Source organism: Streptomyces sp. UF-297 (genome assembly GCF_058245575.1).
The window spans coordinates 1-56,878 of sequence record NZ_JBSIBZ010000054.1; the positions used below are offsets into that span (position 1 = coordinate 1).

Here is a 56,878-nt window from a genome sequence, read left to right on the forward strand (position 1 = left end):
GCCGTCCGCGTACGCTCGCCCCTCCGGCCCTGCCGTCCGCGTACGCTCGCCCCTCCGGCCCTGCCGTCCGCGTACGCCCGCCCCTCCGGCCCGGTCGCCACCTGGCCCGCGCCGATCACTCGTGCTACCAAGAAACATGCCGCAACGGACTTCGTACGACGTGGTCATCGTCGGAGGCGGGCACAACGGCCTGGTCGCCGCCGCCTACCTGGCGCGCGCAGGTCGCCGCGTGCTCGTACTGGAACGCCTCGGCCCCGTCGGCGGCGCCGCCGTCTCCACCCGCGCCTTCGCCGGGCTGGACGCGCGGCTGTCGCGCTACTCCTACCTCGTCAGCCTGCTGCCCGCGAAGATCGTCGAGGAGCTCGGGCTGCGCTTCGCCGTCCGTAAACGCAACGTCTCCTCCTACACCCCCACCGTGCGCGCCGGGCGCGCCACCGGGCTCCTGGTGGGCGGCGACGAGGCGGCCACCCGCCGCTCCTTCGCCGAACTGACCGGAGGAGAGCGGGAGTTCGCGGCCTGGCAGCGGTTCTACGGCATGACCCGCCAGGTCGCCGAGCGCGTCTTCCCCACCCTCACCGAGCCGCTGCCCACCCGCGACGAACTGCGCGCCCGGGTGGCCGACGAGGCGGCCTGGCAGACGCTGTTCGAGCGGCCGCTCGGCGAGAGCGTCGAGGCGGCCTTCGCCGACGACCTCGTACGCGGCGTGGTCCTCACCGACGCGCTCATCGGTACCTTCGCCACCGCCCACGACCCCACGCTCCGGCAGAACCGCTGCTTCCTCTACCACGTCATCGGCGGCGGCACCGGCGACTGGGACGTCCCCGTCGGCGGCATGGGCGCCCTCACCGACGCACTGGCCGGCGCCGCCCGTGCGGCCGGGGCCCGCATCGTCACCGACTGCGAGGTGACGGCGATCGCCACCGACGGCACCGCGGCCGAAGTCACCTGCGAGCAGGGCGTGTTCGGAGCCCGGCACGTGCTGGTGAACGCCGCGCCCACGGAACTCGCGCGGCTGCTGGGGGAGGAGCACACCCCCGTGGAAGGGGCGCAGCTGAAGGTGAACATGCTGCTGACCCGCCTGCCGCGGCTGCGCGATACGCGGGTGGACCCGCGCGCGGCGTTCTCCGGCACCTTCCATGTCGCCGAGGGGTACGAGGAGTTGGAGACCGCCTACCGGCAGGCGGCGGCCGGAACCCTGCCCGCCGCCCCGCCGTCGGAGATCTACTGCCACTCCCTGACCGACCCCTCCATCCTCGGCCCCGACCTGGTCCGCCGCGGCTACCAGACCCTGACCCTGTTCGGCCTGCACACCCCCGCCCGGCTCTTCACCGACGACAACGACGCGGCCCGCCGGGCACTGCTCGCGGCCACCCTGGAGCAGGTGGACGCCCACCTCGCCGAGCCACTGGCCGACTGCCTGGCACGGGACGCGGACGGCAGGCCGTGCATCGAGGCCAAGAGCCCTCTGGACCTGGAGCGCGACCTCAGACTGCCCGGCGGCAACATCTTCCACCGCGAACTGGCCTTCCCCTACGCCCAGGAAGGCGCGGGCCGCTGGGGTGTGGCGACCGCCCACCCCAACGTCCTGCTGTGCGGGGCGGGCGCGGTGCGCGGCGGCGGGGTGAGCGGGGTGCCGGGGCACAATGCGGCGATGGCGGTGCTGGAGGCCTGATTGCTCAGGGCGGGCCTGCCGGCCGGGCCGTGCGTACGCGCCGCCCTACCCCTGCGCCTCGCCCTCGGCCAGCCTCCGGATCGCTCCCAGACGGGCGTCCCAAGCGGCCGCCACCTCCGTCATCCAGCGCGCGGTGGCCGTCAGCCGCCCCGGCTCGACGCGGTAGCGCCGCTCGCGGCCGCTGCGCCAACTGCTGACCAGCCCAGTCCGCTCCAGTACGGACAGGTGCTGGACGATGGCCTGCCGGCTGACCGGCAGGGCCTGGGCAAGCAGGGTCGCGGTGGCCTCGCCGCGGGCGGCGAGGCCGTCCAGGACCCGGCGCCGCATCGGGTCGGCCAGCGCGGCCAGGACCTCGTCGATGCCTGTCTGGTCGAGTTCGCTCATGTCCCGTCGAGGATACGGTCGGGGGTCTGCGGGGCTGTCCGGCGGGTCGGGCCGCTCACCCGGCGGACTGTTCGGCGAGCCGGGCCATCCCCTCCAGGGTCTCCGGCCAGCCGCCCGAGTGGCTCTCGTAGGAGGCGTTCGCGCGGCGCTCCGGCGGGATCGGCACGGTGGCGAAGCCGCTCTCGCAGAACGCGAGGTGGGTGCCGCCGTCCCGCTCGGTGAGGGTGAACTCCACCAGCGTCGCGTTGCTCTCGTCGGCCTCCTGGCCCGGGTAGCCGCTGGCCCACAGGTAGGAGAAGTGGTGGGGCCGGTCCGCCTTCACGATCCTGGTGCGGAAGAGGCCGTACTCGCCGTGGTCCAGGACCATGATCCCGCCCGGCCGCAGATCGATCTCGGCGGGCCCGCCGGGGCTGAACCACTCGCTCACGTGGCCGGGCTCGGTGAGCACCGCCCAGACGCGCTCGATGGGAGCGGCGATGGTCAGCTCGCGCTCGATCCGGTCCGGGGTCGCGTTCTTGTCCGCCGACATGACGGCCTCCAAGGCTCGTAGACGTCGCACGCACCTCACGTGCAAGTCCAGGTTTGCACGTGCATCCGTGACCCGCAAGTGAAGGCTTGCGCGTGGCGGCTCTACGGTCGCGGCCCGGCGCTGCGCACGGAGGAGCGCCCGGCCGCCGCCCGTACGGCCTCGCGCGCCGCCCGCACCGCGCTGTTCACGGAGATCTCGCCGCGCATCCCCGGCGCCGCCACCATGTCGCCCGCCAGGAACACCCCGTCGCCGCGGTCGATCGCGGGGCGGTCCCGCCAGGTCCGGCCGGGCAGGTCCAGCGCCCCGGTCCGGCCGCGCGCGGTCCCGCTCCGCTGCCAGGTCACCCGCTCCCGCCAGCCCGGCACGGTCAGGTCGGCGAAGGCGTCGAGCCGCTGCCGGGCCGCCGCCGTGCTCTCCCCTTCCCGTACGGGCATGTCGAGCTGGAACAGCGACTGCCCCGGCGGCGCGACGGTCGGGTCCTGCGTCGAATAGCTCTCGTGGAAGCCGCCCTCGTCCAGATCGAAGGCGACGAACCGGTCGCGCGCCCCCGCCCGTACGGCCAGATCCAGCAGGACGCAGTGGCCGCTCTCCCAGCGCAGCGAGCCGTCGCCCAGCAGCGCGCGGGCCGAGGACAGCTCGGTCGCCACGATCGTGACGGTGGACGGCAGTTCGGTGATCCGGGACTTCGTCTCGATGCGTACGCCCAGCTGCCGGGCCCGTACCTCCAGCCGGTCCAGCACGCTCTGCCAGCCGCCGACGACCCAGCGCACGGCGGGCGGCTTGGGGGCGAAGACGCGGCGGAACAGGTCCCAGACGAACGCGGCGGACAGGCGCCCGGTGTCCGCGTCGTAGGTGGCGACGGCGATGGCGTTGGCGGCCGCCCGCGCGGCTTCCTCCCCGAAGTGCCGGGAGGCCCAGGTACCGAAGTCCTCGTCCACGGGAGCGGTGCGGCGCCGTCCCGTCGTGGCCATCCGCCAGAAGCCCGCGGGCGCACGCAGGCCGAGCCGGCCCTCCTGCCGGAGTCCGACCCGCCGGGCGTCGCGCAGCGCGGGCCTGCCCAGCTCGCCGACCAGGCCGCGCCGGGCCAGCCAGGTCCAGTGCGGCCCGTCGGCGTAGAAGACGTGCGGCCCCTCGTGGGCCACGTACGGGGCGGCGGTGCCCCGGCTCCGCCCGCCCAGCGTGGCGTGCGCCTCGTGCAGGGTGACGGCCGCGCCCGCCTCCGCGCAGGCGATGGCGGCCACCAGCCCGGCCAGCCCGCCGCCGATCACCGTGATCTCGTTGCCCATCGTGCCCTCCGTGTTCTCCCGTTTCGCCGCGTTCTCTGCGGTCTCCGCGGTCTCCGTGTCGCGTCGGTGGTGCTCTGGCTCTACGGACGGATGGGGCGCGCGGGAATGTGACACCACAGGGGAACGGTCCCGATCGGCACCGGCCACTGCCCGCACCACAGGCAAAAACCTGACGCCACATCAGAAAATCTCTTCCCTCGTAGGCGCCGCTGCGGCATCCTGCGCCCATGCGGACTCAGCTGAGCAGTCAACTCGGGGTCGAACACGCCGTGTTCGGGTTCACGCCGTTCCCCGCGGTGGCCGCGGCGATCAGCAGGGCGGGCGGATTCGGGGTGCTCGGCGCCGTCCGGTACACGGCCGCCGGCGATCTGGCGCGCGACCTGGACTGGATGCAGGAGCACACCGACGGCATGCCGTACGGGCTGGACGTGGTGATGCCCGCCAAGAAGGTCGAGGGCGTCACCGAAGCGGACATCGAGGCGATGATCCCCGAGGGGCACCGCCAGTTCGTACGCGAGACGCTGGCCAAACACGGCGTGCCCGAACTCCCCGAGGGCGAGGCCTGCGGCTGGCGGATCACCGGCTGGATGGAGCAGGTCGCCCGCTCCCAGCTGGACGTGGCCTTCGACTACCCCATCAAACTGCTGGCCAACGCACTCGGCCCGCCACCCGCCGACGTCGTCGCACGCGCCCACGAGCGCGGCATCCTCGTCGCCGCCCTGGCCGGCAGCCCCCGGCACGCCCGCCACCACAAGGACGCCGGCATCGACATCGTCGTCGCCCAGGGGTACGAGGCCGGCGGCCACACCGGCGAGATCGCCACGATGGTGCTCACCCCCGAGGTCGTACGCGCCGTCGACCCACTGCCCGTCCTGGCCGCCGGCGGCATCGGCACCGGCGAACAGATCGCCGCGGGGCTGGCGCTGGGCGCCCAGGGCGTCTGGCTGGGCTCCATCTGGCTCACCACCCTGGAGGCTGAACTCCACTCCCGCAGACTCACCCGGAAACTGCTGGCGGCAGGACCCGGCGACACCGTGCGCTCCCGCGCCCTGACCGGCAAACCCGCCCGCCAGCTGCGCACCGAGTGGACCGACGCCTGGGACGACCCGGCGGGGCCCGGACCGCTGCCCATGCCACTGCAGGGCCTGCTGGTCGCCGAGGCCAACTCCCGTATCCAGAAGTACGAGGTCGAGCCGCTGCTGGGCACCCCCGTCGGCCAGATCGTCGGCCGGATGAACACCGAGCGCAGCGTCCAGGCCGTCTTCGACGACCTCACCCGCGGCTTCGAGCGCGCCGTCGACCGCCTCACCCGCATCGCGGGACGCGCCTGAGACACCCGCCCCCGAGGCCCCGAGGAGGAGCCACGCCATGCCGCAACCCCCCAACGGCTTCTGGGCCCAGGCCGCCGCCGACCCGCAGCGTACGGTCCTGATCGCCCCGGACGGCGAGGAGTGGACCGCGGGCCGGCTGCACGCCGCCTGCAACCGCCTCGTGCACGGACTGCGCGCCGCGGGGCTGCAGCGCGGCGACGCCTTCGCCGTCGTCCTGCCCAACTCGGTGGAGTTCTTCACCGCCCACCTGGCCGCCTCCCAGGCCGGGCTCTACCTCGTCCCCGTCAACCACCACCTGGTCGGCCCGGAGATCGCCTGGATCGTGCGGGACTCCGGCGCCAAGGTGCTCATCACCCACGAACGGTTCGCCGAGGCGGCCCGCGCCGCCGCCGACGAAGCGGGCCTGCCCACCACCCACCGCTACGCGGTCGGACCCGCCGAAGGCTTCCGCCCGTACACCCAACTCCTGGACCAGCAGCCCGAGTCGGCGCCCGCGGACCGCACCCTGGGCTGGGTGATGAACTACACCTCAGGGACCACCGGCCGACCGCGCGGCATCCGCCGGCCACTGACCGGCACACTCCCCGAGGAGACCTACCTGGGCGGCTTCCTCGCCATCTTCGGCATCAAGCCCTTCGACGACAACGTCCACCTGGTCTGCTCGCCGCTCTACCACACCGCCGTACTCCAATTCGCCGCCGCCTCCCTGCACATCGGGCACCGGCTGGTCCTGATGGACAAGTGGACGCCGCAGGAGATGCTGCGCCTGATCGCGACGTACCGCTGCACCCACACCCACATGGTCCCCACCCAGTTCCACCGACTGCTCGCCCTGCCCGAGCAGACCCGCGCCGCATACGACGTCTCCTCCATGCGGCACGCCATCCACGGCGCCGCACCCTGCCCCGAACACGTCAAACGAGCGATGATCGACTGGTGGGGGAACTGCGTGGAGGAGTACTACGCCGCGAGCGAGGGCGGCGGCGCATTCGCCACCGCCGCCGACTGGCTCAAGAAGCCCGGCACGGTCGGCAAAGCCTGGCCCATCAGCGAACTCGCCGTCTTCGACGACGACGGCAACCGCCTTCCCCCGGGCGAAGTCGGCACCGTCTACATGAAAATGACCACCGGCGGCTTCAGCTACCACAAAGACGAATCCAAGACCCGAAAAAACCGCATCGGCGACTTCTTCACCGTCGGCGACCTCGGCCACCTCGACGCGGACGGCTACCTCTTCCTCCACGACCGCAAAATCGACCTCATCATCTCCGGCGGCGTCAATATCTACCCCGCCGAAATAGAATCCGCCCTCCTCTCCCACCCCGCCGTAGCCGACGCCGCGGCCTTCGGCATCCCCCACGACGACTGGGGCGAGGAGATCAAAGCAGTCATCGAACCCGCCGAGGGCCACGACCCGGGCCCCGCCCTGGCCGAAGAAATCCTCACCCACTGCGCGACCCAACTCGCCCCCTACAAGCGTCCCAAGTCCATCGACTTCGTGCCCGCCCTGCCCCGCGACCCCAACGGCAAGCTCTACAAGCGCACCCTGCGCGCACCCTATTGGGAGGGGCGGGAGCGCGCTGTCTGACGCGGGCGGGGGAGCGCGGCCGACGCGCTCCTCGATTACGAGCGGACCTCCATAGGCGTACCTCCCGGCGGAAAACCCGGCCGAGAGAGTTCACACGGGCCACCTCGACCATGCCAATCATGGAATCCGGCCACTGCGGATCGGTGGGACCCCGGATTCGGCCAGCGGCAGCGCCGAGAATTGCTCCGATTTCCGTCGTAGGCTGAAACTCGCCCGTGACGGACAGGAGGCTAGAGGTGGCCGAAACCGTGTTGACCGAGGTGCTGGCCGAGCTGGCCGAGCTCGACGACCCGAAGACACGCAAGGTGAACGAGAAACACGGTGACGATCACGGTGTGAACCTCGGCAAGCTGCGCGCGCTCGCTAAGCGGCTCAAGACGCAGCAGGACCTCGCGCGGCAGCTCTGGGCGACGGACGACACCGCGGCGCGACTCCTCGCACTCCTGATCTGCCGCCCGAAGGCATTCGAGCAAGACGAGCTGGACGCCATGTTGCGCGAGGCACGCACCCCCAAGGTGCACGACTGGCTCGTGAACTATGTCGTGAAGAAGAATCCGCACGCGGAAGAACTGCGCTTGGCCTGGACCGCCGACCCGGATCCCGTGGTCGCGAGTGCCGGCTGGGCGCTGACCACCGAACGCGTGGCGAAGAAGCCCGAGGGCCTCGACCTCGCCGGACTGCTCGACACCATCGAGGCCGAGATGAAAGACGCCCCCGATCGTCTGCAATGGGCGATGAACCACTGCCTGGCTCAGATCGGCATCGAACACGCCGAGTACCGCGCCCGTGCCCTCGACATCGGCGAGCGCCTGGAGGTTCTCAAGGACTACCCGACACCCCCGGGCTGCACGTCTCCGTACGCGCCCGTCTGGATCTCCGAGATGGTGCGACGGCAGCACGACAAGACGGGGGCTTGAGCGGCGGTAGCTCGTCGCCTCGGCAGGCGCTCAGCCTCGATAGGCGGCACCTGCGAGCTGGACGAACGAGCGGATCAACGGATTCGTATCGCCCTCGTTCCATGCCACCACGGCGCGGCTCGGCGGCATGTCGATCAGCGGCACCACCGTGAGCCCCTCCGCCGCCTCATGATCCAGGAGCGTCATGCCGACCGTGCCGTTCCACAGCACGGCTTGCTGGCATTCCACTACGGCACGCACCACAGGACCCTCGCGAGGCTCCCCGCCACTCCAGTACGCCTGCCAGAGGGGGTCGGTGCCCTCAGGGAAGACGAACCAGCGACGGTCCGCCAGGTCTGCCAGCTTCAGGCTGTCGTGGCAGGCCAGCGGATCATCGGCGCGCAGTAGCGCGCCCACCGGGTCGGCGCGCAGCTCCCGCACGGTCAGACCGGTCTCGTCGAACGGCGCACGGGACAAGGCGACATCGACCAGTCCGGCGTGCAGCCCACAGGTGGGATCGGTCAGACCGGTCTCGCGGATGTGCACCTCAACGCCCGGGTGCCGCCTACGGTAGGCGCCCGCCAGCCGGATCGCGGCCGGGTCGGTGCTGTCCCCCAGGATGCCGACGGTGATGCTCGTGGCACCGGCCGCCGCGGCCACGCGTACCCGTACCCGGTCCGCGTGGTCGAGCAGGGCGCGCGCCTCGTCGAGCAGCACCGCCCCCACCGGCGTGAGCGCGACACCCGTGGACGACCGGTCGAACAGCGCGGCGCCGACCTCGTTCTCCAACTGCTTGATCGCCCGGCTCAGTGGCGGCTGACTCATATGTAGCCGGGCGGCGGCCCGGCCGAAGTGGAGTTCCTCGGCGACCGCCACGAAATAGCGCATCGTGCGTAGCTCCATGCTGCGACGATACCCGCGCGGTATCGGCGTCACAGAAGGGGTCTTGGACGGCCGCAGTGCCCTGGCAGTGGAATCGCAGCATGACCGACGAACCGAAAACCAGTGAGCCGATCGCCGCCCCCGCCGTATCGGTGGTCGGCCCGGGCGACGGCGAGACGATCGTCCTGGGCACCACGCGACTGCGCGTCCTCGAAGACGGCAGCACCACCGGGCACCGCCTCGGAATCGCCGAGTCCGCCATCGAGCCCGCCATCGAGCCCGCCACCGACTTCGGCTGAAGGCCGGGAGGACGACACCGCCCGGCTGTCCGTACCGCCGCATCCGTCTCGGCCGAGGGCCCCGATGGAGCCCCCTACAACTCATCACCATGGACGGGAATCTTGAACGTCGCCTATTGGATCGTTGCCGGCCCGCTTGCCCTCTTCTACCTCTACGGGGGCGGAGTGAAGGTGGTCCGGAGCCGCGAGCAGCTCAGGCCGATGATGGCCTGGGTGGACAGCACCCCACTGCCGGCCATCAGGGCCATCGGGGCGATCGAAGTGCTCGGCGCGATCGGGCTGATCCTCCCGCCGCTGACCTGCCTCGCGCCCTGGCTGGCCCTGGCCGCGGCCGTCGGCTTCGTGCTCCTGCAGATCGGCGCGACCAAGGTCCACCTGAGCCGTGGAGACCGCCACATCGCCCTCAACATCACGCTCATGGTCGCGGCGGCCGTGACCGTCTGGCTGGCGACGACATGGCTGTGACGTGAGGCAGGTCTACGACGGCGTGAGGCAGGGCTACGACCCATGAGGTCGAACTCGCGCAGACGGGGCGCCGGGTGGGGACGGCGCCGTGTGACGTGCGGTGGGCAAGGGGCAGCAGCTCGCCGTTCACGGCTCCGGCGGCGGGGCCGACAGCCAGGTGGTGCCCTTGACCACGGCGGAGGCGGGCCCCAGGATCACGCCATGACGGGAGTACGGGGCAGTACGGTCGACGGGATCCTGCGACGGAGCGCGAGCCGGACGCCCGGTGGGCGGGCCGTCGACTTCGGTGAGCGATCCTGGACGTACCGGGAGTTGGACGAGGCGGTGACCGAGGCCGCCGCGCACCTGCTGGACGGCGGGCTGCGGGCCGGGGACCGGGTCGCGACGTACGGGCACAACTCCGACGCGTATCTGATCGCCTTTCTGGCGTGCTCGCGCGCGGGGCTGGTGCACGTACCCGTCAACCACCACCTCACCGGCGACGACCTGCGCTACATCCTCGAACAGTCCGGCAGCTCGCTGGTCCTCGCCGACCCCCAACTGGCCCACCACATACCGCAGTCCGTACGCACCGAACCACTGCGCGATGCCGCCGACGCGCTACTGGAGCGGGCGCGCGGGCGCCGCCCGGGCGCGGCGAACCTCTGCGCCGACGCACGCGACGACATCGAGGTGGTCCAACTCCTCTACACCTCGGGCACCACGGCACTGCCCAAAGGCGCGATGATGACCCACCGCGCGCTGATCCACGAGTACGCCAGCGCCATCGCCGCCCTGGACCTGAAGGCCACCGACCGTCCGGTGCACGCCCTGCCGCTGTACCACTCCGCGCAGATGCACGTCTTCCTCCTTCCCTATCTCGCGGTCGGCGCGCACAGCACCATCCTGGACGGCCCGGACCCGGACCGGATCTTCGAGCTGGTCGAGGCGGGCCGGGCGGACAGCCTCTTCGCGCCGCCGACCGTGTGGATCGCGCTGTCCCGGCGCCCCGGATTCGCCTCCCACGACCTGAGCGGGCTGCGCAAGGCCTACTACGGCGCCTCGATCATGCCGGTGCCGGTCCTGGAGCGGCTGCGCGCCCGGCTGCCCCAACTGGCCTTCTACAACTGCTTCGGCCAGAGCGAGATCGGGCCGCTGGCCACCGTTCTGGGCCCGGACGAACACGCCGGGCGGATGGAGTCGTGCGGGCGGACCGTGCTGTTCGTAGAGGCCCGGGTGGTGGACGAGAAGGGCGCCGATGTGCCCGACGGGACCACGGGCGAGATTGTCTACCGTTCGCCACAACTGTGCGAGGGCTACTGGGACAAGCCGCAGGAGAGCGCCGAGGCCTTCCGCGACGGCTGGTTCCGCTCGGGCGATCTGGCCGTACGCGACGCCGAGGGCTACTTCACCATCGTCGACCGGGTCAAGGACGTCATCAACTCCGGCGGGGTGCTGGTGGCTTCGCGGCAGGTCGAGGACGTGCTGTACGAGCACCCCGAGGTGGCGGAGGTCGCCGTGATCGGCCTGCCGGACGAGCGCTGGATCGAAGCGGTGACCGCCGTAGTGGTACCACGCGGCGCGCTGCCCGAGCCCGGACCACAAGAGCAGCAACTCGCAGCCGAACTGATCGCCACCGCACGGGAACGACTGGCCCACTTCAAGGCGCCCAAGCGAGTGGTATTCGTGCCGGACCTACCACGCAACGCGAGCGGAAAGATCCTCAAGCGGCTGCTGCGGGATGGTCTGGGCGGGGGAGTGGGCGGGGCCTGAATCGGGGTGATGCCTGACGCAGTCCGGGTCCGGCCTGGCACCGGGCCGTGCCCACTGGCACAGGCGAGCGCTGCCACCACCGCACAACGGCCCACCTCACCAGCACGATTGTCCCGGTCGGCGACAGCGCCAAGACGTCGCCGAGACGTCCAGACCGGCCGTCGGCGCAGATGGCCCTGACCTGTGCGGACACCCCCTGCCGTGCCTGGCCCCGGGCGTCGTGGAGGGCGATTGTCAGTGCCCCCTGCCATGCTGAGAAGTGCCCAGGAAACACGGCTCGTCCACCCTTGGACGGGGGTTCTTCCCGCACCCGCGAGGCCATGGGGAGGGCCGGCGGCACCACGACCATGCGGCACACGACACTCCCGCAAAGGATCTTCGATGCTCACCACCGACTTCGTACCCGGCGCCCCGAACTGGCTCGACCTGGGGACCCCCGACACCGACGCCGCCGTCGCCTTCTACGGATCCGTCTTCGGCTGGGAGTTCCAGTCGGCAGGCCCCGACGCCGGGGGCTACGGCTTCCTCAACCTCGACGGCAAGATGATCGCGGGCATCGGCCCGCTCACCGAGGAGGGCGCGAGCTCCGCCTGGACGCTGTACTTCCACACTCCCGACGCGGACGCGGTCGCCAAGGCGGTGGAGCAGGCGGGCGGTACGGTCCGCGTGCCGCCGGGGGATGTCTTCACCGAGGGGCGGATGGCCCAGTTCACCGACCCCACCGGCGGGAAGTTCGGCGTCTGGCAGCCGCGTGACACCTCCGGCGTCCAGATCGTCAACGCCCCCAACGCCCTCTTCTGGATCGAGCTCTACACCACTGACGCCGCCGCTGCGAAGGACTTCTACGCCCGCGTACTGTCCTGGAAGCTCCAGGAGATGCCCATGGGGGAGGGCATCACCTACACCATCATCACCCCGGCCGACGGCAAGCAGGACTCCGAGCAGGGCGGCATCATGCAGCTCCAGCAGGACAACCTGGACGCCGGTTCGACGTCGGAGTGGCACCCGTACTTCGCGGTGAGCGACTGCGACGCCACCTTCGCCAAGGCCACCGAGAGCGGAGGCACGGCCCTCATCCCGCCGGTAGACGCCGAGGGCATCGGCCGCCTGGCCATGCTCCTGGACCCGTTCGGCGCCCCATTCGCCGTCATCACACCGCCGTGCCCGGAAGTGGGCTGACCGCCGGCAGTCTGAGCTTCGGCGGGCTGACCGCCGTCGGCGTCAGGGCCGTCGGGCTGATGGGCCTTGCCTCAGTGGCTCTTGTTCCGACGGTCTTCGTCCCGTCCTGCGGGCGCTCAGTCCGTGGGGCGGGCGTCGATGATGCGTTTGAGTTTGCCTACGGAGCGTTCCAGGGTTTCCGGGGCGACGATTTCGACGGCTACTGAGACGCCGATGCTGTCCTTGATGGCGCGGGCGATGTGGTCGATGGCTGCTGTGCGGGTTTCGGGGGGTGTGTCCGCTCGTGCTTCGGCTCGTACGGTGAGGTGGTCCATGCGGCCTTCGCGGGTCAGGCGAAGTTGGAAGTGCGGTGCGATGCCTGGGGTGCGGAGGACGATTTCCTCTACCTGGGAGGGGAAGAGGTTCACGCCGCGCAGGATGATCATGTCGTCGCTGCGGCCGGTGATGCGTTCCATGCGGCGGAAGGCGGGGCGTGCGGTTCCCGGCAGCAGGCGGGTCAGGTCGCGGGTGCGGTAGCGGATGACGGGCATGGCCTGCTTGGTGAGGGAGGTGAACACCAGCTCGCCGTGTTCGCCGTCGGGCAGCACCTCGCCGGTGAGGGGGTCGACCACCTCCGGGAAGAAGTGGTCCTCCCATACGTGCAGGCCGTCCTTCGTTTCCACGCACTCCTGCGCGACGCCGGGGCCGATCACTTCCGAGAGGCCGTATATGTCCACGGCGTCCAGGGCGAAGCGTTCCTCGATCTCGCGGCGCATCTCCTGGGTCCAGGGCTCGGCGCCGAAGATGCCGACCTTGAGCGAGGTGGTGCGCGGGTCGATGCCCTGCCGCTCGAACTCGTCCAGGAGAGTGAGGAGATAGGAGGGCGTCACCATGATGACCTCGGGGCGGAAGTCCTGGATGATCTGCACCTGCCGGGCGGTCATGCCGCCGGAGGCCGGGATGACCGTGCAGCCGAGCCGCTCCGCGCCGTAGTGGGCCCCGAGGCCCCCGGTGAACAGCCCGTATCCGTATGCCACATGGACCTTGTGGCCGGGGCGTCCGCCGGCGGCCCGGATCGAGCGGGCCATCACCTCGGCCCAGGTCGACAGGTCGCGCTCGGTGTAGCCGACGACGGTGGGGCGCCCCGTGGTCCCGCTGGAGGCGTGGATCCGCCGCACCTCGTTCTGCGGCACGGCGAACATCCCGAACGGGTAGTTGGCGCGCAGGTCGTCCTTCACCGTGAAGGGGAAGCGCGCCAGGTCGGCCAGCGACCGGCAGTCCTGCGGCCGTACCCCTGCGGCGTCGAAGGCCGTACGGTAGAAGGGGACGTTGGTGTAGGCGTGCTCCAATGAGGCGCGCAGCCGCTCGAGTTGCAGCGCGCGCAGCTCATCGACGCTGAGCCGTTCCGCGGCGTCGAAGGTATCCGGCATGCAGAGTCACCGCCCCGTTCCCAACCGATCATTCGGTAGCTGAGTGCTGGACCAAACAATCAGCGAGCGGCGAACACGTCAAGGGGCCTGGCCGGGAGTGCGTTGGGTACTTACGTGCACATGAGCGAAGATCGGTTTGAGAGCGCTGAGCGCACTGACATGACCCGGAGTGCTGCGTCGGGCGAGGGTCGCGTGGTTCATGAGGTGCACGTCAACGGAGTTCGCCTCGCTTACCGCACCTGGGGCGCTGCCGACGCGCCGCCTGTTCTGCTGCTGCACTGTCTTGGCGCGGATGGGGAGGACTGGCGCGGCGTGGTCGGCCAACTCGCCGCCACACACCGGGTGTACGCGCTGGACCAGCGTGGCCACGGCCTCAGCGACCAGCCGGGGGAGTACTCCTTCGAGAGCTGGCGGGATGATGCCATCGGCTTCCTGGAGGCGCTCGGCCTGGAGCGCGTGACCGTCATTGCCCATTCCCTGGGCGCGATGACCGCGCTGCTGCTGGCCTCTCATCGCCCCGGCTTGGTGGAGCGGCTTGTACTGGAGGAGATGGCGCCGCCGCGTGTGGGCGCCCCGCGGCAGGCCGCGCCCGAGCCGCCGCCCGGTCCTCTCGGCTTCGACTGGCGTGCCAAGCTTGCCGTCGTTGCCCAGCGCAACGATCCGGATCCTGCGTGGTGGTCCGCTCTGTCCGCGATCACCGCTCCGACGTTGGTCATCGGTGGTGGGCCCACGAGCCACATCCCCCAGCCGGATCTCGCCGAAGTGGCCACTGTGATCCCCGACTGCACCCTTCTCACCATTGACGGCGCCGGCCACCTTGTCCACGAGGAGCGTCCTCACGAATTCCTTGATGCCGTACGGACGTTCCTCAACGCTCGTTCGTAGGGGCTGGTCCGGTCGCGGGTGCTGCTGCCGGGCCCCCGCCCGATCACGGATCGGGCGGGGGCCGTCTTGTCCTGCGGCGGGCGACTGAGTGCTCGGCTGGAAGTGGGGGAGTTTTCTCTGCGGGCGCGTTGTGGCCGGTCGCGCAGTCCCCCGCGCCCCTTTGGGGCACGGTCGCGTCGCGCTGGGCTTCGGTGGGGCCGCTGAGGAGGTGGGGTGTCCCCGGGAACACCGTGCCAGGGCACGGGATCCCCCTTTCGCGGTCGTACGCTGCTGGGCTTGGCTCAGACCGTGCGAAACCGGAGGGTGCTGTGGCGAGCGAAGTGACGGATGCGGTGCTGGACTTCTGTGCGGGGCTCCGGCGGCTCGTACAGGGCTGTGGGGTGCAGCGGTCCGTGCTGGCTCGGGAGCTCCGGCGCGGTGAGGCGGCGGTCGATGAGCTCCTCGACGGGCGGCGCGGCACGTTGCCCCCGCTCGATGACGTCCTCCGGATCATCGCCCACTGCCGGGCGCAGACCGACTGCCGGGCGCGCACCGGTGATTTCCCTCCGCCGGGTCCGCCTCTGGACCCGGCCTGGTGGCGTACGCGGCACGCCGTGGCCGAGAGTGCCGCGGTAACGCAGCGCCGCCACCGTGTGCGGACCGACTTCCCCGGTGCCGTCGAGGTGCTGATCGGCGGGCGGGGCGGATTCGAGGGCGTGGCGTACGAGCTGTTGGAGCCGCTGGAGCTGAGTGGGGGCACGGCGGCGGACCTGCGGGGGCTGCTGGATGGATTCGCGGCCAGGGTGCGGGCGAGCCGCGGCACCACCAGGACCGCGTTGCTCTGCGCCGCTGATGTGGTCGTCCTGGTGACGGCGTTCTGTGAAGCCGTCGCCGGGGCCGGAATCGTTCCGGACTCCGAACTCGGCGCGGGGCAGGGGGACATCATCACCGAGGTCCTCGAAGAACTGGGGCGCATCACGCTCGGGTCGGTCCGGGTCCGGGACGCCGCGGAACTCCGTGCGGAGGTCGTCGCCGCCTACGAGGCCGCGGCGGAGATCGTGCACGGTCTGGGGGACCCCCACGGGCACCGCCCGCGTGATCTTGTCGAGCATGCGATGCGCCGGTACGAGGCCCTGCTCGCCGACGTCACCTCCGATTGCCCCGAACTCCGGCTCACCTCCGGGGCGTACGGCACGGATGGGCAGCCGCCCGAGGCGGCGGAATGTTCTGGACTGCGCAGATTCGGGCTGCTGTTGGGGGAGTTCGCCGATCGGGGCCCTGTCCGCCCTATGGCTGCCGCGGGTTATGTGAATCCGGGCTTCCGGGTTGCCGGGCATCCGGTGGGCCGGGAGCTGTCGAGCGACGCCTGGTGGGAGCGGCAGCCGCTGCGTGCGGACATCGACGAGTTCCTCGCGGCGCACCTGCTGACGGACCAGGCCACGCGCTCCCCGCTCCTGGTGTACGGCCACCCCGGCTCCGGCAAGTCCCTGCTGGCCGGGCTGATCGAGGCCCGCCTCCCGGAGGGTGAGTTCTTCTGCCTGCGCGTCGATCTGCGGCGCGTACCGGCGGGCCTGGACGTACAGGAGCAGCTGGAAGCGGCACTCCGCCGGTCGACCGGGCGTCGTAGCGCATGGCCGGACGCCTTCGACCCGGCATCCGAAGCCGTCCGCGTTGTGATCCTGGACGGCTTCGACGCGCTCCTCCCGGTCGGACCCGGTCGCCCCGACACGGCAGAACGGTGGTCCTGCCTCACGGACGTCGAACGCTTCCAGCGCGGCGAGACCGAGGCGGGCCGCCCCACCGCCGTCATCGTCACCAGCCGCACGGTCGTCGCCGACCAGGTCCTGACGCCGGCGTCGAGCACGGCCCTCCGCCTGGAGCCCAGCGGCCGCCCGTGTTCAGCCAGCAGTCCCGAAGAGGCAATCCCATTTGCCTAAAGGCTTTAGGTGAATGCATAATCGACTCAGCTGAAAGGGAGGACGATTATGGTGCGCGTAGGGCTGACCGCGGAGCGCCTGGCGCAGGCGGGGGCGGAGCTGGCGGATGAGGTCGGCTTCGCGCAGGTGACCGTCTCGGAGCTGGCGAGGCGCTTCGGCGTGAAGGTCGCGAGTCTGTACTCGCATGTGAAGAACTCGCGGGACCTGAAGGTCAAGATCGCCCTGCTCGCCCTGGAGGAGCTGGCCGACCGGGGCGCGGCCGCGCTGGCCGGGCGGGCCGGCAAGGACGCCCTCGCCGCCTTGGCCAACGTCTACCGCGACTACGCCCGGGAACACCCCGGCCGCTATGCCGCGACCCAGCTGCGGCTCACCCACGAGCAGGCCGTCGCCAGCGCGGGCGTCAGACACGCGCAGATGACGCGGGCGGTCCTGCGCGGCTACGACCTGACGGAGCCGGACCAGACGCATGCGGTACGGCTGCTGGGCAGCACCTTTCACGGCTACGTCAGCCTGGAACTCGGGGGAGCGTTCAGCCACAGCGCACCCGATACGCAGGAGACCTGGACGCGCATCCTGGACGCCCTCGACGCCACGCTGCGGAACTGGCCCGCGTCCTGACGGGCCTGTGTCCTGGCGGGCCCGCGTCCTGACGAGCCCGTGCCCTGACGGGCCTGTGTCCTGACGGGCCTGTGTCCTGACGGATCCGCCTGCTGATGAGCCCGCGTCTTGGCGGGGCGCGTCCTGATAGGCCCGCACCGTCCACCCCTACCCCACACACATTGATCAACAGGTTGAGGCAATGCACACCGAGCACATACACACCGACGACAGCTGGATCACCACGCCCATCACCGCCGATCTCCTGCGCGGCGCCCTTGACGTCGAGCGCACCGAGCACGGCGTACTGCCGCACCGGCTGCCGGCCTGGGCCCGCGCGCAGTACGCCGACGGGCAGCTGGCCATGGCCGAGTCCCAGCCCTCCGGCGTACGACTGGTCTTCCGCACCGGAGCCACCGCCGTCGAGCTCGACGCGCTGCCGACCAAGCGGGTCTACGTGGGCGCCCCGCCCCGCCCGGACGGCGTGTACGACCTGCTCGTCGACGGCCGTCTGGCCGGTCAGGGCAGCGTGGCGGGTGGCAACACCCTGACCATCGACATGAGCGCCGGAAGCGCCGAGCGCAAGCCCGGACAGCCCGGCACCCTCCGCTTCACCGGCCTGCCGGACGGCAACAAGGACGTCGAGATCTGGCTGCCGCACAACGAGATCACCGAACTCGTCGCGCTGCGTACCAACGCCCCTGTCGAGCCCGCGCGGGACCCGGGCCGCAGGGTGTGGCTGCACCACGGCAGCTCGATCAGCCACGGCTCCGACGCCGCCACGCCCACCACCACCTGGCCCGCGCTCGCCGCGTCCCTCGGCGGTGTTGAGCTGATCAACCTGGGCCTGGGCGGCAGCGCGCTGCTCGACCCGTTCACGGCCCGCACCCTGCGCGACACCCCCGCCGACTTGATCAGCGTCAAGATCGGCATCAACCTGGTCAACGCCGACCTGATGCGCCTGCGCGCCTTCACCCCCGCCATGCACGGCTTCCTCGACACCATTCGCGAAGGCCACCCCACCGCACCGCTGCTGGTCGTCTCGCCCATCCTGTGCCCCATCCACGAAGACACCCCCGGCCCGAGCGCCCCGGACTTCAGCAACTTCAGCAACGGACAACTCCGCTTCCGCGCCATGGGCGACCCGGCGGAACGCGCGAGCGGAAAGCTGACCCTGTCCGTCATACGCGACGAACTGTCCCGGATCGTCTCCCAGCGTTCGGCCGACGACCCCAACCTCCACTACCTCGACGGCCGCACCCTCTACGGCGAGTCCGACTTCGCCCAACTCCCGCTCCCCGACGACCTCCACCCGGACTCCGCCACCCACCGCCGCATCGGCGAACGCTTCGCCGAGCAGCTCTTCACCGCCCAGGGCGCCTTCGCGGACCGTATGGAGGGCAGGGACCGCAGCGCCTGAGACCGGTCCGTCGCGCCGCCCACGTCGGCGCGACGGATCTGCGCGGCTCCCTGATCCCCCGCGGCTCCCTGATCCCCCTCCTGGTCCGGCCCGGTGGCAGGGGCGCTGACAGTCAACGGCCGACCGCGAGGGAACCGGGCGTCGGGGCATCGGCGTCACCCCGGGCATGATCGAGAGGCTCGGGTGGAATCACAACGACTGCTATCACCGGGTGCTGCGGCGGCAGTTGCCCGAGGGCGCGAAGCGGGCGTTGGACATGGGGTGCGGCACCGGCGCGTTCGCGCGGGAGCTGGCGCGTCGGGGGATCGAGGTCGATGCGTACGACCGCTCTCCGGAGCAGCTCGCCGTCGCGCGTGCCACCCGGTACGTGAAGGACAGCGACGCCGCGCCCATCCACTACAGGCAGGCGGATCTGCTGGAGAGCGAGCTGCCGGCCGGCCGCTACGACGTGGTGTCGGCGCTCGCGACGGTCCACCATCTGCCCTTCGGCACCGCGGTCGAGAAGATGCGCGACGCGCTGGCTCCGGGCGGAGTGCTGTTGATTCTCGGCCTGTACCGGGACGCGACCGCCGCCGACTACGCCCTGAGCGCGGCGGCGGTCCTGCCCGAATGGGTGATCGGCGGCGGCTTCCGGGTCCGGCGCGCGCTGCGCGACCGCGGCCGCGCCCCCGCCCCGAGCAGTACGGGGCTCCGCGTCGTCCCCGAGCCGTCCGGGCTCCCCGTTCTGGCCGATCCGCGGATGACCCTCGGACAGATCCGGGCCGAATCGGCGATCCTGTTGCCGGGCCGGACCATCCGCCGCCATCTCTTCTGGCGGTATTCCCTGGTGTACCGGAAGCCGGTCGGCTGACCGCAGTTGCTGCCCACCCTGCGGGCAGCCCGTACGAAGGAGAGCAGAGAGTGGGAGTCGGAAGAGTGTCGTCTCTGTGGCGCTGGGCGGGTGCGAGTGCGGCGGCGACCGTACTGGTCGTGGGTGCGGGCGCAGGCGCGAGTGCCGCTGCTGCGGTGCCCGCGGGCGGGCAGGCGTACGTCGCCACCGCCGAGCGCAGTGGCCCGTACGCTCAACTGCGCCCGCTCGCCGAGCTGTCGGCGCGGCGGCTGGCCACCGCGGATCTCGTCGCCGCGGCCAAGTGGGGCACCGGCAGCCCCATCGACGACCCTGCGCGCGAGCGCCAGGTGCTGGAGGCGGTCGCCGAGCAGGCGCGCCGGGTGGGCGCCGACCCGCAGGAGACGGTACGGATCTTCCGGGACCAGATCGAGGCGAACAAGGTGGTCCAGCGCGGCCTGCACCGCCGCTGGGCCGCGGACCCCTCCCAGGCCCCCACCGAGCGCCCCGACCTCACCAAGGTGCGCGAGGAGATCAACCGCGTCAACACCGCACTCGTCGCCGCCATCGCCCGCTCCGCCCCGGCCCGCTCGGCACCGTACTGCCCGCTCGTGGTGACGGGCGCCGCCGCTCACGTACGCCACGAGCAGCACCTGGACCCCCTGCACAGCGTGGCGCTGGCCCGCGCACTGCGATCGGTGTGCGATAGCGGCGAAGGCTGACCCCGGCTCAGGCCTTCGGGGACCCGCTGACCCTCGGCCGACTGCCGACTGCCGACTGCCGACTGCCGACTGCCGACTGCCGACTGCCGACCGGGCCGCGCCGCACGGACCGTTACGCACCCGCTCTGTACCGCTCAGGTCCGCTCTGCCTAGCTGCACCTGTGGGATGTGGAGTCGCGTCGGCCGCTCGGCATCGCGCTCCCGACCCCCGCAGACAAGGTCCTCTCCCTCGCCTTCAGTTCCGACGGCGGCACGCTGTACGCGGCGGGTGACCACGTTCCCTTGCAGAAGTACGTGATCACCTCGTCGAAGGTGGCCGTGGAGGTCTGCCGGCGTGCCGGTGCCGGGCTGTCCCCGCAGGACTGGCGCACGTACGTCCCCGAGCTTCCCTACCGCAAGGTCTGCTGAGACTCCACCCGCACCAGCAGCTTCCTGAAGGTGTTGACGATGAGGGAGGGGAGGCGGGGGGAGTCGGGGGTGTGGAGGGCGAGGTGGGGGAAGTGGGTGAAGAGGGCGGGGAGGGCGGTTTCCGCTTCCAGGCGGGCCAAGGGGGCGCCGAGGCAGTGGTGGATGCCGTGGGCGAAGGTGAGGTGGCGGGTGGGGGTGGTGCGGGTGAGGTCGAAGTGGTCGGCGTCGGGGCCGTGTTGGTGAGGGTCGCGGCCGAAGGCGGTGTAGGCGAGGAGGACGGGGTCGCCGGTGCGGATGGTGTGGCCGGCCAGGGGGATGTCGCAGCGGGCGTAGCGGAAGGGGAAGGTGCCCACCGGTGGGTCCCAGCGCAGGGTTTCCTCGACGGCGCTGGACCAGGGGAGGCGGCCGTCGGTGAGGAGGGCCAGCTGGTCGGGGTGGGAGAGGAGGGCGCGTACGGCGTTGACGAGGAGGCCGACCGTGGTCTCGTGGCCGGCGACGATCATCAGGAGGAGGGTGTCGACGAGTTCCGCGTCGGTGAGGTCGTCGCCTTCGGTGGTCAGGGCGGTGGTGAGGTCGTCGGCCGGGTGGGTGCGGCGCTGTGCGATGAGGGCGGCGAGGGCGGCGCGCAGCTCGCGGTGGACGGCGAGTGTCTCTTCAGGGCTCGCGGCGGTGGCGAACAGGGCGCCGCACAGGTAGCGCAGGCGGGGGCGGTCCGCGTCGGGGACGCCGAACAGCTCGCAGATGACCCTCAGGGGGAGGGGGTGGGCGAAGTGGGCCCGTAGGTCCACGGGTTGGTCGGAAGCGGCGGTCAGGTCAGTCAAAGAGGTCAGGAGTTCGGCGGCCAACTCGGCGATGCGCGGGCGTAGTCGTTCCACGCGGTGGGCGGTGAAGGCCCTGGCGAGCGGGGCGCGCAGGCGGCGGTGGTCGGGGCCGGTGGCCGTGGACATGTTGGCGATGGTGACCAGGGGCGCCAGGGGCCAGGACGGTGGGATCTCGCCGCGCTGCCAGGCCGCCCAGAACCGGATGTCCTTCACGAAGCGCCCGTCGGAGAGCACCGAGCGCCCCGTCTCCTGGTGGGTCACCAGCCAGGCCGCCACACCGCCGGGCAGTCGGACGGGGACCAGCGGCCCGGCCGCGCGCAGTTTCCGGGCGGCTTCGTGCGGGTCGCCGCCGTCGGCGTGGAGGTCGTGCAGGGGGAGGGTGTCCAGGTCCATGCTTCAGTGTGGTGCCGCGCGGCCCTGGGGTGCTACCGCCTTCGCTCAGGGGAGGGCGTCCAGGTCCATGCCTCAGTGTGGTGCCGCGCCGCCCTGGGCCGCCACCGCCTTCGCCCAGCGGTAGTCCGCCTTGCCGCTGGGGGAGCGCTGGATGTGGTCGGTGAAGACGACGGTACGCGGGATCTTGTACCCGGCGAGGCGGGAGCGGCAGTGCGACTGGACCGCGTCCAGGTCCAAGGTGGGTGATCCGGCGCGGAGTTGGACGACGGCGGCGACCCGGTGGCCCCACCGCTCGTCCGGCACCCCGGCCACCAGCGCGTCGTACACGTCCGGGTGCGCCTTGAGGGCCTGCTCGACCTCCTCCGGATAGACCTTCTCGCCACCGGAGTTGATGCACTGCGAGCCCCGGCCCAGGACCGTGACCACGCCCGCCGCGTCGACGGTGGCCATGTCGCCCAGCAGTACCCAGCGCTCGCCGTCCGCCTCGAAGAAGGTCTCGGCGGTCTTGGCGGGGTCGTTGTAGTAGCCCAGCGGTACGTGTCCGCGCTGCGCCAGCCGGCCCACCTCTCCCGGCTTGACCGGGGCGTAGTCGTGGGCCGGATCGACCACCGCGGTACGGGAGTTGACCCGCACCCTGAAGCCCTTGTCCGGGCCGCTGTCGTCGGTCGCGGTGCCGTTGAAGCCGGATTCGGAGGAGCCGAAGTTGTTCAGCAGCAGCACGCCGGGGACCAGTGCGGTGAACTGGTCGCGTACGGTCTGCGAGAGGATCGCGCCGGAGCTGCTGACGCTGAACAGGGACGAGCGGTCGGTGCCGGACAGCGGCCCGGCCAGCGCGTCGGCGAGCGGGCGCAGCATGGCGTCGCCGACCAGCGAGAGGCTGGTCACGCGCTCCCGCTCGACGGTGCGCAGCACCTCCTCGGGCACGTACTTGCGGTGGATGACGACCTTCTGGCCGAAGTGGAAGGCGATGAACGCGGTGAGGGTGGAGGTGCCGTGCATGAGCGGGGGAGTGGGGAAGAAGACCAGGCCCTCGCCGCCCGCCGCGACCCGCTCGGCCAGTTCCTCGGGCCGGGTCACGGGCTCACCGGTGGGCGCTCCGCCGCCCATGCCGGAGAAGAAGAGATCTTCGTGGCGCCACACCACTCCCTTGGGCATGCCGGTGGTGCCGCCGGTGTAGATGATGATGCGGTCGTCGGCGGAGCGCGCGGGGAAGTCTCGGGAGGGTGAGCCGGTCGCCTCGGCTTCGGTGAACGGGACGGTGGTCAGGGGGAGTTCGGGGGCGCCCGGCGGGGGTGTGCCGACGCGGACGAGGTGGCGCAGCTCGGGCGCGTGCGGCAGCGCCCCGGCCACCCGGCCGGTGAACTCCGCCTCGAAGACCAGCGCGGCCAGATCGGCGTCGCGGTATAGGTAGGCCAACTCCTCTTCCACGTAGCGGTAGTTGACGTTGACGGGTACGGCACGGATCTTGAGGCAGGCGTAGACGGTCTGGAGGTACTCCACGCCGTTGTAGAGGTGCAGCCCGACGTGCTCGCCCGGTGCGATGCCGCTTGCGCGTAAGTGGTGGGCGAGGCGGTTGGCTGCCCGGTCCAGCTCCGCGTACGTCAGCCGGCGCTCGGCGCCCGAGCCCGGGTGATCGACGTACACCAGCGCCTCGCGGTCGGGGACCGTATCGACCACCGACTCGAAGAGGTCGGCGAGGTTGTACTCCATGACTCCTCCAAACCGGGCGGGCGGCGTCGGTCTGGCGGTCATTAGAGCGCCGCGGCGCGGAGGTGGGAAGGGCGCGTCACAAGAAATCTGACTGGGAGTCAGAAAACCCTTGAAGTCGGGGTACGCCTACTGCAACCTGTTCTACGTTCTGCAGACGGGCAGCCGGGAGGAAGCCGATGGGCGGGACCGAACACCTGACCGTGGAGCGCGTGGGCGCCACCCTCGTACTCACCCTGAACCGGCCGGAGGCGAAGAACGCGCTCTCCCTGCCGATGCTGGTGGGCCTGTACGACGGCTGGACCGAGGCCGACGAGGACGACGCCATCCGCTCCATCGTGCTCACCGGCGCCGGCGGCGCCTTCTGCGCCGGGATGGACCTCAAGGCCCTGGCGGGCGGCGGCATGGCGGGCGAGCAGTACCGCGACCGGCTGACGGCCGACCCCGACCTGCACTGGAAGGCGATGCTCCGCCACCACCGGCCGCGCAAGCCGGTGATCGCCGCCGTCGAGGGCCACTGCGTGGCGGGCGGCACGGAGATCCTCCAGGGCACCGACATCCGGGTGGCCGGCGCGAGCGCCACCTTCGGGCTCTTCGAGGTACGCCGCGGACTCTTCCCCATCGGCGGCTCCACCGTCCGCCTGCCCCGCCAGATCCCGCACACCCACGCCCTGGAGATGCTGCTCACCGGCCGCCCCTACACCGCGCAGGAGGCCGAGCGGATCGGGCTGATCGGCCGTGTCGTCCCCGACGGGGGCGCGCTCACCGAGGCCCTGGACATCGCCGAGCGGATCAACGCCTGCGGACCGCTGGCCGTCGAGGCGGTCAAGGCGTCGGTGTACGCGACCGCCGCCATGACCGAGACCGAGGGGCTCGCGCACGAACTGGAGCACGGCTGGCCGGTCTTCGCCACCGAAGACGCGAAGGAGGGATCGCGGGCCTTCGCCGAGAAACGCCCGCCCGATTTCCGGCGCGCTTGACCGCGTACCGCCGCGCCCTGACGCGCAGCGCACCCCGCCGCGCCCCGAGGCGTACCGCACACCCCGCCGCGCGAGGTGCCCGGCCCGCGCCCCGCCGTACCCCGCGCCCCGGAACCGCGCCCGGAACCGCCCTCCCCGCCGACGAGCGCGCCCGACAAGGAGACCCGCAGATGTCCGAAGTCCTCAGCGCCCCCCTGGTGGTGGAGTTCCCCTTCACCCGCTCGCTGGGCCCCGTGCAGAGCGCCTTCCTCACCGGCCTGCGCGAGCGCACCGTCCTCGGCGTACGGGCGACCGACGGCCGGGTGGTCGTGCCGCCCACCGAGTACGACCCGGTCACCGCCGAAGAGGTACGCGACCTGGTCGAGGTCGCGTCCACCGGCACCGTCACCACCTGGGCCTGGAACCCCGCGCCCCGTCCGGGCCAGCCGCTGACCACCCCCTTCGCCTGGGTCCTGGTCACCCTCGACGGCGCCGACACGGCACTGCTGCACGCCCTGGACGCACCCGGCCCGCACGACGTACGCACCGGCATGCGGGTCCGTATCCGCTGGGCGGCCGAACGCACCGGCGCCATCACCGACATCGCCTGCTTCGAGCCCCACCAGGGCCCGTCCGGCGGCCGCGGCCGCCCGCACGACGGGCAGTTCGCCGAACCCGTCACCAACATCACCGCCCCGGCCCGCCTGGACTACACCTACGCGCCGGGCCGCGCCCAGACCCGCTACCTCACCGCCCTGGCCGACCACCGCACCATCGGCGAGCGCTGCCCCTCCTGCCGCAAGGTCTACGTCCCGCCCCGCGGTGCCTGCCCCACCTGCGGCGTGGCCACCGCGGAACAGGTCGAGGTCGGCCCGCGCGGCACCGTCACCACCTACTGCATCGTCAACATCAAGGCCAGAAACCTGGATATCGAAGTCCCGTACGTCTACGGCCATATCGCCCTGGACGGCGCCGACCTCGCGCTGCACGGCCGGATCGGCGGCATCCCCTACGACCAGGTGCGGATGGGCCTGCGGGTGGAGCCCGTATGGACCGAGGGCGGGCGCTACCCCGACCACTACCGGCCCACCGGCGAGCCCGACGCCGACTACGACACGTACAAGGAGCTGCTCTAGATGCCGCGCTCAGCCCCTCCCGGACGGGACGTCGCCGTCGTCGCCTTCGCCCAGAGCGCCCACCGGCGGCGCACGGACGAGCTGTCCGAGGTCGAGATGCTGATGCCGGTGTTGCACGACGTGCTGGGCAGCACCGGCCTGACCGCGGGCGCCATCGACTTCACCTGCTCCGGCTCCAGCGACTACCTCGCCGGACGGGCCTTCTCCTTCACCATGGCACTGGACGGGGTGGGAGCCTGGCCGCCGATCTCGGAGTCCCATGTCGAGATGGACGGCGCCTGGGCCCTGTACGAGGCCTGGGTGAAGATCCTCACCGGAGAGGCCGAGACGGCCCTGGTCTACGCCTACGGCAAGTCCTCGCCCGGCTCGCTGCGCGATGTGCTCACCCGGCAGCTCGATCCGTACTACCTCGCCCCGCTGTGGCCCGACGCGATCGCGCTCGCCGCCCTCCAGGCCCAGGCGCTCATCGACGCGGGCGCGACGGACGAGCGGGAGCTGGCCGCGGTGGCCGCCCGCAGCCGCGCCGATGCCGAGGCCAACCCCCATGCACAGCTGCGCGGAGCGCGCCCGCAGGGGGAGTACGCGGTGCAGCCGCTGCGCACCGGCGACTGCCCGCCCGTCGGCGACGGCGCGGCCGCGGTGATCCTCGCCGCCGCGCCCAGGGCCCAGGAGCTGTGCGACCGCCCGGCCTGGATCCGCGGCATGGACCACCGCATCGAGGCCCACGCGCTGGGCGTACGCGACCTCACCGACTCCCCCTCCACCCGGCTGGCCGCGGAGCGGGCCGGGGCCTTCGAACGGCCCGTGGACACCGCCGAGTTGCACGCGCCCTTCACCTCCCAGGAGATCGTGCTGCGCAAGGCGCTGGGCCTGGCGGACGGCGTGTGCGTCAACCCCTCCGGCGGTGCGCTGGCCGCCAACCCGGTGATGGCCGCGGGACTCATCCGTATCGGCGAGGCGGCCGCCCGCATCCACCGCGGCGCCTCGGACCGCGCCCTGGCCCACGCGACCTCGGGGCCCTGCCTGCAGCACAACCTGGTCGCCGTACTCGAAGGGGCGCGGCGCGAAGGACCGGAACACGAAGGACCCGAACGCGCAGGACCGGAACACGAAGGACCGCAGAGCGACGAGCCGCGGCTCCAAGGACCGCAGCTCGAAGGACCCCAAGGAGACGCCCCGTGACCAAGGAGCCCGTGGCCGTCGTCGGCATCGGCCAGACCAAGCACGCCGCGGCCCGCCGCGATGTCTCCCTCGCCGGACTGGTCCGCGAGGCGGCCGGGCGCGCCCTGGACGACGCCTGGTTGAGCTGGCCGGACATCGACGCGGTCGTCATCGGCAAGGCCCCGGACTTCTTCGAGGGCGTGATGATGCCCGAGCTCTACCTCGCCGACGCGCTCGGCGCGGTGGGCAAACCGATGCTGCGGGTGCACACCGCGGGCTCGGTCGGCGGCTCCACGGCCCTGGTCGCCTCGAACCTCATCGCCGCGGGCGTCCACCGTACGGTCCTGACCCTCGCCTTCGAGAAGCAGTCCGAGTCCAACGCCATGTGGGGCCTGTCCCTGCCCGTCCCCTTCCAGCAGCCGCTGCTGGCCGGCGCGGGGGGCTTCTTCGCCCCGCACATCCGCGCGTACATGCGCCGCACCGGCGCCCCCGACACCATCGGCTCGCTGGTCGCCTACAAGGACCGCCGCAACGCCCTGAAGAATCCCTACGCCCACCTCCACGAGCACGACCTCACCCTGGAGAAGGTCCAGGCCTCGCCCATGCTGTGGGACCCGGTCCGCTACTCCGAGACCTGCCCGTCCTCCGACGGGGCCTGCGCCATGGTCCTCACCGACCGCGCGGGCGCGGCCCGTTCACCGCACCCGCCCGCCTGGGTGCACGGCGGCGCGATGCGCAGCGAACCCACCCTCTTCGCGGGCAAGGACTTCGTCTCGCCCCAGGCGGGCAAGGACTGCGCCGCCGACGTCTACCGCCAGGCGGGCATCACGGACCCGCGCCGCGAGATCGACGCGCTGGAGATGTATGTGCCCTTCTCCTGGTACGAGCCGATGTGGCTGGAGAACCTGGGCTTCGCCGACGAGGGCGAGGGCTGGAAACTCACCGAGTCCGGTGCCACCGAACTGGGCGGCGCACTGCCGGTCAACCCCTCCGGCGGCGTCCTGTCCAGCAACCCCATCGGGGCCTCCGGCATGATCCGCTTCGCCGAGGCCGCACTTCAGGTACGCGGACGGGCCGGCGCCCACCAAGTCCCCGGCGCCCGCAGGGCACTCGGGCACGCCTACGGCGGCGGCTCCCAGTTCTTCTCCATGTGGCTGGTCGGCGCCGAACCGCCCACCGGCTGATTCCACCCCATCCGGCAAGGGCGGAACGCCGTCCTCCCTACGTGGCCTGTCCGTCACCGGGCGCGGTGGCTAGGCTGGCCACCGATGGCAAACCGGAAGTACCGGGAGGAGCAGGGACGTGGCCGAGAGCATCACCGAGCAGCGGCTCACCGGCGGGCCGATCCCCGAACTGGATCTGACGGGCGCCCAGTGGCAGTCCGGCAGCCAGGGCGTGGGAGATGTCCAGATCGCCTTCGTCGAGGGCTATATCGCCATGCGCAACCGCCGCAGCCCGCACGTCCCCGCAGTGATCTTCAATCCCACCGAGTGGCGCGCCTTCGTCCGTGGTGCCAGGGACGGTGAGTTCGACCTCACCTGAGGGGATTCCGCGGGGGCGAGGGGGTGCTCGTCCCCGCCGGGCGGACGTCGCCGTCGTCGGGGATGAACAGCCCGCCGTCCCGCACGGCCACGGCGAGCCGCTCGACCACCGCGGTGTCCTGCCCCCGCTCGCGCAGCGCGTCACGCGCCGCTCCCAGCACCTCGGCCTGAAGCATCATCAAATAGCGCTGCACATCCAGCTGTTGGAGATACGACGGGGCGGCGGAGCTGCCCAGTTCGCGCACGGACGCGAGGGGCGCCGCCGACGGCCGCCTGCTCTGCGCGGCGAGATACGGCCGCAGCGCGCACGTCAGACTCCGTGCGGTGCCCAGCGCAGTGGCGAAGGCGGCGGACGGCCCCGTGGTCAGCGCCTGGAAGACGCGCCGTACCGTGTCTCCCTTCCTGCGCGCTGCCATCACCTCGACCTCGGCGAACTCCGGCCGCGGGGGCGCCAGGACGAACGGCAGCACCTCCAGCGCGAGCGCGCCGCCCCGGCCGACCGCCCGTACCAGGACGGTCAGCACGACCTGCTCGTTCCAGGCGCCGACCCTGATCCGCAGGAAGGGACGGCGCACCTCGCCGACGTCGCCCCCGACGTTGCGTACGTGCACGAGCTCGGCGCCCGGTTCGTAGGAGATCAGCCGTGGCAGCCCGGCGGGCAGGTAGGTGACCTCCTGGAACTCCAGGTCGCCCAGCTGGTCCCGGCTCTTGTGCGACGCTGCACGCAGCGCTGCCAGCCGCTGCTCGACGCGGTCCAGCAACTCGCGGCCGGTGAGCTGACCGGCCGTCCCTCCCGGCTGCGGCTGCCCGCCCCCAAGGGCCAGCGAGTACGGCCGGCAGGGCCGCCCCAGGCCGACGAAGGCGCGCGACGGGTCGTACACGACCATGTCCGTGTGCTGTTCGTGCTCGATCGCCGACAGGATGTGCTCGTACCGCTCGGGCCGGGGCAGCAGCGCACGCTGGTCGAAGGTGGCGAAGGCGTGCCGATCCAGGGTGTGCCTGGCGACGGCTTCGGTACGGCTGCGGTGGACCCACACGGCGGCGCACAGCAGCAGCGGGCCCGCCACGGCGCTGACCGTGGTGGCGTCCTGTGTGACCCGGATCAGGGCGTACAGGCTCACCGCCCAGTAGCCCAGCGCCATCAGGCGCGCCACCGCGGTCAGCGCGCCGCCGAGGACGCCGGGCGCGGGGGAGCGGGCGGTCGCGTAGGTACTGGTACCCCGGCCGGTGAAAGCGCGCGCACCCCACAGAGCGGCGGACACCATCGCGTACGCGGCGGCCCACCACCCGCCGCACCAGGCGAACGCCGCCCACACGGGCAGCATCAGCAGTGCGGTCAGCCGCTCATGGCGCCGGGCCAGCAGGGCGTGCGCGAGCACCGGGACGGCGTCGAAGCCCAGCGAAGGAGCGACGGCGCGTTCGTCGTGCTCGACCAGCTCCTCGATGACGCGGCGGCGGAAGCCCGCGTCCAGATGGACTCCGGCGCACAGGAGCCGGGTGGGCTCGCTGGTGGCGTACGTGGGCTTCGCCCGGGCGGTGCGAGCGGCATCGCGCCGACGGGCCGGGGACAGCCGTCCGAACAGCAGGCGCAGCTCCCTGGCGCCGCCGGCATCCAGGACGCGGTCTCTGCCGACGGCGATGACCGAGCGCGCGGCGTCGCGCACGGTGTTCGGCGGGGCATCGGGGAACACCGAGTCGAGCATGTCCCCGATGACCTGGTCGGCGGGCCGCCGCTCCGTCATGATCCCACCGTACTTCCGGGTGCCGACAGCCGCGCCGGATCCTGTGCGCAGGCCCAGCACTTGCCCAGGGACGCCAGCCCCAGTGCGAGGTGCAGCGCCAGCTCCTCGGCTCTGCGCGCCGCGGCGGCAGGTGGCATGTCCTCCAGCTCCTTGAGGTTGTCCGCGATATGCCGCACCGTCGATGTCCAGTGGTCCTTGGCGACCGCCCAGTGCCCCCGGTGCACCCGCTGGACGAACTCCTGGGCGAAGCGGCCCGGTTCACCGCCTTGGGCGTGCAGATCCGCGAGCGTCCTCACGTATCGCTCCCCGCGGCGGGCGCGGTGCCCGGCCCCGCGGTCTGCTCCAGCATGCGCCGCAGCAGCTCCTCCTGGCCGAAGCGGCGGCGCCGGTCGATCTGCCGGCTGACCAGATACCCCGCTCCGCCACCCACCACCGCGGGCACCAGCAGCCAGCCGACCAGCGAGAGCAGCACGCTGTAGAGGGGGTAGGCGGTGGCGGCGGGCGAGGTGATGCCCAGCAGCACCTCGTACCCCGTGGCCCAGCCCAGCAGCAGCCCGCCCAGGGCGTAGAAGGCCAGGAAGGCCAGTACCCACCACGCGGCGCGGGTGAACAGCCAGTGCTGCACGCGGTTCAGCCGGGACAGTGACCTCCTCCAGTCCCGCAGCCGCTCGCGCCAGGTGTCCTCCGGCGGAGGGGCGGGCGATGTGACCATGGCGGCAACGTAGACGAGCCCGCCGCTGCCGTGCGGCCGCCTCGCAGAAATCACCGGGACCGTCGCACGGGCGGGGGAATCGGGCGTGCGCGAGGGGCTCAAGTGCGTACGACGGGCACAAGCCTGTACGGCCGCTTCACGTGTGCACGACGCATCCCCGCTCCCGCAGGGCCCGTACCGCCTCCGCCGCGTCCGGGACGCGGTTCCAGCGCAGATCCAGCTTCTCCAGAGACGGCAACTCGGCCACCCAGTAAGGGAGGTCACAGATCCGATTGCCGCGCAGATCCAGCCGGCGCAGCAGGGGAAGGCCGCGCAGCGGGTCCGGGACGGCGGTGAGCAGGTTGTCGCGCAGGTCCAGGACGCGCAGCGCGCGCAGGGCGGCCAGGGAGCCGGGGAGGGTGGTCAGCCGGTTGCCGCGCAGCCACAGTTCGCGCAGCCGGGGCAGGCGTCCGATCGCAGCGGGAAGGTCCGACAACTCGGCCTCCTGGGCGCGTAGTTCGACCAGTGCGGACATGGCGCCGACGGCGTCCGGGAGCCGGCCGAGCGGGTTCTGGCCGACGGCGAGATAGCCCAGCCGGTCCAGGCGGCCCAGCGAGTCGGGGAGTTGGGTCAGGCGGTTGTCGTGCAGGTAGAGGTAGCGGGTCAGGGCGGCCAGGTCGCCGAGGGTGTCGGGGAGCCGGGTCAGCAGGTTGTGGCCCAGGTCGAGGGTGTGCAAAGTGCCGAGCGTGCCGATGGCGGCGGGGAGTTCGGTGAGGCGGTTGTCGGCGAGGATCAGGGCGCGCGGGCCGGGATGGCGCCAGACCTGTGGAGGGACGGAATCCAGGTCCGCCTTCCAGAAGTCGAGCGTGTCGCCCATCGCGGGGTGCGCCTTTCGGGAGTGGTGGCGTACGCCGGGCCACGGCCGTGACCCGGCGTACCAGGGAGAGAGGGAACCTACGCGGCCGGTGTGCCCAGCCGCAGGGGCAGCCGGGCCAGCCGCCAGCTGCCCGGCAGCGGCACCCGCTCCAGCTCGTGCGGCGCGACGGCCGGCGCCAGGTCCGGGTAGCGGTCCAGCAGCGCGCCCAGGGCCACCTCGCCCTCCTGCCGGGCGAGCGTGGCGCCGAGACAGTAGTGCATGCCGTGTCCGAAGCCGACGTGGTCCTCCGCCTGCCCCTCGGTGTGACGGGTCAGGTCCAGGCGCAGGGGGTCGGTGTAGTGGCGCGGGTCGAAGTTGGCCGCCACCAGGGAGATCTGCAGCGCCTCCCCCTTCTTGACGGGCACCCCGCCCAGCTCGGTGTCCTTCGAGGCGTACCGCAGCTGCGTCAGCTGCACGGGCCCGCACCAGCGCATCAACTCGTGGACGGCGCGCGGGAAGAGGCCGGGGTCCTCCCGGAGCAGGGCCAGCTGGTCGGGGTGGGTCAGCAGCGCGGCGGTGCCGTTGCCGATCAGATGGGCGGTGGTCTCGTGCCCGGCCACGACCAGCGTGATGACCATGGTGACCAGCTCGGTGTCGCTGAGCTTGCCGCCGTCCTCGTCCTGGGCCCGGATCAGCGCGCTCAGCAGGTCGTCGGCCGGCTCCGCGCGGCGCAGCCGGACCAGTTCCTGGATGTAGGCGATCACCTCCGGGAACGAGGTGCCGAGCGCGTCCGGGGTGAGCGTGACCAGATCGGTGCTCCAGCGCCGCCACAGCGGCCGGTCGGCCTCGGGGATGCCGACCAGGTCGCAGATGACCGTGATGGGCAGCGGGTAGGCGAAGTGCTCGATCAGGTCGACGGCGCCGCTCTCGTCGGCGTGGCCGGGCAGCGCGTCCAGCAGGTCGGCGGTGATCCGCTCGACGCGCGGCCGCAGCGCCAGGATCCGGCGTGCGGTGAAGGCCCGGGAGACCAGCCGGCGCAGCCGGGTGTGCTTGGGCGGGTCACTGTCCAGGATGGAGCCGAGCAGGTACTGCGTCAGATGCGGGGGGAAGCCGAGCATCTCCACCGTCCGCAGCCGCGGGTCCGGGTCGGCGTAACCGGGCACCGAGGCCGGGCTGTTCACGAACTGCGGGTCGCGCAGCGCCGTACGGACATCGTCGAAGCGGGTCACGAACCACACGGGGGTGTCGTCGATGAACCGGCCGCGCACCAGCGGCCCCTGCTCGCGCAGCGCGCCGTACCCGGCGACCGGGTCGGCCAGCAGCGACGGCTCCATCACGTTCATCTCGCCCGGGTGGCGGCCGACGTTGGCGGACAGCCGGGTGCCGGGGGCCGGAGCAGCGGCGGGGGTGGAAGTCGAAGTCGAGGGAGAAGTCGTCATGGTGTGCTCTCCTTTTCGGCCGAGGCCGGTCGGTACCGGCCGGACGGCTACCGGCGCAGCTGGCGCTGCAACTCCCGCCCGGTCAGCTCCTCCACGTCCTCGTAGATGTCGATGATCTCGGGAGCGGCCGCGGCGACCAGCCGCAGGCCGGGTGCTTCGGAGGTCTCCAGCGCGGCGCGGATGGTGAACCCCAGGGCGTCGGCCCGCGCCTCCACCCCGTCCGGCTGCTGGTCCGCCAGCAGCGCCTCGCTCATCAGAAAGCCCATGGTCGTGGCCAGGCAGATGTACTGCTGGTGCGCCACCTCCATGTCGGTGCGCACCAGGCCCCGTTCGCGCAGGAGGTGCAGCTGCTGGCGCTGGGCCTCGTAGCCGTGCTCCACCAGCTCGGCGAGTTCCTTCTTGGCGATGTCGCACAGCCGCCCGAGCACGTCGGAGTCGCCGAGGTAGAGCGCGCGCAGCACCGGGGCGCGTACGACCTCCAGGTAGGAGGCCCGCATCATCCGGCTGGGCAGGATGTCGCGCGGATCGGCCCACATGCGCTCCAACTGGCGCCGCATCCCTTGGGACTTGGCGCGCAGCACCACCGCGAGCAGCAGCGCGTCCTTGGTCTTCCAGTGCAGATAGACCGTGCCCTTGCCGACTGCCGCGCGCCGGGCGATCTCGTCGATCGTCACCCGCCGGTAGCCCCAGGCGAGCAGCAGCTCACCCGCGGCGTCCAGGATCCGCTCGCCCCGCTCGGCCCGCTCCATGTCCCCGCCCTCCCGGCCTTGTTGACTACATGACCGGATATGAAATCTGGTCACGCGGTCAACGGTAGGCCGGTCGCCGCCGGCCCGGCAACGGCGTTTTCGGTCGCGGGCGGCGTGGGGCGCGCCGCCGCGGGGCCGTCCGGGCCCGGACGCTTCCCGGGTCGTTTCGGCGCGCACACAGCGCCGGGAGCGGGCTTCCGCTCTTACACGCCCCCGTGAGCAGGCTCTTTCCGGACGGCAGTGGGATGGCGAGGGGTAGGACCCTGTTAGTCCAAATGGGGAGTAAGGACTGCGGAGAATCGACACTTCCCCTGAGTTAGGTGATCCTCGGTGACGAACGATGCCCTTGCCCGCGATCGCGCCTGGACCGTGGCGATGGCGCCCGGCGGCCTGCCCTTAATCGGACACGCCCTCCAACTGCTGCGCGAGCCACTGGACTTCCTGTGCTCGCTGCCGCCGCACGGTGATCTGGTGGAGATCCGGCTGGGCCCCAAGCGCGTGTGGCTGGTCTGCGACCAGGAGCTGGTGCGCAGGGTCCTGATGGACCCCCACACCTACGACAAGGGCGGTCCCCTCTACGACGAGATGCGGCCGGTGCTGGGCAACGGCCTGGTCACCTGCTCGCAGAAGGTGCACCGGCGCCAGCGCAGACTCGCCCAGCCCTGCTTCCGCTCCGCCCGCATCGCCGACTACGGGGCCATGATGAGCGCCCAGATCGACGCCGAGTGCGCGCAGTGGGAGGCCGGCGCCACCCTGGACGTCACCGACGCCATGATGGCGCTCACCTCCAGGGTCACCCTCCACGCACTGGTCTCCACCTCGCTGGACCCGGGCACCGCCGGGGAGGTGCGCGACTGTCTGCGCATCATCATGCGCGGCGTCTTCGTCCGCGCCATGGTGCCGCTGAGCGCGGTCCACAAGATCCCCACGCCGGGCAACCGCCGCTTCGACCGGGCGCTGGCCCGGCTCCACGCGATCATCGACGAGATCATCGCCGAGCGCCGCCGCACCCCTGCCGCGTACGACGACCTGCTGGCCACGCTGCTCCAGGCCCGGGACGAGGACACCGGCGAGCCGCTGACCGACCTGGAGGCCCACGACCAGCTCATGACCTTCCTGGTCGCCGGCATCGAGACCGCCGCCCTCGCCCTGTCCTGGACCTTCCATCTCATCGGCAGCCACCCCGAGGTGGAGCGCGCGCTGCACGCCGAGGTCGACGCCGTCCTCGGCGGCAAACCGCCCCGGGTCGAGCACCTGCCCGCCCTGGACCTGACCCGGCGGGTGTTCACCGAAGCACTGCGGATGTACCCGCCGGGCTGGGCGCTGGCCCGTACGACCACCAGCGACACGGAGCTGGCCGGGCGCCGCCTGCCGACCGGCAGCATCGTGCTCTACAGCGCCTACGTCCTGCACCGGGACGCGGAGTTCTTCCCCGACCCCGAGCGCTTCGACCCGGACCGGTGGCTTCCGGAGCGGGCCGCCGCGGTCCCCAATGGCGCGCTGTTGCCCTTCGCTGCCGGGAACCGCAAGTGCATCGGGGACACCTTCGCCATGTCCGAAGCCGTGCTCGCCATCGCCGCCGTCACCGCGCGCTGGCGCCTTCGGCCCGTATCGACCAAGCCCGTACGCCCCGTTCCCGCGGTCGTCCTGACCCCGGGCCCGCTGCCCATGCTCTGCACGCCGCGCTAGCGGCCGCGGCGCCCAGCGCGCCGCCCGCACCACCTGAACCATGGAGACCCCACGATGGCCGCACCCCGCTTCGAGGCACCGGACCGCGAGCCCTTCGCCGTCCCACGGCCCCTCCTGGGGCCGGCCGGTGCGAAGCCCGCGGCGGGACCCGCTCCCGAGCCCTCTGCCGCGCCGCCGGCCGCCGTCCGCGCGGTCCCGCCGACCGCGCGGCCCGCCCTCTCGCTCGCCGCCGGCCCCGGCGACCGCATACCGAGCGGTGCGCCCGGCCCGGCGTGAACGTTCCCACGGGGCGCCCGTACCAGGACTTCCACGCCGGCCACGGCGGCCGGACACCCAGTAGCACCCGCCCATACCTGATTTTTGGGCCCGGCGCTGCGATCTCCCACAACTCCTACGGCGCGGAGCGACGAACAGCGGATGGTGATCGTGCCGGGCTCCGAAGCCACCCGCGCTGCACAGAAACCGAGGCATCCTCATGACAACCATGACCGGCCCTGATGACATCGCCGTACCAGAACTCAGCGTCCCCTTTACTCTCCGTCGTGCACATCCGCACCGCGACCAGGCCCAGGCGGCGACCCTGGCGTGGGCCAAACGCATGGGGATGCTCACCTCGGACGCGGCGCTGGACCGCTTCGACCGGCTCGGCTCGGGGCACCTGGCCGCCCACGTCTACACCCAGGTCGGCCTGGAGGAGCTGCTGCTCGGCGCCGACTGGAAGACCTGGATGTTCATGATCGACGACCAGGGGGACGAAGGCCCGCTCGGCCGCGACCCCAAGCGCTGGCACGAGGCGATGGGGCCCTTCGGCGAGGTGCTCGACGGCGAGGTCGAGGACCCCGACAGCCTCCCGCCGGTCGCCCGCGCGCTGGCGGACCTGCTGGAGCGCACCTGCGCGGGGATGCCGCCGACCTGGCCCGCGCGCCTGTACGGGCACACCCGCGACTTCCTCAACTCCTACCAGGACGAGGCCGAGCGACGCGCCCGTCAGCAGATCCCCACCATCAGCGAGTACGTCACCCACCGCCGCAACTCCGGCGCCATGCACATCGTCTACGACCTCGCCGAGGCGCTCGTCCACCACCAGGTGCCGCCCGAGCTCTACTACTCGCGCGAGTTCCAGGACCTGGAGATCGCCGCGTGCGACGTCATCAGCTGGCAGAACGACCTGCGCTCCCTGCGCAAGGAACTCGCGCGCCAGGACGTGCACAACCTCGTGCTGGTGATCCAGTCCGGCATGGGGTGCGACCTGAACGAAGCCGCCGTCCGCGCCCGGGACATGACCCGCGCGCGCATGGACTGGTACGTCCACAGCCGCCAGCTCATGGAGCACATCCTGGACACCTCCCGCCTCCCCTGCTACCAGCGCGGCCACGTCCGCCAGGTCCTGGACATCTACGAGGACTGGATGAGCGGCCACTACCAGTGGGGCGACGAAACCGGCCGCTACACCGAGATCGTGCGCACCGAGCCAGGAGTGGCACCTGATTACGTGGAGCCGCTGCTGAGTCCTCAGGAGAGCGAGGAGCGGGCAGCGCCGCGTATGTGCTGACGGGGCACGGGAACGGGGCGGCTGACTCTTGTGGGGGAACCGTGGCCAGGGGGGCCGCCCCGCCGTGCGCGCTGGTGAGTGCACATCCCGGCGTGTTCTGCAACGGGTTCCCGGAATGTTTCCCTGAAGAGCTGCGTAGTCACGTACGTCTGCTACAGAGTGTCTACAGGGGCGTACTCTCTGCGCTATCTGTCGATCGGTGAAGTACAGGGAACGGAAACGGACATGGCGGACGGACGGGTGCACTTGCGCGAAGTGCGCCGCAATTTGCTGGAACGAGAATCCGAACTCAAGGCAATCGACGCAGCGTTGTCCAAACTGTGCGGGCCAACTGACGGACCGTCCGGAATGCGGCGTGGTGGAGTGCTGGCCTATTCCGGAGCCGCGGGCCTGGGCAAGACCGCCATGCTCGGGGAGGTGCGCACCCGCGCCTCGGAGCGCGGCTGCACCGTGCTGTACGCCCAGGGCGGCGAACACGACCAGGGCCTGGCGTTCCATATCGTACGTCAGCTCGTACAACCGGTACTCGCGGGCCAGGAGGAGTCAACCCGCCGCGAGATCATGGGCAGTTGGTACGACATCGTCGCTCCCGCGGTCGGCCTGACCGCGGAGAAGCCCGACAGCACCCCGGACCCCACCGGTGTCCGCGACGGCCTGGACTGGCTGGTGACGCGCTTCGCGGTGCAGGAGTCGCCGGTCGTGCTGATCCTGGACGACGCCCACTGGGCCGACCTGGAGTCGCTGGACTGGCTCACCGCCTTCTCCCCGCGGGCCGAGGACCTGCCGATGCTGATCGTCGTGGCCTACCGCCCCGACGAACTCCCCAGCGAAGCGGTCTCCTTCCGCCGCCTCGCCGAACGCCACGGCAGCCGCCCCTTCGACCTGGTGCCGCTCACCACCGAAGCGGTGACCCGGATCGTGCGGGACGCGCTGGGCGACAGCGCCGAGGACGAGTTCTGCAGCGAGTGCTGGGCCGTCACCGGCGGAAACCCCTTCGAAGTCGTCGAACTCTCCGTACGCCTGGGCGACTCCGGACTCAAGGGCCGCCACGACGACCTGGCCGAACTGCGCAAGCTGGCCTCGGCCGTCAAGGGCGCCGGACTCATCGAGCGCCTCGAGCGCCTCGGTCTGCCCGCCGTCCGGTTCGCCTGGGCCAACGCCGTGCTCGGCACCTCCGTCCCGCTCGACGTCGCAGCGAGCGTCGCGGCGCTGGGTGCCGAGGAGGCCGCCGACGCCGTCGAGAAGCTGACCGAGGCCCGCATCCTGGCCACCACCGCGGACGGCGGGCTGCAGTTCGCCCACCCGCTGATCGCCACCGCCGTCTACCGTGCCATCCCCAACTCCCTGCGGATCGGCATGCACAACATGGCCGCGGAAGCGGTCATGGAAGCCGGGCTCGGCCCCGCAGCGGCAGCCCGCCACCTCCTGGAGGTCCCCTGCCAGGGCGACGACTGGGTGGTGCAGTGGCTGCGAAGGGCCGCACAGGAATACATGCGGGCCGGAGCGCCCGCCGCCGCGCGGCGCTTCCTGGCCCGTGCCCTGCGCGAACCCCCGGCCGCCTCCGACCGCGCCGCCGTCCTGTACGAACTGGGCTGCTGCACCTTCCTCGCGGAGCCCGCGGCGACCGTCAACTACCTCCGGGAGGCGGTGGAGGAACCCTCCGTCGAGCCGGAACTGCGCGAGGCCATCACCTACCGGCTGTGCCAGGCCCTCGCCCACACCGACCAGTTGGCGGACGCGGCCGCCGTCGCCGAGGAAGAGGCACGGCGCACCACCAACCCCGGCACCCGGCTGCGCAAGCAGGCCGAACACTTCGTATGGAGCGCCTTCCGCGCCGACGAACCGGACTCCGCCGCCCGCTCGCGCAGGCTGGCCCGGCTCGCCGACCACCTCAACGGACGCGGCCTGGCCGAGCGCTACATCCTCGGCCTGCGCGCCTGGGACTGCATGGTGCACGGCGAGCCGGCCGAGATCGCACTGCGCTACGCCGAGGAAGCCCTCGTCGGCGGACTCAGCTGGACCACGGAGAACCGCGGATTCGAGGTCCCGGTCGTCGTCGCCATGACCTTCATGTACTGCGACCAGCCGGGCCGCTCCGAGGAACTGCTCACCCGCGGCATGGCCGAGTGCGAGCGCAAGGGCTGGCGCGGCGCCCACCTGGCCTTCGGCCACGCCCTGCTCGGCTACATCCGCTACCGCCGCGGCGCCCTCCCCGAGGCCGAGGCGTTCGTCCGCGAAGGTCTGCGCATCGCCGACCGGGTGGGCGGCGCCGTCCCGGCCCAGTGGTACGCCATCGGCATCCTCATCGAGATCCTGCTGGCCCGCGGGCGGGTCGGCGAGGCCCAGGAGCTGGCCGACCGCTACAGCTACGGCGAAGTGGTCCCCAACGCCGTGATCTACCCCGACTCCCAGACCGTCTACAGCGAACTGCTGCTGGCCCGGGGCCTGCGCCGGCGCGCCGAGCACCACCTCCGGGAGGTCGGCCGCCGCCTGGAGCCGCGCGGGATGCGCAACCCCGCCTGGTGCCCCTGGCAGCTCAACCTCGCCCGCGCCGTCGCCCTGACCGACGGCGCCCAGGCCGTGGAGCTCGCCGAGGAAGCGGTCCGCAGGGCCCGCAGGTTCGGCGCGCCCTCGGCCATCGGACAGGCCCTGCACTGCGCCGCCACCGTGATCGGCGGCGCCGAGGGCCTCAAGCTGCTGTCCGAAGCCGTACGCCACCTGGAGCGCTCCCCGGCCGCCTACCAACTGGCCGAGGTCCTGGTGGACCACGGCTCGGCCCTGCGCCGCGCGGGCCTTCCGCAGGACGCCGCCGAGCGGCTCTACCGCGGCCTGGAGGGCGCCGTCCACTGCGGCGCCGACCACCTCGCGGCCCGCGCACGTGACGAACTCTCCGCCGCCGGACTGCGCCCCCTGCAACTGCGCACCCCCGGCACGGACACCCTCACCGCGCAGGAACGGGCGGTCGCCGAACGCGTCGTGCGGGGCTGGTCCCAGTCCCGTATCGCCGAGGAACTGGCCACCCCGGAAGCGGCCGTGGCCCGGCTGCTGTCCGGTGTCTACCGCAAGATGGGCACGGACTCCGTCGGCCTTCCCCGGCTGCTGGAGTCCCTGGAAGAATCCGGGTCGGTGCCGCCGATGCCGGAGCGTTGACGCCGGAGCCGGGCCACCGCACGGGCCACGTACGATGGGCGACATGTCCTTCCTTCGCCGCCGCAGCGCAGCCACGCCCGCCGGGCCTGACTTCGACGTCCTCGCCATGGATCCCGGGGACTGGCCGGGCAATCTGGGGGCGGGGCTGCTCCCCGCCCCCGACGGCAGCTGCCAGGGCGTGTTCCTGCGCTACGACCTCTTCGGCGGCCGCGGCCCGGCGATGATCATCGGCAATCTCCCCGAGGGGTCCCCGGCGCGCGAGCTGGAGGACGGGCAGATCCCCTTCGAGGTGGCCCAGCTGCTCGCCGCGCTCGACAACGACGAGGAGGTCACGGTCCTGGAGACGGAGGACGCCCCCGTCATGCACGAGGACAACCTCCTGATCGTCAAGCGCATCAAGTGCTCCGAGGGCCGCATCTCCTGCGTCCAGTTCGACCGCAGCGACGGCGTACTCGTCACGATCGCCAGCTGGGACCGGCCGATCACCGACGACCTGTACGCCCTCCTCAAGCCGCTGCCCGCGGAGATGTTCCAGCAGGGCTGAGACACGGGCCCTGAAGGGCCCCACAGCGCGACGCGACCGCCGGACGGACCCGAGAGGGCCCGTCCGGCGGTCGCCTGTCACAGCCCCGTCTACGGGCCCGAGGGGCGCAGGTCCACATCGGCGGCCCGCACATAGCCCACGCGGTGCCCGACCTGGATCTCGTAGTAGACGTCCCTGCCCCGCACGATCACGTGCTTGCTCACGTCGAAGGTCGGCGCGTAGAAGTACTCGCCCTTCGCCTTCTGCCCCACGGCGTAGGACTGCCCCGCCAGGAGCTTGTACGGCAGCGGTGTGACGGTCTGCACCGGCACCCCCGCCGGGTAGGCCTCCTTCTCCGGATAGGCCCGCCCGTAGACCGGGACATCGGCCCGCCCGGCCTTCGGCGTCGCCACCAGCCCCCTGCCGTTGACGGCGGTCGGCTCACCGGCGGGGTTGTGGAACCACGCTTTCTGCCCGAGGTACCAGATCGCGGTCCAGTCCCCCCGGCGCTCGGCCACGGCGAAGCGCTGGCCCGTGGTGGCGCGGGCCCCGGTGTCGTTGACGCCGGTGGTGGAGTCGCTGCCGTCCGGGCGCAGACCGATGTCCTTGACCAGCGGGGCGCTCGGGCTCGGCCCGGTGTGCAGCCGCACCGCCGTCGAGCCGTGCGGGGCGCACGGCTGCCCCGGCTTGACGCAGTCGGTGTAGAGCGGAGTGTTGTCCTCGTAATCGGGGCGGATGGTCACCAGACCGCCCCGGGGCCCCGCGTCGGGCTTGAACGGCTTGCCCAGCAGCGCGAAGTAGTGCGCCCAGTCCCAGTACGGGCCGGGGTCGGTGTGCATGCCCTTGATGGTGGACGGGAGGGTCCCCGGGACGTTGTCGTGCCCGATGATGTGCTGGCGGTCCAGCGGGATGCCGTACTTCCTGGACAGGTACTTCACCAGCCGGGCCGAGGAGCGGTACATCGCCTCGGTGTACCAGGCGTCCGGCGCGGCCAAAAAGCCCTCGTGCTCCAGGCCGATGGAGTGGGAGTTGATGTACCAGTTTCCCGCGTGCCAGGCGACGTCCTTGGTCGGCACGTGCTGGGCGATCAGACCGTCCGCTGAGCGCAGGGTGTAGTGCCAGGAGACATACGTCGGGTCCTTGATGAGCTTGAGGACCGTCTCCCACGTCCCTTCGGTGTCATGGACGACGATGTAGTCGATGCGCTGGTCCCGGGGCCGGTCGGCCTTGTCGTGGTTGCCGTAGTCGCCGTCGCCGAACTCCTCGTACGGCGCGGGAATGGACCGGCAGGTCACCTGCGCGGGGCACTCCACCTTGCCGGTGGCCGCCGGCTTCGGGCCCAGACGGGCGGCCTGCGCACGGTCCCCGGTGAGCCCGGGCGCCTTGGCCAGGGAGACCCGCTGGCCCGTGTCGGTCACCCGGCTGCGGCCCTGGCGCAGCACCGCGTAGACCTCGTCGGCGAAGCCGGTGGCGCCCTGGGCGTCGTCCGGGCCCGCATAGCGCGCGACGGCCCCGTACCACTGGGCCGGGTCGGTGCTGGGCCGCAGCCCCAGGCGCTTCTGCTCGGCGGCGAGCAGCGCCGCGCCCCCGCTGATGTTGGCGGCCGGGTCCTGGCGCAGCCGCTCGGCGGGCAGCCCGGTCAGCCGGGCCGCCTGCTCCAACGTCCGCAGCCGAGCGGGGAGTTGAGAGGTGTCGGTCAGGGCGTGCCGGACCTGCTTGCGGGCCCGTGCGGTGTCACCGCGCGGGTCCACCTCGCCGTCGCTGTGGTGCGCCGTCCGCGCCAGGGCCGTACGGGCATCCGTGAGGTGCATCGGCCCGTAGCCGCCGGACACGCTGGGCGCGCCGCCGTGCCCGTCCCACCGGGACTGCAGGTAGGAGACGCCCAGCAGCACGCTCTGCGGGACCTGATAGCGCTGTGCCGCGGCCGCGAAGGCCTGCTGCAAGGAGCCCGCGCGCGGCTGGCGCGCGGTGGCGGTGGCCGCGGGCGCGGCCGAGACCAGCGGCAGCAACAAGGCCGCCGAGGCGGTGGCGACGGCGGCCCTGCGCAGGGCGGGAGGGACGGTTCTTGTCCGTGGGGCGGATCCTCGCAATGCAGCCTCCTTGGGCCGGCCCGGAAAGGGGCGGTGTGACGGATGAATCGCATACGGCCGTGCGGGGCGGGACCCGACTACAGCTATCGGTTTGCCGACGCTCCGTCAATCACCGTGCTCCACAAGGAGTTCCCATGTCAGTGCGGCGCTACCCGCACAGACGGGAGCGGCGCGCCCCGTACGGGCGCGCCGCTCAGTACCCCCCGTCGGCGGATCAGCGCGTGCCGACCGCGGCTCGTACCGCACGCCGTGCCATCTGGCAGTCGTCGTGCAGCCGGCGCAGCAGCAGCCGCTGCTCCTCGCCCGCCGTGGGCGTTCCCGGCTGTCCCGGGCCGGGCGCCCCCGGGGGGGTGGGCTCCCGCATCGTCCGCTGCACCGCGGTCTCGTAACGCCGTATTTCCCTGGTCAGCACCAGCATCAGATTGACCAGGAAGGCGTCCCGCGAGGCGGTGCCGGCGTTCTGCGCGAGCTGGCTGATCTGGCGGCGCGCCACGGGGGCGTCGCCCAGCACCGACCACAGCGTCGCCAGGTCGTAGCCGGGCAGGTACCAGCCGGCGCTGTCCCAGTCGAGCAGCACCGGCCCGGCGGGCGAGAGCAGGACGTTGTTCAGCAGCGCGTCGCCGTGGCAGAACTGTCCCTGCACATGCGCCAGCCCGCGCATCAGCTTCTGCAGGTCGCCCATGTCACGGTCGGTGAGCAGGCCGAGGTCGTGGAAGCGCCCGATGCGGCCCGCGTAGTCCAGCGGCGCGTCGAACATCCCGGCCGGCGGTCGCCACAGGTTGACCCGGCAGATCGCACCGAGCGCGGCGCGCACATCGGCGCGGGGCGGCGTCTCGGTGGGGTGGCGCTGCACGGAGGCGACCCGGCCGGGCATGCGCTCCACGACCAGGGTGCAGTTGTCGGGGTCCGCGGCGACCAGCCTGGGTACGCGCACCGGCGGGCGGTGGCGGACAAAGGCCCGGTATGCCGCTATTTCGTGCCGGAACCGCTCGGCCCACGCTGGGGAGTTGTCCAGCAGGCACTTGGCGACTGCGGTCGTACGGCCGGTCGTGCCCACGAGAAGCACGGACTTGCCGCTGCGGCGCAGCACTTGGACGGGGTGGAACTCGGGGCAGATGCGGTGGACCGAGGCGACGGCGGCGCGCAGCTGGGCGCCCTGAGGGCCGGACAAGTCCAGTCTCCCGCTGAGGGGTTGGGGGACCGCCCCCTGCGCCCGTCGCGGACGGCCGCCGGGGAGGCCGGTAACCGCCCCCGCGGAGTGGGAGGGATCGAGATACGGCCCGCTGCCGGACTGCTGCGGACGGTACGGCCGGGTCGGGGCGGTCACGGCGGACGATGCTGCGTACATGGGTGAGACAGATCCCTTCGTGCGCCGACGAGTTGCGGTGAGCACCCGGCCCCGTGTCGGGGTCCCGAGAAGACCCCCGTTGATGGGGTCCCCTGGACAGGGACTCGCACCCTGGGGAATGCGATTCCGGCACCGGGCCGGGGGCTGCGTTCCTACAGAACACGCGGGCGCGGGTGGCAGACCATCTGGCGCACCCTGGCGAACCCTGGCGAATACTCGCAGGGCCCCTGAGGTGGCGGTTACTGTCAACTCAGTCGAGGAACCTGGGGGCTTGACGTGGACAGGGAGCCGAACACCCGTCTCGCGGACCTTTTCGGCCTGGCCGGCTGGTCCAAGGGAGAACTGGCGAGGCTGGTCAACCGGCAGGCGGCGGCCATGGGGCATCCGCAGCTGGCGACCGACACCTCGCGGGTACGGCGCTGGATCGACACGGGGGAGACCCCGCGCGACCCGGTGCCCAAAGTGCTGGCCGCCCTGTTCACCGAGCGCCTCGGCCGTGTCGTAACCACCGAGGACCTCGGTTTCGGGCGCTCAGGGCGCGCGGGGAAACGGCAGGCCATGGACGGTCTGCCGTGGCCGCCCGAGCGGACCGCAGCGGTCCTCACGGAATTCACGGGAATGGACCTCATGCTCAACCGACGCGGCCTGGTGGGCGCGGGCGCAGCGCTCGCCGCGGGATCCGCACTCAGCAGCGCCATGTACGACTGGCTGCACACCGATCCGGCACTGGCGGCAGATGCCCCGCGCTTCGACAACCCCCTGACCCCCGCAACCCTCGACCAGACCAGTTTCGACCGTTACGAAGCGGCCCCCGTGGGGTCGCAGGAGATCGACGCCCTGGAGCGTTCGGTGGAGGTCTTCCGCGCCTGGGACGCGGCCCGCGGCGGCGGGCTGCAGCGCAAGGCAGTGGTGGGCCAGCTCAACGAGGTCGGTGGCATGCTGGCCTACCGCCACCCCGATCACCTGCAGCGCAGGCTGTGGGGGGTAGCGGCCAACCTCGCCGTCCTCGCGGGCTGGATGTCCCACGACGTGGGCCTGGAGCCCACCGCGCAGAAGTACTTCGTCATCGCCGCGCACGCCGCGCGCGAGGGCGGCGACCGGCCCCGGGCGGGCGAGGCGCTCTCCCGGGCGGCCCGCCAGATGGTGCACCTGGGCCGTCCCGACGACGCCCTGGACCTGATGAAGCTGGCCAAGTCCGGTTCCGGCCAGGAGACCCTGCCGCGCACCCGCGCCATGCTGCACACCATCGAGGCCTGGGCGCAGGCGACCAAAGGGCAGGGCCAGGCCATGCGCCGCACCCTCGGCGAGGCGGAGGAGCTGTTCGTATCGGACAAAGGCGATGTGCCGCCGCCCAGCTGGATGCAGACCTTCAAGGAGGAGGATCTGTACGGGATGCAGGCACTGGCCTTCCGCACGCTCGCCGAGCACGACCCGGCCGCCGCCAAGCAGGCACAGCACTACGCGCAGAAGGCGCTGGCGCTGCGGATCGACGGCCGGCAGCGGTCGAAGATCTTCGACTATCTCTCCATGGCCTCGGCCTGCTTCATCGCCGACGACCCGGAGCAGGCGGACCGCTACGCACGGCTGGCGCTGGTGACGATCGGGGAGACCTCATCGCACCGCACCTGGGACCGGCTGCGCGAGATGTACCGCCTGACCGGGGAGTACGCGGGCTACGGCAAGATCCTTGAGCTGCGGGAAGAGATCCAGCAGGTCATGCCGAGGAAGAACCGGACCAACAACCCCAGGAACTTCACCCTCTGAACCCTCCGAGACCGCAGCCGGCGGGCCGAGGTCATCGCGGTGTCAGGCCTTCCGGCACTGGCATTCCTTCGCATCGGGCCTTCGTATCGGGTCGGTCCCTCAACCGGGACCTGCTGAGGGCACGTGAAAAGCGGGGCGGCCGGCAGCTGCATGCACCGACCGCACCAGGCGTACCCGCCGCGCCTCGCGTCCCTGCCCGGCCGTCCCTACCCACCGATCCTGGCGATCAGCACACACGCGTCGTCCTCGCGCTCGGCGCTGCCGAACTCCTCGACGACGATCCGCACACAGTCCTGCGCACTGCGGGCCGCGGCGAACCGCGGTGCCAGCGCCAGGAGCCGCTCGGCGCCCTCGTGCGCCGTGTCGGTGCTGTGTGCGCGGCGGGGCACCAGCCCGTCGGTGTGCAGCACCAACAGGTCCGAAGGGGCCAACTGCTCCGTGATCTGGGTGTAGTTGGCGCCAGTCGTCGCGCCCAGGAGGACACCCTCCGGGCGCTCGAGCGCACGTCCCGTCCCGTCGCGGAACAGCAGCGGGGCGGGGTGTCCTGCCTGGGACCAGACCAGTTGCAGGGTCTCGGGGTCGAAGCGGCAGCACACCGCGCTGCCCAGCGCGGGCTGCGCGGAGACGTCGAGCAGCTGGTTGAGATGGCCCATCAGCGGCCCGGGCTCCTGGCCCGCCACGGCCATGCCGCGCAGCGCGCCGAGCACCATCGCCATGCCGGAGGTGGCGGTGACGCCGTGTCCGGTGAGGTCGCCGACGCTCAACAGCGTCTTGCCGTCCGGGAGTTGGAGGGCGTCGTACCAGTCCCCGCCGATCAGTGCGCTGGTCCCGGAGGGGAGGTAGCGCGCGGCGAGGTCGAGGGCGACCGGGCCGCCTTGCGGGAACCGCAGGGAGCCGCGCCACGGCGGCAGCACGGCTTCCTGCAGCTCGACCGCAAGCCGGTGCTCTGTCTGCGCGATGTGCCGTTGGCGCTGCAGCGAGTCACGGGTCTCGCGCACCGCCCGCTGGCTGCGGCGCAGCTCGCTGACGTCCCGCAGCACGGCCCACATGCATGCGGTGCTGCCGTCGGCGTCGAGCACCGGCTCGCCCACCATGTGCACCGTGCGCACGCTCATGTCCGCGCGCACGATGCGGAATTCGCCGTCGATCGGCTTTCCGTCCACCAGGCAGTCCGTGACCATCGTGGTCAGCTGCTGCTGGTCCTCGGAGAAGACCAGGGAGGGGAGTTCGTCCAGGGTCAGCGGGCCGTCCGCGCTCTCCCTGCCGAAGATCCCGAAGAGTTCGTCGGACCAGCTCACCTCGTCGGTGAGCAGATTCCACTCGGCGCTGCCCACCCGGCTCAGCAGCGAGCCGCGCTCATGGGCGTCGGCCTCGGGCTCGGGCGGTGCGTCCTGCCCGGAGGTGTCCGGGCCGTGCTCGCCGAGCCCGACCGTCCCGCCCTCCTCGGAGTCGGCGGGAAGCCCTTCTCTGAGCTGGTCGAGATGGCCGTCGAGGTCGTCGAGGTGGTGCACCGCCAGGTCGCACAGGGCGCGCTGCCAGCGCAGCTGCGGGTCGGCGGTGGCCTCGCTCTCGGAGACGGCGTCACGGCGTACGGCGTCCAGGCCGCCGCGAAGGCGGCGTGCCTGGGTGATGAGTGCGTCGACCGCGTCACGCTCGGGTGGCTGGGCGGCTGGACGGTCCGCGAAGAGATGGGACGGCATGACGTACTCCGATATCAGGCGGCGCGTGGCCATGTCTGCGGCCAGGTCGGCCATGTCTGATGGAAGGGGCCGGTAACGACTCTTGCACAGCCTGCGACCGCCCGTAAGGGATTTGGCATTACCCGATACGGTGGTGCTTTTGGCATATGCCCCCGGCCTCCCTGTGGCAACCCCGTCAAGAATCGGCGGAATGGTGGGTTCCAAGCTAGGCTGCGGCGGCCGTATAGCTGCCGTCCCCGCCGATCCACGGTGGGAACGACGCATACGACCCGCGGTCACCGGCAAGAATGCCGGTCAGCGGAAATCCCGTTGCCAGCCTGTCCCCCGCACCGGATGCTGACCTCATGTTCGATCCAGACATAGCGCCCAGTGGCACCCTGCTCGGCCTCCTGCAGCGAGGCCGCGGCGACGGGACCCTGCACGCCCTCGCGGCGCCGCGCGCCGAGGCGCTCGCAGCGCTCAACGACAGCGTGCTGCGCGACCCCCGGCGCGACTGGCAGGTCGAGAACCGCTCCCTGTACTACGCACGCCTCTACATGCAGCTCGACGGCGGGCTCGAGGACATCGAACGCCACCTCTTCCACCCCGACGACCGCGTCGACACCTCGGAGGAGCGCACCGGCCTCGCCCTGGCCGTCCTGGGCCACCTCGCCTCCTACGGCCGCGACGCCGCGCTGCTGCTGCTGCGCAGCTACGCCGCGGCCGGCAGCAACTGGCGCTGGGCCCTGGACGAGCTCGCCCTGCGCGACGACGACGCCGGGCTCGCCACCCTGGCCCCCGCCGTCCTCGCCCGCTTCCCCAAGACCCCCAAGGGCGAGGCCGAGCTGGCCGCCGCCGTACGCGACGCCTTCGAGCCCCGGCCCTGGCGCCTGTGGGCCGAGGACCCGCGCTACGGCGAGCGCGTACGCGCCGCCCAGGAGCAGGGCAGCTTCGACCGCTGGCAGCGGCAGCTGCGCCCCAGCGGCCCGCGCCCCGGCTGGAGCGTGCGCGAGGTGCTGGACTGGGCCCAGCAGGGCCCCGAGCCGCACCCCGAGGAGCGCCGCCACATCGCCGCCGCCCGCTGCCTGGGCGCCGTCGCCGGACCCGAGGACCGCCCCGAACTGATCCAGGCCGCCCTCACCGGACCCGACGCCGCCCGCGCCGCCGCGCTGCGCCACCTCGCCGAGCGCGGCGACCCCGACGCCCTCGACCTCATCGAGGCCGCGGCCGCCGACCCCCGCTCCTCCCGCGCCCTGGCCGGCGCCGCCCTCGACGCCTTCTCGAGAATGCGCAGCACGGCCGCCGTCGCGCGGGCCCGCGCCTGGGCCCCGCGCGAGGACCGGCTCGGCGCGGCCGCCGCCACGATGCTCGCCTGCCGCGGCGCCCAGAGCGACGCCGACCTGGTGCTGGCAGCCCTGCGCAGGACGGTCCGCACCGAAGGCCCCGACGCCGACGGACTGTGGGAACTGGTCGACGGCGTCGGCCGCCTGGAGGTCGGCTGCGCGGCACCGGTTTTGCGCCACATCTACCGCGAGACCTCCTCCTCCCACCTCCGAGGCCGGGCCGCCAGCGCCCTGGCCGCCACCGACCCCGGCTTCGCGGCGGGCTTCGCCGTCGAGTGCCTGTGGGACTGCGAGGAGACCACCAGAGAGCTCGCCGCCCGCCACGCGGCCACCGGCGACGCCCGCGTCATGGAGCAGCTCCGCCGCCTCGCCGCCGACCCGGCGGAGGAGGACGAGGTCCAGACCGCCGTCCGCAGCCGCTTCGGGCCGGACGCGCCGGCGCTGTGACGCGGGGCCCCGGGCACCGCCTCTGAGGGCGCCGGACGGGCCGTGAGCCGCCCGGAGGCCGGCCCGCCGCCTTCGCGTCCGTACGCGCCGCCCCGGCGCCTCTACGGCGGCCGTGCCGGGCGGGGGCCAACGCTCATGGGACGTTCCCCGGCTGGAAAGATCCACGTGGCCGGGGCCACGCACGGCCCGTCGACAACAGCGGTATGCGAGTTGTCATCGTCACCGAATCCTTCCCACCCGATGTCAACGGCGTCGCCCACTGCGCCCTGGAAACCGCCCGGCACCTCGTCAGGCGCGGCCACGACCCCCTGGTCATCGCCCCGCTGGGCGCCCTGGGCGAGCAGGGCCACAGCGGCGGCCCCTGCCCCGTGGTCCGCCTCCCCTCCGTACCGTTGCCCGGCTACCCGCAGGTCCGCCTGGCCCTGCCGGGGCGCCGGCTGGCGGCCGAACTGGCCGCCCACCACCCCGATGTCGTCCACCTCGCCGGCCCCTTCGTCCTCGGGGCCCGCGGCATGGCGGCCGCCGCCCGCCGGGGCCTGCCCACCGTCGCCGTCTACCAGACCGACCTGGGCAGCTACGCCCGCACCTACCTCGGCACCGGAGCCGCGGCGGCCTGGCGCCGCATCCGCGCCGTGCACACCGCCGCCGACCGCACCCTGGCACCCTCCACCGCGGCCCTGCACGACCTGGCCGCACACGACGTGCCACGGCTGCGCCTGTGGCCGCGCGGCGTGGACTCCGCGCGCTTCCACCCCGCACGCCGTGACGAGGTGCTGCGCAGCTCCCTGCTGGCCGGTCGCGAGCTGCTCGTGGGCTACATCGGCCGGCTCGCCCCCGAGAAGGAAGTACGCCTGCTGGCCCCCACCTCCCGGCTGCCCGGCGTACGCACCGTGGTCATCGGCGACGGCCCCAGCGCGCCGGGTCTGCGCGCCGCCATGCCCGACGCGCGCTTCCTGGGCCGCCGCACCGGCGACGAACTCGCCCGCCTCTTCGCCTCATTGGACGTCTTCGTGCACACCGGCCCGTACGAGACCTTCTGCCAGACCGTCCAGGAAGCCATGGCCAGCGGCGTCCCCGTCGTGGCCCCGGCCTCCGGCGGCCCCCTCGACCTGGTCACCCACGGCCGCACGGGCCTGCTGGTGCCACCCGGCGACCCGGACGCGGTACGCGGCGCCATCCAGTTCCTCGCCCACGCCCCCGCCCTGCGCACCGCATACGGCACCGCCGCCCGCACCGCCGTCGCGGCCCGCACCTGGGAAGCCGTCGGCGACCAACTCCTGAGCCACTACGAGGACGTCCTCACGGCCCGGACGGCGGTGGCGGCATGAGGGCCTCCGGCGGAGGCGCGGGACCTCCTCGTGGCCGTACGGGCGCGGGCGGCCCGGGCGGCGGCGAACGGCTGGCCGTGGGCGGCTCCGGATCGCTGCGGATCGTACGGATCGCGAACTTCATCACCCCGGCTTCCGGCGGGCTGCGGACCGCGCTGCACGAGCTGGGGGCCGGATATCTGGCGGCGGGGCACGAGCCGGTGCTGATCCGGCCCGGCGCCGCCGCGCACGACCACATCACCGGGCAGGGACGGGTGATCACCCTTCCGGGGCCGGTGCTGCCCGGCACCGGCGGCTACCGCGTCCTGGCCGACCGGCGGCGGGTCCAGCGCGTCCTGGAGGCGCTGGCGCCCGACCGGCTGGAGGTCAGCGACCGCACCACCCTGCGCTGGACGGGGCAGTGGGCGCGCCGCGCCCGGGTGCCCTCGGTGATGGTCTCCCACGAGAGCGTGGACGCGGTGCTGCGGACCTGGGGCGTGCCCGACGGCCTGGCGCGCGGCGTCGCCGACCGGCTCAACTCCCGTACCGCGCACGCCTACAGCCGCGTGGTGTGCACGACGCAGTGGGCCGCGGCGGAGTTCACCAGGGTCGGGGCGCGCAACGTCCTGCGCGCACCGCTCGGCGTCGACCTCGCCACGTTCCATCCGGGCCGCCGGAGCGAGGAACTGCGGCAGCGGTACGCGGGCGGCTCACGCACCCTGCTCCTGCTCTGCTCCCGCCTCTCGCCGGAGAAACGGCCGGGCCGCGCCCTGGACGCACTCGCCGAGCTGCGCAGACACGGCACGGACGCCGTGCTCGTGGTCGCCGGCGACGGCCCCCTGCGCTCCCGCCTCCAGACCCGCGCCCGTGCGCAGCGCCTGCCCGTCACCTTCCTCGGACACATCGCCGACCGCGGCCGGCTCGCGGACCTCCAGGCGAGCGTGGATCTCGCCCTGGCCCCCGGCCCCGCCGAAACGTTCGGCCTCTCCGCCCTGGAAGCCCTCGCCTGCGGCACCCCCGTGGTCGCCGCCGCCTCCTCGGCCCTCGCCGGCATCATCGGCCCCGCGGGCGAGACCGCCCTCGACGACGGCTCCTCCTTCGCCGGCGCGGCCCGCCGCCTCCTCGCCCGTCCCCACCACCGCCCCCGGGCCCGCCACCGCGCCGAACAGTACGGCTGGCACACAGCAGTCGACGCCTTCCTCACGGCCCACGACGCCCCCACCTTGCACACCATCCGCACGGCGCACAGAAGGGACAGCGCGGCATGGCGCGGAACGAGCTAGCGGGGCCTTCCCCGCCCCGGCAGGGGCGCGGGGAACTGCGCGACCAGCCCCCACCGGCCCGCAGCCGAACGACCACACTCCCAGCGAAGCGCCCCACCGGACACAGGCCGTACGACGGCGACGCCATCCGCTTCGCAGCGCTCGGCGACTCCCTCACCGAAGGCCTCGGGGACCCGGCGCCCGGGGGCGGCGGCTGGCGCGGGTGGGCCGCACTGCTGGCGGACGGGCTGGGGGAGCGGCCAGGAGCGACGCGGCTGGTGAATCTCGCGCGCAGCGGCGCGCTGGCCGCCGACGTGGCGGGGCGTCAGCTCACCGCCGCGCGACGGGCGGGGCCGCAGCTGGCGTCCGTCATCGTCGGGGGCAACGACACCCTGCGCGCCGCCTTCGACATCGGGTCTGTGGTGGAGTCCCTGGACCGGACGTACGGGGCACTGCGCGCCGAAGGGGCCGTGCTGCTGACCGCCTGTCTGCCGGACCCGGGGCGGATGCTGTGTCTGCCCGCGCCGCTGGCCCGCCCCCTCGGGCGCCGGATGCGGGCCGTCAACCAGGCCGTACACGCGCTGTCCCGGCGGCACGGAGCCCTGCATCTGCACCTCGCCGACCAGCGGTGGGTCGCCCGGCGCGCCGCCTGGAGCGTTGACCGGCTGCACCCCAGCGAGCTGGGGCACCGGCTGCTGGCGGGGGAGTTCCACGCCGCGCTGAGCGCCGCCGGCCTGGCGTACGGCCCGCCGCCCGGCCCGAGGCCCGACGGCCCGGCGCCCACCCTCGCCGCCTCGGCCTGGTGGATGGCCACCCGCGGCACCCGCTGGATCGCCGACCGCTGCACCGACCTGCTCCCCGGCCTGCTGGGCCTGGCCGCCCTGGAGTGCCACCACGCCGTCCGCGGCCGTACCCACCTCCTGGACGCCCGCTCCCACCTCGCCACCCACACCGCCCTGGCCGAACGTGCCTGCTTCCCGCCGGCCGCCGACCGGAGCCCCGCCACCTCGTCGGCGTAGCCCCCGTCGGCACCGCCCCGCCGTGGCCAAAAGCCCCCGAATCACCCCGCGCAGCAGCGCACGGCGGGCAAGAGGGTTGGGACAATGGGCGGATGACGGGACGCTGGGAGTTCTGGGTCGATCGGGGCGGTACGTTCACGGACGTGGTGGGCAGGCGGCCCGACGGGCGGCTCGTCACCGGCAAGCTGCTGTCGCACAATCCGGAGCGGTACCGGGACGCGGCCGTCGCGGGGATCCGGGCGATGCTGGACCTGGCGCCGGACGAACCGGTACCGGCCGAGCAGGTGGCCGTGGTCAAGATGGGCACCACCGTGGCGACCAACGCGCTGCTGGAGCGCAAGGGCGAGCCGACGGCCCTGGTGATCACGGAGGGGTTCCGGGACGCGCTGCGCATCGCCTACCAGAACCGTCCCCGCATCTTCGACCGGCACATCGTGCTGCCCGAGGCGCTGTACGAGCGGGTGATCGAGGTGCCCGAACGGGTGGACGCACAAGGGGAGGTGGTGCGCCCGCTGGAGGCGGAGGCGGTGCGCGAGGCGCTGGAGCGGGCCCGGCGCGAGGGGGTGCGCAGCGCGGCGGTCGTGCTGCTGCACGGCTACCGCCACCCGGCCCACGAGAAGGCCGTCGCCGCGCTGGCGCGCCGGGCCGGTTTCGCGCAGGTGAGCTGCTCGCACGAGGTCAGCCCGCTGATGAAGCTCGTACCGCGCGGCGACACGACCGTCGTGGACGCCTATCTCTCGCCGATCCTGCGCCGGTACGTGGACGAGGTAGCCGACCAACTCCCGGGCATCCGGCTGATGTTCATGCAGTCCAACGGCGGGCTGCGCCAGGCCGAGCACTTCCGCGGCAAGGACGCGGTGCTCTCGGGCCCCGCGGGCGGCGTGGTCGGCATGGCCCGGTCCTCCGCCGAGGCGGGGCACGAGAAGGTGATCGGCTTCGATATGGGCGGCACCTCCACCGATGTCTCGCACTACGCGGGCGAGTTCGAGCGGGTCCTGGGCAGCGAGGTGGCGGGCGTACGGATGCGGGCGCCCATGATGAACATCCACACCGTCGCGGCGGGCGGCGGCTCGGTGCTGCACTTCGACGGGCGCCGCTACCGCGTCGGCCCGGACTCGGCGGGCGCGGTGCCCGGACCCGCCTGCTACCGCCGCGGCGGACCGCTGACCGTCACGGACGCCAATGTGATGCTGGGACGGGTCCAATCGGCCCACTTCCCGGCGGTGTTCGGCCCGCGGGGCGATGAGCGCCTCGACGCGGAGACGGTCCGCGCCCGTTTCGCCGAGCTGGCGCAGGAGACCGCACGGGCGGTCGGTGACCGGCGCAGCCCGGAGGAGGTCGCCGCCGGATTCCTGGACATCGCGGTCCTGAACATGGCCAACGCCGTCAAGAAGATCTCCGTGCAGCGCGGCCACGACGTCACCCGCTACGCCCTGACCAGCTTCGGCGGCGCCGGCGGCCAGCACGCCTGCGCGGTCGCCGACGCGCTGGGCATCGACACCGTCCTGGTCCCGCCGCTGGCCGGGGTGCTCTCCGCGTACGGCATCGGCGTCGCGGACGCCACCGCCATGCGCGAACAGGCCGTCGAGGTCGAGCTGACCGGCGACTCGGCCGTCCAAGTCCAGGACATCTGCGCGGAGTTGGCGCGCGAGAGCACGCAGGAGCTGCTGGCGGAGGGGGTGCCGCGCGAGAGCATCACCACCCGGGCGCGGGTGCTGCTGCGCTACGCCGGCACGGACAGCGCGCTCGCCGTCCCGCTGGCCGCCGCCGACGCCATGGCCCGGGAGTTCGTCCGCGAGCACCGCGCGCGGTACGCCTTCACCATGGACAAGCCGCTGGTGGCCGAGGCGGTCTCGGTCGAGGCGGCGGGCGCGGCGGGCGGCGCGGCCCGGCACGAGATCGCCGCCGAGGAGCGCGCGGGCGATCTCCAGCCGCTCGCCAGGGTGAGGATGTTCACCCAGGGGCGGTGGCAGGACACCGAGCTGTTCGCGCGGGGCGAGCTGCGGCCCGGCGACACCCTCACCGGACCCGCGATCATCGCCGAGGAGGACGCCACCACGGTCGTCGACCCGGGCTGGCGCGCGACGCCGGGGGAGCGCGGCCACCTGCTGCTCAGCCGGGTGCGCCCGCGCCCCGGACGGGTCGCGGTCGGCACCGACGCCGACCCCGTGATGCTGGAGGTCTTCAACAGCCTCTTCATGGCCATCGCCGAGCAGATGGGGGTGCGCCTGGAGAACACCGCCCACTCCGTCAACATCAAGGAGCGGCTCGACTTCTCCTGCGCGCTCTTCGACTCCGAGGGCAACCTCATCGCCAACGCCCCCCACATTCCCGTGCACTTGGGGTCGATGGGGGAGTCCATCAAGGAGGTGCTCAAGCGGCGCGGCGGCGAGATGCGGCCGGGCGATGTGTACGCGATCAACGACCCGTACCACGGCGGCACCCACCTGCCGGACGTCACCGTCGTCACCCCCGTCTTCGACGAGAACGGCGCCGAGCTGCTGTTCCTGGTCGCCTCGCGCGGCCACCACGCCGAGATCGGTGGCATCACCCCCGGCTCCATGCCCGCCTTCAGCCGGACCATCCAGGAGGAGGGCATCCTCTTCGACAACTGGCTTCTCGTACGGGACGGCAGGCTGCTGGAGGAGGAGACCCGCGACCTGCTCGCCGCGGGCCCCTACCCCTCGCGGGCGCCGGACGCCAATATCGCCGATCTGCGCGCCCAGATCGCCGCCAACGAGAAGGGCATCCGCGAACTGCGCCGGATGATCGGCCAGTTCGGCATCGAGGTCGTACGCGCGTACATGGGACACGTGCAGGACAACGCCGAGGAGTCGGTGCGCCGGATCATCGCCGGCCTCGGCGACGGCTCCTGCCGCTACGAGACCGACAGCGGCGCCGTCATCCAGGTCGCGCTGCGGGTGGACCGCCGGGCGCGCAGCGCCGTACTGGACTTCACCGGCACCTCGCCCCAGCAGCCGGGCAACGCCAACGCGCCCAGCTCGGTGGTGATGGCCGCGGTCCTGTACGTCTTCCGCACCCTGGTCGCCGAGGACATCCCCCTCAACAGCGGCTGTCTGAAGCCGTTGGAGGTCCGCATCCCCGAGGGATCCATGCTGGCGCCGGTCTTCCCCGCGGCCACCGTCGCGGGCAACGTGGAGACCTCGCAGGCCGTGACCGGCGCACTCTACGCGGCACTCGGCGTCCAGGCCGAGGGCTCGGGCACGATGAACAACGTCACCTTCGGCAACGAGCGGGTGCAGTACTACGAGACGGTGGCCAGCGGCGCGGGCGCGGGCGACGGCTTCGACGGCGCGGACGCGGTGCAGACCCATATGACCAACTCCCGGCTGACCGACCCCGAGGTCCTGGAGTGGCGCTATCCGGTACGGGTGGACGGCTTCGCGCTGCGGGAGGGCAGCGGCGGCCCCGGCAGGTGGCACGGCGGCTGCGGCACGGAACGGCGGCTGCGCTTCCTGGAGCCCATGACGGTGGCCCTGCTGACCGGCCACCGCAGGGTCCCGCCGTACGGCATGGCGGGCGGCGGCCCCGGCGCCACCGGCGCCAACTCCGTTGAACGCGCGGACGGTTCGGTGGAGGAGCTGGCCGGCTGCGATGTCGCACAGCTGGACGCGGGGGATGTGCTGGTGGTCCGTACACCGGGAGGCGGGGGGTACGGCGAGCCCGCGGCCGACTGAGGGTCAGCCCCGCCCGGCGGGGCGGGGCACGAAGCGTACGGGGGTCCCCGGGACGGCCTGGGCCGCGGCCGCGAGGTGGCGTTCGGGGACGACGCCGACGACCGGGTAGCCGCCGGTGGTGGGGTGGTCGTTGAGGAAGAGCACCGGCAGGCCGTTCGGCGGGACCTGGAGCGCGCCCAACGGCATGCCCTCACTGGCCAGTTCACCCTCGCGGCCGCGTTCCAGCGCCGGGCCCTCGGTGCGCAGGCCGATGCGGTTGCTGGCCGAGGAGACCGCGAAGCGGCCTTCGGCCAGCGTGCGCAGCCCCCGGGCGGTGAACCAGCCCTCGCGCGGGCCCAGCACGAGCGGCAGGACCAGCTCCCGTAC

47 protein-coding genes and 1 pseudogene (1 of these 48 cut by a window edge) are annotated in these 56,878 nt (G+C 72.4%); 31 read left to right on the forward strand and 17 right to left on the reverse strand.

Features of this window, described 5'->3' with window-relative positions; all coding sequences use genetic code 11:
- Positions 1-136: 136 nt before the first annotated feature.
- Positions 137-1,672, forward strand: a complete 1,536-nt coding sequence (locus AC4IJH_RS26695; RefSeq protein ID WP_490854408.1) for a phytoene desaturase family protein — start codon at positions 137-139, stop codon at positions 1,670-1,672.
- A 45-nt stretch (positions 1,673-1,717) separates the two neighbouring features.
- Here AC4IJH_RS26695 and AC4IJH_RS26700 read toward each other — a convergent pair whose 3' ends face one another.
- The 3 genes from AC4IJH_RS26700 to AC4IJH_RS26710 all read right to left on the reverse strand — a co-directional run bounded on the left by AC4IJH_RS26700 (position 1,718) and on the right by AC4IJH_RS26710 (position 3,871).
- Positions 1,718-2,056 carry an ArsR/SmtB family transcription factor gene (locus tag AC4IJH_RS26700; protein WP_490854409.1) on the reverse strand — a complete coding sequence of 113 codons (339 nt, stop codon included), beginning with the start codon at positions 2,054-2,056 and terminating at the stop codon, positions 1,718-1,720.
- A 55-nt stretch (positions 2,057-2,111) separates the two neighbouring features.
- The gene (locus tag AC4IJH_RS26705) at positions 2,112-2,585 is read right to left on the reverse strand and encodes an SRPBCC family protein (RefSeq protein ID WP_490854410.1); all 474 of its coding nucleotides are present in this window, start codon (positions 2,583-2,585) and stop codon (positions 2,112-2,114) included.
- 101 nt (positions 2,586-2,686) lie between these two features.
- The gene (locus AC4IJH_RS26710) at positions 2,687-3,871 is read right to left on the reverse strand and encodes an NAD(P)-binding protein (protein ID WP_490854411.1); all 1,185 of its coding nucleotides are present in this window, start codon (positions 3,869-3,871) and stop codon (positions 2,687-2,689) included.
- Positions 3,872-4,098: 227 nt separating this feature from the next.
- On the opposite strand from AC4IJH_RS26710, the gene AC4IJH_RS26715 reads away from it, so the two are divergent.
- The 3 genes from AC4IJH_RS26715 to AC4IJH_RS26725 all read left to right on the forward strand — a co-directional run bounded on the left by AC4IJH_RS26715 (position 4,099) and on the right by AC4IJH_RS26725 (position 7,707).
- Positions 4,099-5,202 carry an NAD(P)H-dependent flavin oxidoreductase gene (locus tag AC4IJH_RS26715; RefSeq protein ID WP_490854412.1) on the forward strand — a complete coding sequence of 368 codons (1,104 nt, stop codon included), beginning with the start codon at positions 4,099-4,101 and terminating at the stop codon, positions 5,200-5,202.
- 37 nt (positions 5,203-5,239) lie between these two features.
- On the forward strand, positions 5,240-6,790 hold the full coding sequence (locus AC4IJH_RS26720) for an acyl-CoA synthetase (protein ID WP_490854413.1): 1,551 nt from the start codon (positions 5,240-5,242) through the stop codon (positions 6,788-6,790).
- A gap of 236 nt (positions 6,791-7,026) precedes the next feature.
- Entirely contained in the window at positions 7,027-7,707 is a 681-nt protein-coding gene (locus AC4IJH_RS26725; RefSeq protein WP_490854414.1) for a DNA alkylation repair protein, read from the forward strand.
- Between the two features lie 30 nt (positions 7,708-7,737).
- Here AC4IJH_RS26725 and AC4IJH_RS26730 read toward each other — a convergent pair whose 3' ends face one another.
- Positions 7,738-8,589, reverse strand: coding sequence for a LysR family transcriptional regulator (locus tag AC4IJH_RS26730; RefSeq protein ID WP_490854415.1), 852 nt, complete (start codon positions 8,587-8,589; stop codon positions 7,738-7,740).
- 80 nt (positions 8,590-8,669) lie between these two features.
- Between AC4IJH_RS26730 and AC4IJH_RS26735 the strand changes: the two are divergent.
- The 4 genes and pseudogenes from AC4IJH_RS26735 to AC4IJH_RS26750 form a co-directional block, all read left to right on the forward strand.
- A pseudogene (locus AC4IJH_RS26735) lies at positions 8,670-8,837 on the forward strand (cupin domain-containing protein); the annotation flags it as partial.
- Positions 8,838-8,969: 132 nt separating this feature from the next.
- Complete coding sequence (locus AC4IJH_RS26740; protein ID WP_490854416.1) at positions 8,970-9,332, forward strand: DoxX family protein; 363 nt, start codon at positions 8,970-8,972, stop codon at positions 9,330-9,332.
- Positions 9,333-9,533: 201 nt separating this feature from the next.
- Positions 9,534-11,084 (forward strand): fatty acyl-CoA synthetase, encoded by a 1,551-nt coding sequence (locus AC4IJH_RS26745; protein ID WP_490854417.1) that lies wholly within the window; start codon positions 9,534-9,536, stop codon positions 11,082-11,084.
- 381 nt (positions 11,085-11,465) lie between these two features.
- On the forward strand, positions 11,466-12,263 hold the full coding sequence (locus tag AC4IJH_RS26750; protein ID WP_490854418.1) for a VOC family protein: 798 nt from the start codon (positions 11,466-11,468) through the stop codon (positions 12,261-12,263).
- A 116-nt stretch (positions 12,264-12,379) separates the two neighbouring features.
- On the opposite strand, the gene paaK is transcribed toward AC4IJH_RS26750, so the two are convergent.
- The gene (gene paaK, locus AC4IJH_RS26755) at positions 12,380-13,672 is read right to left on the reverse strand and encodes a phenylacetate--CoA ligase PaaK (RefSeq protein WP_490854419.1); all 1,293 of its coding nucleotides are present in this window, start codon (positions 13,670-13,672) and stop codon (positions 12,380-12,382) included.
- 159 nt (positions 13,673-13,831) lie between these two features.
- On the opposite strand from paaK, the gene AC4IJH_RS26760 reads away from it, so the two are divergent.
- The 7 genes from AC4IJH_RS26760 (at position 13,832) to AC4IJH_RS26790 (ending at position 20,446) form a co-directional block, all read left to right on the forward strand.
- Entirely contained in the window at positions 13,832-14,557 is a 726-nt protein-coding gene (locus AC4IJH_RS26760; protein WP_490854460.1) for an alpha/beta fold hydrolase, read from the forward strand.
- Between the two features lie 308 nt (positions 14,558-14,865).
- Complete coding sequence (locus tag AC4IJH_RS26765) at positions 14,866-16,473, forward strand: NACHT N-terminal helical domain 7-containing protein (RefSeq protein ID WP_490854420.1); 1,608 nt, start codon at positions 14,866-14,868, stop codon at positions 16,471-16,473.
- 48 nt (positions 16,474-16,521) lie between these two features.
- Positions 16,522-17,091 (forward strand): TetR/AcrR family transcriptional regulator, encoded by a 570-nt coding sequence (locus tag AC4IJH_RS26770; protein WP_490854421.1) that lies wholly within the window; start codon positions 16,522-16,524, stop codon positions 17,089-17,091.
- A gap of 181 nt (positions 17,092-17,272) precedes the next feature.
- Positions 17,273-18,490: a GDSL-type esterase/lipase family protein gene (locus AC4IJH_RS26775; protein ID WP_490854422.1), complete on the forward strand. Its 1,218-nt coding sequence runs from the start codon at positions 17,273-17,275 to the stop codon at positions 18,488-18,490.
- Positions 18,491-18,656: 166 nt separating this feature from the next.
- A complete protein-coding gene (locus AC4IJH_RS26780; protein ID WP_490854423.1) occupies positions 18,657-19,340 on the forward strand; it encodes a class I SAM-dependent methyltransferase in 684 nt (227 codons plus the stop codon).
- A 65-nt stretch (positions 19,341-19,405) separates the two neighbouring features.
- On the forward strand, positions 19,406-20,038 hold the full coding sequence (locus AC4IJH_RS26785; RefSeq protein WP_490854424.1) for a chorismate mutase: 633 nt from the start codon (positions 19,406-19,408) through the stop codon (positions 20,036-20,038).
- 168 nt (positions 20,039-20,206) lie between these two features.
- On the forward strand, positions 20,207-20,446 hold the full coding sequence (locus AC4IJH_RS26790; RefSeq protein WP_490854425.1) for a hypothetical protein: 240 nt from the start codon (positions 20,207-20,209) through the stop codon (positions 20,444-20,446).
- On the opposite strand, the gene AC4IJH_RS26795 is transcribed toward AC4IJH_RS26790, so the two are convergent.
- Entirely contained in the window at positions 20,428-21,660 is a 1,233-nt protein-coding gene (locus AC4IJH_RS26795; RefSeq protein WP_490854426.1) for a cytochrome P450 family protein, read from the reverse strand. The two genes, AC4IJH_RS26790 and AC4IJH_RS26795, sit on opposite strands and share 19 nt — an antisense overlap.
- A gap of 72 nt (positions 21,661-21,732) precedes the next feature.
- Positions 21,733-23,370, reverse strand: coding sequence for an acyl-CoA synthetase (locus tag AC4IJH_RS26800; RefSeq protein WP_490854427.1), 1,638 nt, complete (start codon positions 23,368-23,370; stop codon positions 21,733-21,735).
- Between the two features lie 176 nt (positions 23,371-23,546).
- On the opposite strand from AC4IJH_RS26800, the gene AC4IJH_RS26805 reads away from it, so the two are divergent.
- The 5 genes from AC4IJH_RS26805 to AC4IJH_RS26825 all read left to right on the forward strand — a co-directional run bounded on the left by AC4IJH_RS26805 (position 23,547) and on the right by AC4IJH_RS26825 (position 28,165).
- On the forward strand, positions 23,547-24,347 hold the full coding sequence (locus AC4IJH_RS26805; RefSeq protein WP_490854428.1) for a crotonase/enoyl-CoA hydratase family protein: 801 nt from the start codon (positions 23,547-23,549) through the stop codon (positions 24,345-24,347).
- Between the two features lie 170 nt (positions 24,348-24,517).
- Positions 24,518-25,462 (forward strand): Zn-ribbon domain-containing OB-fold protein, encoded by a 945-nt coding sequence (locus AC4IJH_RS26810; RefSeq protein WP_490854429.1) that lies wholly within the window; start codon positions 24,518-24,520, stop codon positions 25,460-25,462.
- Positions 25,463-26,644 (forward strand): thiolase family protein, encoded by a 1,182-nt coding sequence (locus AC4IJH_RS26815; protein WP_490854430.1) that lies wholly within the window; start codon positions 25,463-25,465, stop codon positions 26,642-26,644.
- Positions 26,641-27,807 (forward strand): thiolase family protein, encoded by a 1,167-nt coding sequence (locus AC4IJH_RS26820; RefSeq protein WP_490854431.1) that lies wholly within the window; start codon positions 26,641-26,643, stop codon positions 27,805-27,807. Before AC4IJH_RS26815 ends, AC4IJH_RS26820 begins: the two co-directional genes overlap by 4 nt.
- Before the next feature lie 118 nt (positions 27,808-27,925).
- A complete protein-coding gene (locus AC4IJH_RS26825; protein WP_490854432.1) occupies positions 27,926-28,165 on the forward strand; it encodes a DUF397 domain-containing protein in 240 nt (79 codons plus the stop codon).
- On the opposite strand, the gene AC4IJH_RS26830 is transcribed toward AC4IJH_RS26825, so the two are convergent.
- From AC4IJH_RS26830 to AC4IJH_RS26855, 6 genes are all read right to left on the reverse strand, one after another.
- Positions 28,158-29,906, reverse strand: coding sequence for an AbeC-like domain-containing protein (locus tag AC4IJH_RS26830; protein ID WP_490854433.1), 1,749 nt, complete (start codon positions 29,904-29,906; stop codon positions 28,158-28,160). The two genes, AC4IJH_RS26825 and AC4IJH_RS26830, sit on opposite strands and share 8 nt — an antisense overlap.
- Positions 29,903-30,202 (reverse strand): DUF6313 family protein, encoded by a 300-nt coding sequence (locus tag AC4IJH_RS26835; protein WP_490854434.1) that lies wholly within the window; start codon positions 30,200-30,202, stop codon positions 29,903-29,905. The genes AC4IJH_RS26830 and AC4IJH_RS26835 overlap by 4 nt, the downstream gene beginning before the upstream one ends.
- Positions 30,199-30,618: a DUF6313 family protein gene (locus tag AC4IJH_RS26840; protein WP_490854435.1), complete on the reverse strand. Its 420-nt coding sequence runs from the start codon at positions 30,616-30,618 to the stop codon at positions 30,199-30,201. The genes AC4IJH_RS26835 and AC4IJH_RS26840 overlap by 4 nt, the downstream gene beginning before the upstream one ends.
- A 136-nt stretch (positions 30,619-30,754) precedes the next feature.
- A complete protein-coding gene (locus tag AC4IJH_RS26845; RefSeq protein ID WP_490854436.1) occupies positions 30,755-31,474 on the reverse strand; it encodes a leucine-rich repeat domain-containing protein in 720 nt (239 codons plus the stop codon).
- A 77-nt stretch (positions 31,475-31,551) separates the two neighbouring features.
- Entirely contained in the window at positions 31,552-32,892 is a 1,341-nt protein-coding gene (locus tag AC4IJH_RS26850; RefSeq protein ID WP_490854437.1) for a cytochrome P450 family protein, read from the reverse strand.
- Positions 32,893-32,939: 47 nt separating this feature from the next.
- Positions 32,940-33,641, reverse strand: coding sequence for a TetR/AcrR family transcriptional regulator (locus AC4IJH_RS26855; protein WP_490854438.1), 702 nt, complete (start codon positions 33,639-33,641; stop codon positions 32,940-32,942).
- Positions 33,642-33,971: 330 nt separating this feature from the next.
- Between AC4IJH_RS26855 and AC4IJH_RS26860 the strand changes: the two genes are divergently transcribed.
- The 5 genes from AC4IJH_RS26860 to AC4IJH_RS26880 all read left to right on the forward strand — a co-directional run bounded on the left by AC4IJH_RS26860 (position 33,972) and on the right by AC4IJH_RS26880 (position 40,576).
- Positions 33,972-35,330, forward strand: a complete 1,359-nt coding sequence (locus tag AC4IJH_RS26860; protein WP_490854439.1) for a cytochrome P450 — start codon at positions 33,972-33,974, stop codon at positions 35,328-35,330.
- Positions 35,331-35,384: 54 nt separating this feature from the next.
- Positions 35,385-35,606: a hypothetical protein gene (locus AC4IJH_RS26865; RefSeq protein WP_490854440.1), complete on the forward strand. Its 222-nt coding sequence runs from the start codon at positions 35,385-35,387 to the stop codon at positions 35,604-35,606.
- 208 nt (positions 35,607-35,814) lie between these two features.
- Positions 35,815-36,882 (forward strand): terpene synthase family protein, encoded by a 1,068-nt coding sequence (locus AC4IJH_RS26870; RefSeq protein ID WP_490854441.1) that lies wholly within the window; start codon positions 35,815-35,817, stop codon positions 36,880-36,882.
- Positions 36,883-37,107: 225 nt separating this feature from the next.
- Positions 37,108-40,032 carry an ATP-binding protein gene (locus AC4IJH_RS26875; RefSeq protein WP_490854442.1) on the forward strand — a complete coding sequence of 975 codons (2,925 nt, stop codon included), beginning with the start codon at positions 37,108-37,110 and terminating at the stop codon, positions 40,030-40,032.
- 43 nt (positions 40,033-40,075) lie between these two features.
- On the forward strand, positions 40,076-40,576 hold the full coding sequence (locus AC4IJH_RS26880; RefSeq protein ID WP_490854443.1) for a hypothetical protein: 501 nt from the start codon (positions 40,076-40,078) through the stop codon (positions 40,574-40,576).
- A gap of 89 nt (positions 40,577-40,665) precedes the next feature.
- Here the strand turns inward: AC4IJH_RS26880 and AC4IJH_RS26885 are convergent, their stop codons facing one another.
- Complete coding sequence (locus AC4IJH_RS26885; protein ID WP_490854444.1) at positions 40,666-42,645, reverse strand: N-acetylmuramoyl-L-alanine amidase; 1,980 nt, start codon at positions 42,643-42,645, stop codon at positions 40,666-40,668.
- A 214-nt stretch (positions 42,646-42,859) separates the two neighbouring features.
- Positions 42,860-43,993 carry an aminoglycoside phosphotransferase family protein gene (locus AC4IJH_RS26890; protein WP_490854445.1) on the reverse strand — a complete coding sequence of 378 codons (1,134 nt, stop codon included), beginning with the start codon at positions 43,991-43,993 and terminating at the stop codon, positions 42,860-42,862.
- A gap of 276 nt (positions 43,994-44,269) precedes the next feature.
- Between AC4IJH_RS26890 and AC4IJH_RS26895 the strand changes: the two genes are divergently transcribed.
- Positions 44,270-45,757, forward strand: coding sequence for a DNA-binding protein NsdB (locus tag AC4IJH_RS26895; protein ID WP_490854446.1), 1,488 nt, complete (start codon positions 44,270-44,272; stop codon positions 45,755-45,757).
- Between the two features lie 206 nt (positions 45,758-45,963).
- Here AC4IJH_RS26895 and AC4IJH_RS26900 read toward each other — a convergent pair whose 3' ends face one another.
- Positions 45,964-47,457, reverse strand: a complete 1,494-nt coding sequence (locus AC4IJH_RS26900; RefSeq protein ID WP_490854461.1) for a PP2C family protein-serine/threonine phosphatase — start codon at positions 47,455-47,457, stop codon at positions 45,964-45,966.
- A gap of 344 nt (positions 47,458-47,801) precedes the next feature.
- Between AC4IJH_RS26900 and AC4IJH_RS26905 the strand changes: the two genes are divergently transcribed.
- The 5 genes from AC4IJH_RS26905 to AC4IJH_RS26925 all read left to right on the forward strand — a co-directional run bounded on the left by AC4IJH_RS26905 (position 47,802) and on the right by AC4IJH_RS26925 (position 56,512).
- On the forward strand, positions 47,802-49,226 hold the full coding sequence (locus AC4IJH_RS26905; protein ID WP_490854447.1) for a HEAT repeat domain-containing protein: 1,425 nt from the start codon (positions 47,802-47,804) through the stop codon (positions 49,224-49,226).
- A 203-nt stretch (positions 49,227-49,429) separates the two neighbouring features.
- Positions 49,430-50,554 (forward strand): glycosyltransferase family 4 protein, encoded by a 1,125-nt coding sequence (locus AC4IJH_RS26910; protein WP_490854448.1) that lies wholly within the window; start codon positions 49,430-49,432, stop codon positions 50,552-50,554.
- Positions 50,551-51,816: a glycosyltransferase gene (locus AC4IJH_RS26915; protein WP_490854449.1), complete on the forward strand. Its 1,266-nt coding sequence runs from the start codon at positions 50,551-50,553 to the stop codon at positions 51,814-51,816. The genes AC4IJH_RS26910 and AC4IJH_RS26915 overlap by 4 nt, the downstream gene beginning before the upstream one ends.
- A complete protein-coding gene (locus AC4IJH_RS26920; RefSeq protein ID WP_490854450.1) occupies positions 51,798-52,814 on the forward strand; it encodes an SGNH/GDSL hydrolase family protein in 1,017 nt (338 codons plus the stop codon). The genes AC4IJH_RS26915 and AC4IJH_RS26920 overlap by 19 nt, the downstream gene beginning before the upstream one ends.
- A gap of 92 nt (positions 52,815-52,906) precedes the next feature.
- Positions 52,907-56,512 carry a hydantoinase B/oxoprolinase family protein gene (locus AC4IJH_RS26925; RefSeq protein ID WP_490854451.1) on the forward strand — a complete coding sequence of 1,202 codons (3,606 nt, stop codon included), beginning with the start codon at positions 52,907-52,909 and terminating at the stop codon, positions 56,510-56,512.
- Positions 56,513-56,515: 3 nt separating this feature from the next.
- Here the strand turns inward: AC4IJH_RS26925 and AC4IJH_RS26930 are convergent, their stop codons facing one another.
- A protein-coding gene (locus tag AC4IJH_RS26930; protein ID WP_490854452.1) for a 5-oxoprolinase subunit C family protein crosses the window boundary here: on the reverse strand, positions 56,516-56,878 show its 3' end. The gene runs 513 nt beyond the window's last position; 363 of the gene's 876 nt are visible here — the last part of the coding sequence; its start codon lies beyond the right edge, outside the window; its stop codon occupies positions 56,516-56,518.

Bases quoted from the DNA above. Each gene is read 5' to 3' on its own strand.
- AC4IJH_RS26830 (WP_490854433.1), bottom strand. From the start codon at position 29,906: ATGACGGAGCGGCGGCCCGCCGACCAGGTCATCGGGGACATGCTCGAC.
- AC4IJH_RS26805 (WP_490854428.1), top strand. From the start codon at position 23,547: ATGGGCGGGACCGAACACCTGACCGTGGAGCGCGTGGGCGCCACCCTC.
- AC4IJH_RS26855 (WP_490854438.1), bottom strand. From the start codon at position 33,641: ATGGAGCGGGCCGAGCGGGGCGAGCGGATCCTGGACGCCGCGGGTGAG.
- AC4IJH_RS26715 (WP_490854412.1), top strand. From the start codon at position 4,099: ATGCGGACTCAGCTGAGCAGTCAACTCGGGGTCGAACACGCCGTGTTC.
- AC4IJH_RS26920 (WP_490854450.1), top strand. From the start codon at position 51,798: ATGGCGCGGAACGAGCTAGCGGGGCCTTCCCCGCCCCGGCAGGGGCGC.
- AC4IJH_RS26810 (WP_490854429.1), top strand. From the start codon at position 24,518: ATGTCCGAAGTCCTCAGCGCCCCCCTGGTGGTGGAGTTCCCCTTCACC.
- AC4IJH_RS26910 (WP_490854448.1), top strand. From the start codon at position 49,430: ATGCGAGTTGTCATCGTCACCGAATCCTTCCCACCCGATGTCAACGGC.
- AC4IJH_RS26840 (WP_490854435.1), bottom strand. From the start codon at position 30,618: ATGGTCACATCGCCCGCCCCTCCGCCGGAGGACACCTGGCGCGAGCGG.
- AC4IJH_RS26700 (WP_490854409.1), bottom strand. From the start codon at position 2,056: ATGAGCGAACTCGACCAGACAGGCATCGACGAGGTCCTGGCCGCGCTG.
- AC4IJH_RS26695 (WP_490854408.1), top strand. From the start codon at position 137: ATGCCGCAACGGACTTCGTACGACGTGGTCATCGTCGGAGGCGGGCAC.
- AC4IJH_RS26710 (WP_490854411.1), bottom strand. From the start codon at position 3,871: ATGGGCAACGAGATCACGGTGATCGGCGGCGGGCTGGCCGGGCTGGTG.
- AC4IJH_RS26890 (WP_490854445.1), bottom strand. From the start codon at position 43,993: ATGTACGCAGCATCGTCCGCCGTGACCGCCCCGACCCGGCCGTACCGT.
- AC4IJH_RS26730 (WP_490854415.1), bottom strand. From the start codon at position 8,589: ATGGAGCTACGCACGATGCGCTATTTCGTGGCGGTCGCCGAGGAACTC.
- AC4IJH_RS26845 (WP_490854436.1), bottom strand. From the start codon at position 31,474: ATGGGCGACACGCTCGACTTCTGGAAGGCGGACCTGGATTCCGTCCCT.
- AC4IJH_RS26870 (WP_490854441.1), top strand. From the start codon at position 35,815: ATGACCGGCCCTGATGACATCGCCGTACCAGAACTCAGCGTCCCCTTT.
- AC4IJH_RS26800 (WP_490854427.1), bottom strand. From the start codon at position 23,370: ATGGAGTACAACCTCGCCGACCTCTTCGAGTCGGTGGTCGATACGGTC.
- AC4IJH_RS26900 (WP_490854461.1), bottom strand. From the start codon at position 47,457: ATGCCGTCCCATCTCTTCGCGGACCGTCCAGCCGCCCAGCCACCCGAG.
- AC4IJH_RS26780 (WP_490854423.1), top strand. From the start codon at position 18,657: ATGATCGAGAGGCTCGGGTGGAATCACAACGACTGCTATCACCGGGTG.
- AC4IJH_RS26720 (WP_490854413.1), top strand. From the start codon at position 5,240: ATGCCGCAACCCCCCAACGGCTTCTGGGCCCAGGCCGCCGCCGACCCG.
- AC4IJH_RS26760 (WP_490854460.1), top strand. From the start codon at position 13,832: ATGACCCGGAGTGCTGCGTCGGGCGAGGGTCGCGTGGTTCATGAGGTG.
- AC4IJH_RS26925 (WP_490854451.1), top strand. From the start codon at position 52,907: ATGACGGGACGCTGGGAGTTCTGGGTCGATCGGGGCGGTACGTTCACG.
- AC4IJH_RS26905 (WP_490854447.1), top strand. From the start codon at position 47,802: ATGTTCGATCCAGACATAGCGCCCAGTGGCACCCTGCTCGGCCTCCTG.
- AC4IJH_RS26705 (WP_490854410.1), bottom strand. From the start codon at position 2,585: ATGTCGGCGGACAAGAACGCGACCCCGGACCGGATCGAGCGCGAGCTG.
- AC4IJH_RS26770 (WP_490854421.1), top strand. From the start codon at position 16,522: ATGGTGCGCGTAGGGCTGACCGCGGAGCGCCTGGCGCAGGCGGGGGCG.
- AC4IJH_RS26915 (WP_490854449.1), top strand. From the start codon at position 50,551: ATGAGGGCCTCCGGCGGAGGCGCGGGACCTCCTCGTGGCCGTACGGGC.
- AC4IJH_RS26815 (WP_490854430.1), top strand. From the start codon at position 25,463: ATGCCGCGCTCAGCCCCTCCCGGACGGGACGTCGCCGTCGTCGCCTTC.
- paaK (WP_490854419.1), bottom strand. From the start codon at position 13,672: ATGCCGGATACCTTCGACGCCGCGGAACGGCTCAGCGTCGATGAGCTG.
- AC4IJH_RS26745 (WP_490854417.1), top strand. From the start codon at position 9,534: ATGACGGGAGTACGGGGCAGTACGGTCGACGGGATCCTGCGACGGAGC.
- AC4IJH_RS26795 (WP_490854426.1), bottom strand. From the start codon at position 21,660: ATGGACCTGGACACCCTCCCCCTGCACGACCTCCACGCCGACGGCGGC.
- AC4IJH_RS26875 (WP_490854442.1), top strand. From the start codon at position 37,108: ATGGCGGACGGACGGGTGCACTTGCGCGAAGTGCGCCGCAATTTGCTG.
- AC4IJH_RS26750 (WP_490854418.1), top strand. From the start codon at position 11,466: ATGCTCACCACCGACTTCGTACCCGGCGCCCCGAACTGGCTCGACCTG.
- AC4IJH_RS26880 (WP_490854443.1), top strand. From the start codon at position 40,076: ATGTCCTTCCTTCGCCGCCGCAGCGCAGCCACGCCCGCCGGGCCTGAC.
- AC4IJH_RS26865 (WP_490854440.1), top strand. From the start codon at position 35,385: ATGGCCGCACCCCGCTTCGAGGCACCGGACCGCGAGCCCTTCGCCGTC.
- AC4IJH_RS26775 (WP_490854422.1), top strand. From the start codon at position 17,273: ATGCACACCGAGCACATACACACCGACGACAGCTGGATCACCACGCCC.
- AC4IJH_RS26850 (WP_490854437.1), bottom strand. From the start codon at position 32,892: ATGACGACTTCTCCCTCGACTTCGACTTCCACCCCCGCCGCTGCTCCG.